Below are 57671 nucleotides of genomic sequence, written 5' to 3'. Positions count from 1 at the left end.
CTGGTGAACGGATTTTTATACCTAGCAATCAGTTTAATTATTTTGTATGAAGGTGGTGAGCGCTATATACATCAGCATGAAGGAAATGAGCTGGCTATTAATAGTTATTTAATGTCGGTTATTGCTGCTATTGGTTTTTTGTTTCATGGTGCTGCTGCATGGGTTTTATATAAAGGCCGCAAAGCGAGTATTAATGTTTACGCGGTATTTTTACATTCATTCTTTGATTTGATTTCTACCGTATCGACATTTGTGGCTGGTATTCTTATATATTTTACGGGCTGGGTTGTTATCGATATTTTATCGAGCATGTTAATCGCCTCTTTCGTGTTGTTTACCGGTGTTAAGGTCATTATTAGTTGTATAAAAGGTTTACGCTTAAATAAGGCCAAACTCCCTAAAGTAGCAGATATTGAAAGTGAGATTACAGATATGGAGCATGTTCACAATGTCCATAACGTCACTGTAACGCGTAAATATAAGGGTGTAGTAGTCGGGGCGCATGTTGTACTTAAAGAGCATTGTACTATTGAAAAACACGATGAAGCATGTCGTATGAAGGTAGAACAACTATTAGCTGAAAAATTTAATGTACGCAATAGTGTATTACAAATAGAAAGCCACGAATGCCATCACATCCATTAGTAGCATTTAATTAATATAAAAGCGTGTAATAATGATTAGCACGCTTTTAATGTTTTAAATCAAATCAAATCAAATCAAATCAATGATATTGCTAAAACAATCGCTTTTACGTAAGTCTTTAGCATCCATTGGCCTTGCAAAGTAATAACCTTGCAGTACAGTACACCCAACCTCGGCTAAAAAGATCATCTGTTCGCGCGTTTCTACTCCTTCTGCAATACAGTAAAGATCTAGGTTTTCGGCCAATAAAAGAATGGTCTTAATAATTGACTCATCCCCTTTATCTATACCAATACTGTTTACAAAGCTTTGATCTATTTTAATAACATTAATAGGAAATTGGCTCAAATAGGTGAGTGACGAGTAACCAGTACCAAAATCATCAAGTAGTAATTTAAACCCAGCAGCTTTTAAGTTTTGTAGCTGCTTGGCTGCTTTGAGTTTATCTTCTAGTAAAATACTCTCTGTTATTTCAAGTCTTAATTGTCTTGGATGAACTTGAGAGTCCGCTAATATGGACATTAACCGCTGGGTTATGTTTGTTTTTAAAATGTGTTTAGGAGATAAGTTTAAAGATATATAAAACAATGGGTTTGCGCTGAGTATAGGTGCAATTTCAATAAGAGCTCGTTGCAATGCTTGCTCAGTAAGGAGTTCTATTAAACCAGTTTCTTCTGCTACCGGTATAAAAAGTGCTGGCGATACCAACTGTCCTTGATTTTTCCAGCGCATGAGTAATTCCACGCCATTTATTGTTTTTTCTTCTATGTCGATAATGGGCTGATAGTGATTAAAAAATCGGTTGTCTTTTACTGCATCTTTTAAATCATTTTCGAGCAGTAACTTTTGTTTTATCAGCTCATTCATTTCATCGCTAAAAAACTTAAAGTCGTTTCTCCCGCCTTGTTTAGCGTGCATCATCGCAACATCGGCATTACGGATAAGTATATCGGTGGTTACAGCATCGAATGGGTATAAAGCGACGCCAATACTGGCTGAAATATTAATAGAGAAGTCTTCAATAATTACTTTATTAGCTAACTCATTACTAATTTTTCTTACTGTATCTCGAAGAGACTGAAGCGATTTTATATTTTGAATCAGCACTAAAAATTCATCACCACTTTGGCGGCCAAGTTTTGCGTTTACGCCAAGCATACCGTTCACTCTTTGTGTAATATTACATAAGAGCTTATCGCCAACTGCGTGGCCAAAAGAGTCATTAACAGGTTTAAACTTATCTAAATCAATAAATAATAACGCGCATTGTGTATTACTTTCATTGGCATGTTTAATCGCTTTTTCAATGTTTTGATACATTAAACTACGATTTGGGAGATGTGTTAGAGGATCAAAATTAGCCAAATAGCGCAGTTCGTTTTCTGCACGTTTTTGCTCAGTTAAATCTGTAATAACAACCACGTAGTAGCTTGCAGTATCTTTTGTTACGGCTGTGGCGCTTATATGTACTGGATGTTCGTTACTCTTTGCTGTTTTTATATAAGCATCACTTTGCCAGTTTTCTGTAGCTTTTAATTTTTTTAAAATATTTGCAAACTCTCTACACTTATCTTTACCAATGGCCCTAATAAATAAATTTGGGCTAATTTTAGTGGCCGTTTGTTCACTTGAAAACGTTTCAATAAAACTGTTGTTCGCAGAAAATGGCATTAAATGCTTATCGAGTATAAGTAACCAGTCGTTTATTTGGCTAAACGCTTCACCTAGAATTTTTGCTTGTTGCTCATTAGCCCGTTGCTCAGTGATATTGGTATATATGCCAGAAACATATAGCGGCTCATTTGTTTGAGGATCGTATATAACTTGTCCTGTATCTTGATACCATAACCAATGCCCATTTTTATGCTGTAGACGATAAGTTGCTTGCCAGTTTTGTTGTTTTTTGTACTTGAAGTAGTTTTCCCATTGGTTTTCAAAACGACGTCGGTCATCTGGGTGTATTAGCGCTAAAAATTGATCTATATGCACGCGTACAGGCAAGCCTGTATAGCCTAATTCACTTCCTCTGAGCGTACTTACGGAAGCATCTTTAAAATTATAATCCCACACGCCACTTTTGTTATTTTTAAGCGCGAGTTCTGTTTGCTTTTGCGAATGAATAGTCGCTCTATGGGCTTGTTCAATTGCAACTTGGCGGCTGCGGTATTGCCAAAAAATGAAAAACAACACGGCAATTATTAAAACTACATAGGCGACAATAGCAAAGGGCGACTTCCATGGTGCGTAGGCCACGTTGATATTAAGTGTTGCAGGTTCGCTTGTAACAATACCATCGCGATTATGTGCTGATATTTTTAGCGAATAACTACCGGGTTGAAGTTTTGTGAAAAACACTTGGTTAGATTGTAAGTCTTCATATGTAAGGGACGTTGGCCCTGAAAGAATTACCTTATAATACGCTTTGTCTATATTGGGGTAAGAAAAGTTAGAAAAACTAACTGTAAGGCCCATGTCTTCATAACTGAGATCAAGTGGTTGGCTAAGGTATTTATGAGGGTAATAATCGAGCTCTTTGGTAAAAAGGTTTATATCGGTAATCGCTACATTATTTTTTTTAAATAATTCTTTTTCATCAAAGTCTAAGGGGTCAAAAAGTAGGGCGCCCGCATTACTACCAAATATAAGCCTGCCATCGTTTAATGTTGTTGCTGCTATAGGAGTAAATTGGTTTATATTCAACCCGTCTTTTACTGAATAACTCACCACATTGAGTGTATCTAGGTTTATTTGATATAAACCATTGTCGGTACTTGCCCATAAAAAACCATTTTCATCAGGAAGTAACGAATAGATAGAGTCAGTATTAAATGAATTTTTTAATCCTATGTAGTGTTTTCTCTCATAAGTAACTGGGTCAACACCAAGCAAGCCTTCCTGGGTGGTTGCCAACCATAAAATATTTCGTTTTGAGTCTAAGTAAAAGTTTTCTACAGTGTAAAAAATATCTTCTTTAGGATTAAAAGACTGGAATATAGTCGTTAAAGTTTTCGTTTTTTCTTTGTACCTAAAAAAACTTTTTGATGTGCCAAGTACAAACTCTTCAGGATGTGTGTCGAGGGGTTTATAAAAAGCATAAGAAAATAAAGGGTCAACTTGCTCTTTGAGTCCTTTAATAATTCTTGTTTTTCCGCTTGTTTCATTAAAAACATAAAAGTTATCATCAGACATAAATGCATATTTATTTGCATCAACTTGGGCAAAACCAAATAAGTTGAGCTGGTTAATTACATTATTGTCTGTGTCTTTATTTTCAATAACTTTACCCGTTTGCTTATCGAAAAGTTTAAAACCATCATAAGTAACAAGCCAAAGAAATTGATCGTTTCCAATTGAAGACGCAAAAATATCAAATACCGCTGATGCTCCGTATATTGCTTTTGAGTCGGTCGAGCTCAAATATATTTCACTTTTATTTGTTGCTTTGTCGTAGCGCGCAATTCCATCTTCTGTTCCTAGCCATATAATATTATTTTTATCTTGGTAGGTGGCATGAACAGTATTGTTACCGGGTAAAAAAATGTGTTTAAACCGTCGGGTTTTAATTGGCCAGGTAAACACGCCTTGGGTTCTAGATGCGAGCCAAAGCACGCCGGACTTATCAATCATTAGATCGTTGATTGAGTTTTCATTAATATTAAACTTACTTTTTTCATAATTTAATATGAACTCTAACTCTTTGGTTTCGCGGTGATAACTAAATAATCCACTTTCGGTTGCTACAAACTCGCCGTAAACAGTATTGGCATAATCCCATATATTATAATCAGGAATTAATGTTGTAACATTTGCTGCAGATATATTTTTGTTATTATCAAATGCTAATTGATACATACCTTCGACAGTACCAACAAGTAATCCTAATTCATTATCAACACTTAAAAATTTGACGTTTATATTATCTATCGTATTTTTTTCAGGGGGATGAAGAGGGATTTTTACAAGTTCTGAATTATCTATATTTGCAGTGTATAAACCATCATTTGTACCAATATATAAAGTGTTTTTATATATCGTTAATGACCTAATGTAGTCCCTTTTATTTGGGAGTGCTAGCTTAAGTGTAAAGTGTTTACTCGTCTCATCAAATGTATATATTTGACCATCTATGGCGAAGTAAAAAGTATCTTGTTGCTGAGTCATTGCGGAGATTGGAGAAAACATCTTTTTTTCTTTATCTATTTGACCAGAATAGATTTTTTCGGTTTTTAAAGTGAGGGGATCTATTATATACGCACCAGAAAGATCAGTTGAGACAATGATTTTTCCGTCTTCGGCTTTAAATAATGCATAAATATAGTGTTTATCTAAGCCAAAGCCACCATTAAAAGTTTTTACATTATAACCATCAAAACGGTTTAAACCCTGTTGGGTTGCTATCCAAATATAACCAATATCATCCTCTTGAGTCTGCAAAACGTAACTTTGCGATAGGCCTTCGTCAGTAGAAATTCGTTGTAATTGTTGAGCATAGTTTTGTGATGCAAAAGTGCTTTGGATGCATAGTAAAAAAACAATGGTGATATGAAAAAAAAGTTTGCTCAAACGCACTTATAAACACTCTCAGTGGAGGATAGGATGATACTTAGCTAGATAGTAAATATAGCATAAGTTTTTATTTTTTAATTACAAATAATATACGTAAAGTTAAAAGCTCTATTTTCAAATAGTGAGCTAATCTATATAGATAACAGTTAATGTTCATAAGGAGAGTATAGTGGTTTTATCTAATATTGATGCAAAAAATAGCGTGTTATTAATAATAGACTTACAAGAGTTGCTTGCTCCTGCAATTAAAGACTTTCCGAATATTTTAAAAAGTACATTGCAGTTAGCGCAGGCGGGTATTATTCACGGCGTGCCGACCTTAATAACAGAGCAATATGTAAAAGGGTTAGGCGAAACTGATCACCAAATAAAAAACATGTTGCCCGATGCCGCGTATTTTCATAAAACTCATTTTAGTGCATGTGCAGAGCTTGGGTTTTTAGAACAATTAAAGGCCTACGGCAAAAAACAAATAATAGTTGTAGGCACTGAAGCACATGTATGTGTTTTGCAAACATGCTTAGACTTAGTGCAAAGTGGTTTCGAGGTCATTATTATCCAAGATGCTATTGGCTCTCGAAATTTAGAGCATAAAAAGTTAGCCGTTGAGCAGTTACGCCAAGCTGGTGCAGTAATTTCATGTACTGAAATTGTCATTTTTCAATGGACAAAGCAAGCTGCAACACCGACGTTTAAAAAAATATTACCTATAATAAAATAAGCTTATTCAAAGTTTGACTTTAATTATTTGAAGTTTTATTAGAATAGGTGCTCCAATTTAAGTTTTATTACGTATAATAGTGTGTGTTTAGTAACCTACAATTTATTCAAGGGTTTTATGTCTAGTGTCGCTCGGTTATTCACCATTATTTTTAGCCTTTTATTTATTGAGTCCATCGGCGTTGGTCTGTATTTTGGTACGTTAACCCAAGCTTTTATTATTGGCTTGCCACTTTGCATACTCCCAATTTGGTTACTCAGAACGTATCCAGACAACGTTATAACGGCGCATGTAGTTGCGGCCGCTATTATGATGTTCTCTTTTTTGCATATCCAACAGACATTTGGGCTAATAGAAGTTCACTTCGAAATATTCATTTTAATGGCTGTACTTATAATGTTTGTACAGTGGCGTGTTTTTATAACTGCAATTATATTTGTCGCTGTTCATCATTTATCTTTTTATTATCTTCAAACTCAAAATACAGGTTTCTACGTATTTGACCCTGATAGACTCGCTTTTACCACAGTACTTATACATGCAGGGTATGCGATTGTTGAAGTTCTAGTTGCAGGTTATATAGCTAAAACATTGCAACGCGAACGCCGTGCAGGCTTGTCATTAAGTTATGCTACAGAGCAAATAATGGAAGACCCTGAAAATATTAAACTCTCCTTACGTGCTGGTGATACTAAAAGTGATGCAGTGGTCGGGTTTAATATATTGCTAGATTATATATCTGATGTTATTAAGCAAGTGCAAGCGCAATCAGAATCACTGCAAAAAAACTCGCGAGAGCTTATCGAGGTTCATGATCAGCTTGCAGATGGAGTTGTGCACCGTACACAGCAAACAGATGATATAGCAAATTCAGGCGCACAAGTTGCACATGGCTTTAAACTTGTTGAAGAAGAAAGTGAAGTTCTTAAACGCCAAGTTGACCATATTACTAAAACTGTCAGTAATGCATTAGAAGATGTTCTTCAAACAGATTCGAAAAGTAGAGAGTTATTAACGTTACTTAATCATACAGAAGAGCAAATAAGTCATTTAGTTGCAGCTGGGGGGGTTATTTCTGGTCTTCTTAATGAAATATCAGGTATCGCTGAGCAAACAAATTTGCTTGCTTTAAATGCAGCTATTGAAGCCGCTCGCGCAGGTGAGCATGGACGAGGTTTTGCTGTCGTTGCTGATGAGGTGAGATCACTTGCAAATCATAGTAAAGCGACAACAGATAAAATTAGTTTGACGCTTAAAGACCTCGTTAACAATAGTAAAACATCAACTCAATCTATGAGTCAGTGTGTAAATTTTGTTGTTGACTTGACTGATATTAGCACCGCTATGAAAGAGAATATTTCAACAATGAGTGGACAAATTAAAGCGGTTGCTTCCAGCTCAGAGTCTGTAGCGCAAGTTGTAGCGGAGCAAGCTGGAAATACCGAATTAATAGCAAGTAGTACCGATACTATGCGCCAAAATCAGTACCAAGATACGCTAATAGTGCAGCAGTTAACTGCTAAGGTACAGCTAATTGATGTAAGTATTGATGTGTTAGAGCAAAGTATTGCAAAGTTTAAATAAACCTAACTCTTTCGTATTTTCGCTTATAGCAGCATGGCTTATTTGCGTTGTTGCAGGGTTAGTTTATTTTCAATTAGAGCAGCTTAAACCGTTTGATAACTTAAAAGTTTTAACTCAAAAACATTGGTTTGGTAATTTTAAAAAGCAATTGGATTGGGTTGATACTGGTGAGCCGTCTTTAGTGCTTATAACAGAAAAAAACTGCGGATGTACTATACAGGCCAAACCACATATTTCATCGCTAACTTCTTTCGCTACAAATAAAGGCATGAAGATTGTGCAAGTTGAATTAACACCTAAACTTAGGCACGTTATTCCGGCAACGCCTGCTGCTGTTATTATTAATAAAGATGGTGAATTTGTGTATGCAGGGCCGCTCTCCGAAGGGCTAGCTTGCGCCCAGGGGAGTGGTTTTGTTGAAACTGCGGTCACTAATTTAGCCGCAGGTTTTAATTCCAACCTTTTAATTACGCAAACCAAGGGATGTTACTGTGTAAATAATGCATAAATAACGTATCGATAAACTAAAGCTCGCACTTAAATTAACAGTTGCGAGCTTTAATATTGATTAAATTGTCACTAAGCCATAAATACCTAATAACACAAACACACAAGCTGCAATAGCACGTACAGTGTTTAGCGATATTCTTTTCAGTAGTGCATTTCCGGCGTATATAACAGGCACGTTAGCAATTAACATACCTAACGTGGTTCCTACCGTTACCCAAAACACAGACTGATATTGTGCGCCTAACAACACCGTCGCTATTTGTGTTTTATCACCAATTTCTGCAATAAAAAATAATACAAAAGCGACTAAAAAAGCCCCGTAGCTATCGTATTTACTACTTACAGCTTCGTCTTTGTCTGGAACTAATAGCCAAAGGCCAACAACAATAAAGCTGATGTTTACAAGCCAAGGTAAATATTCAGAAGAAAAACTATTACTTAACCACTGCCCAAACCACGCTGATAAACCATGATTGAGTAAGGTTGCGGCTAAAATACCAAGAATAAGCGCGCCTTTATTACGAAAACGGGCGGCTAACAGGAGCGATAAAAGCTGGGTTTTATCGCCTATTTCGGCAAGTGTGACAGTGACGGTTGAGGTTAAAAAAACTTCCATTATTGATTCTTACAGGCGGGAATACTAAACCAAGGCAAACAACTATCTCCCGCCATGAGGATAGTGTCTACCTAGGTCTCGCCGATAACGCTTGCTACAACATTACAAACTTACCATGCACATGAGGTGCAATTATGTTGATAAGTTTACTCATTACTGAGCGGGCTACTCCCCTAAGAGGCGGGCATTATTCCACAAAACTTTTGCGTGGTAAATATTAAGAATCGAATATAGTTAATTTATTCGGGAGTAATAAAGTTAGCTTTTGGCAATAAGTTGATAGTCAGGAAAGAGCGAGGAGCGGACTATCAATCTCTGCGATATGCTGTTTTAAGCTCAAAGCGGAATATCTTCAGCTAAAGCTTATTCAGTAAAAGCGAGATTTCCATTTATTAGGTTTTCATACTAAATGAATGCTCTGGTCTAACTCCATTCAATATTTAGCTTCTCTAACACAATTAAAATACAATCTTTGATTGGGATATCTGATCAGCGGACTGTGTAGTGGGACGATGAAAAAGCTCGTCTCATGCTCCAAGTGAATCTGAGATTAGATTGTAGTGGTCAACTAATTATGACCAAACTTTATTTATCATCACATTCTAGCATAATTTTGATTTTTACATTAAAGTGCCAATCAATTAAACGAATAAAGCAGTGATGCAAATAATAAGCTTACTTAATATTGCTGTAGAACGCTTATTGCAAAGGAAATAAATGTTGAACCTAAGTACAGTGGAATTTTCTGATATTAATAATGATACTCTAGACGATGCTCTATCTAGAATGAATGTATTAATTATTGAAGACCAACTGCTAAACATTCACTTGCTCGAAGCTATACTTTCCACGCACTTTATGACTCAAGTTGCAATGAGTGGAGAAGAAGCAATTGCATATTGCCAAAATACTACTCCTGACTTGATTTTACTAGATATACAAATGGGCGGTATTGACGGAATTGAAACTTGTAAGCACCTTAAAAGCTTACCCCATCTCAAAGATATACCCGTTATTTTTATCACTTCTTTTTTTGAACATGAAGATTTTTGCTGGGAAGTTGGTGGGGTTGATTTTATTAGAAAGCCTTTCACGAATAAAACCGTGTTTAACAGAGTTAAAGCGCATTTAACGCTTAAGGCACAAAGGGATAGGTTGCTGGAATTAGTTTTCTTAGATAGTTTGACTGAGATTTATAATCGTCGTTATTTTGATATTCACTACGAGAAGATTGATTTAAATGCCAAGCGAAATAAAAGTGATTACGCTCTTATCGTTATCGATATTGATCTGTTTAAACAGTTTAATGACATATATGGCCATTTAGAAGGTGATCGCGCACTAAAAATCGTCGCACAAACCATTAAAGATACCTTAAAAAGACCTCAAGATTTTGTTGCTCGTTATGGCGGTGAAGAATTCGCTGTAGTTCTGCCATACACTGATCTGAAAGGCGCAATATTAGTAACTGAGAATATAATAAAAAATATAGCTGCATTGAATATAGAAAATAGTGCCTCACTATTTAAACATCTGAGTGTTAGTGGAGGAGTAGCAACGTTGAAAAGCTCAGAAGATCATGCTGACACATTCCAAATAGCAGATGACAAGTTGTATATGTCAAAGCAATCAGGAAGAAATAAATTTAGCTACTAGGCAGGATTTACAAGCGCTAGTATTTAATTTACCTTACCAATAGGTTTAATTATATTTAAAATGCCATATTGGGGTGGTATTATGTGTGAAATAATGGATTAACTAGATAGATTAGTGCTTGATGCACAGGTTTATGCATAAATGGAGCTTTAGATTTGGTAAGTGATTTTCGGGTATTAAATAGCTTAATTGAGGACGTACACCTTCAGATTTCCGAATATAGCACCTCATTAGATTTTTTAATGGTTCCAGATTTTATTAAATGTCACTCTTACTTCAAAACGTTGGAATGCATGAAGTTAGCAAGTGGCTTAATCGCAAAGTACTCAACTGAAAAGGAGCTATTTTCTAGTAGTGAATGGGATTACTTTGTCAAAGATAATACAGCGTTTGATACTTGGAAAGACATGAAGATGCAAGCTAGTATAGTTTATATTAAATACAAATTGCCGCTTTATTAATTACCAACCTATGAATTGATGTATCTATAGTTTAATCTTCAAAATTAAATTCTTACCCTAGTTTTTTAATCTTTCAGCTGTTTTTAACAAAGTATCCGCCTTATTATAATTACTAGCCTTTGCTACCTCTCCAACTTCTCTGCCAACGTTCTCTCGACTTTATATTTCAAAGTATACAGCCCAATTTTAGCTTCTTGAACACGTACCATGTCAAATAAACAACTAGACCTATTTTAATTCTAACTGTAGTGGTTAATACAATTAAGAGAGCCTGTATTCTATTAGCAAATAAAACAGTTAGAACTGCTTGGGTCATTTTGAGGTATTAAACTAAATACTAACAATAAGGGGCTGACATTTAGGATGTGGAGTGTCCGCTTTTGGCACTAAGCAGCGGGTTGATCTGACCCGAAAAAGTAGACATTGAGTGGCTAGTTGATTTAACTCGTACCATCTAAGTAATATGATAAAAGAAGTTTTTTAGTTTTTATATAAAAACAATCTCCGTTTCTAATAATACTCTTAATTAGCAATAACTTACCCTTTTACTATTAATAGAAAATACTAAAATAAGAACGCTACCACGTTAAGGTAAAGAATGACCTCTGATAAAGCTGTTACATTCACTTGGCCTTTATAAGCAAATATACCTTCATTGAGAAAATTAAATAAGCTATTGAATAATATTGGTTTTCTTTATTAAATTGCAAGCAGCTGTTATATGTAATATCATTGATTACACGTGTAATCCGTGTGTTTTTTATTTACAGATTTATTTAATGATTAAGAGAACATAGTTTATGGGAAAAAATATATTTTTTTGTCTTTTTGTAGGGTTGTATGGAATAAAAGCAGTTGCACAACAACACAACTTTGCTGAATTAATGCAGTGCCATAACTCTTCAGAAGCTCCTGGCATGGTTGTTAGATTAGAACATTCAGGTAAACATATTTATAGTGGTGCGGTTGGTTTGGCAAATATTGATACTGAGAGACCCCTCAATGTAGATGATATATTTCAAATAGGTTCTGTTACGAAAACATTTACGGCTGCAGCGATCTTGAAGCTATCGGAAGAAAAAAAGCTATCATTACAAGATACATTAGCGCGATTTATTCCTGATATTAACCCTGAGTTTAGGTATTTAACGATTGATAGAATTTTAAACCATACTTCTGGTCTGCCAGATTACTTAGGGGATCCTTCAGTCAGTAAAATTTATGATAAATATGCTTCTATTGATCAAGTTATACAAAGTATAAGTAAACAACCCCTTAACTCTGAGCCTGGTAAAAAATATAGTTATTCAAATTTGGGTTACGTCTTTCTGGGAAAAGTAATTGAAGTTGCTTCTAATACTCCGTATGACCAGTTCATGTTAAACACATTTTTTAAACCTCTGAAAATGGATAATACTTTTGTTATTACTAAAGGAACATCTGCTGGGAAAGTAAACGGCTACACTACTAATCGTAATGAGCCTAAAAAGTATATTAACCCTGAAGATTCAACTGAAAGGCAATGGAATGTTGATCGTAGTTGGATCTATTCTGCGGGCGCTATTGCTTCTACACTTGCTGATATGCACCTTTGGCAAAATGCATTAAAGTCAGGGCATGTAATTTCAAAAGAAAACTATAAACTAATGACCACCAAGGCATTATTAAATAATAATTCGCATGTGGGTTATGGATATGGCTTAGATATATACAAAATAAGTGGATTAGATAGCTTTAGCCACCAAGGTCAGGTTCCCGGATTTTTTGCTTGGCATGTCTATTTCCCGAATGAAGATTTAACCGCTACAGCTTTAACCAACATCGACACAAAACACCCAGGCCCTGCTCTATTAGACATGATAGCGCTACAACTAAATTTATCTCCTAAGCAAGTAAATAGTCAAAAAGCAAAGGCTCTAGCAGCATCTTTAGTTGGAAGTTATCGTTCTTCCGATTCGAAAATTTTAAATATTTCGTTCGAAAAAGGTACACTTTATTCTCAATATGAAGGTGAGAGTAAACTAAAAATCATACCCAGGGAAAACAACTCGTACTCTTATGAGTGTACTGAAAATTACTTTCAGCTTAGAGAAAATAATGGGAAGCATGAAATCGTCCCAGTGCATTTATATCAAGGTGAGCAAGATGCACTTGTTAAATTAGAATTATGAAAAATAGGCTAAGGTTATCAACGGCTGCTCTTGGCATAAACCGGAAATAACCGACCCATAAATTCCGTATTTATACATTAAGGTTTTTAAAGCCTTAATGTAATTAATTTTCAACCATTCAAATATTTGCCTAAACCTAACCTTACTTAGATTTAAGGTGAACTTTAATTAATAAATCTCAATCTGAGTGCCACACCTTGCTTAAAATTCAAACTATTCTCAAGCTGCCGCGAATTCTCAATTTAAGTGGCACTGGCCAAAAAAAATTTTTAAATAATACATATTAGCTAAATAACAATTGATAACCATTTTCGTTTAGATTAGTATGTACGCACTAAATGAAATTGAGAGTGGTTTGTATTCATGTATATTTGTCTATGTCACGGTGTGACTGATAAAAAAATTGAGCAAACAATTGACGATGGTGCAACGACCATGCGTGAATTAACTAAAGAGCTTAAAGTAGGCAGCCAATGCGGTAAGTGTTGTGGTTGTACTAAAAAGATCCTTAATCGCAGACTTATTCAAATTGCGGATGTAACGGATCAAGTTGCTTAATTACATATAAAAACTTAGATATAAAAAAAGCAGCTTTTTAGCTGCTTTTTTTATGCTTGTTACTATTTACAGTTGAGACTGCAAGTAGTTTTTAATACCCGTATTTTTAATAAGTAATTGTTGGGTTTCTAACCAATCAATTTGCTCTTCTTGTTCATTTAAAATGTGATCAAGAGCTTCACGGGTAATATAATCTTTTTTGTTTTCAGCCAGTTTAACTGCGCTACGTAACTCATCAATAGTATCGAGTTCAAAACCCATATTAGCTGCAATCATTTCTTCGCTGTTTTCACCAATACGTAATCGGCCTAAGTCTTGAAGATTTGGTAAGCCTTCTAAAAACAAAATACGTTCGATTAAACGATCGGCGTTTTTCATTTTTTGAATTGATACTTTGTAATCTGCTTTGTCTAGTTGAGTGAAACCAAAATCTTTAAACATGCGTGCATGTAAAAAGTATTGGTTAATACCAACAAGCTCATTAGCGAGTACTTTATTAAGCGCTGCAATAACGTCTTTATCGCCTTTCATAATATGCTCCTACTAAGCCATTTGTGCTTGATGATAATTTTCAGAACCAATCTTATCAATTAAGCCAAGTTGTTGCTCTAACCAGTAAACATGGTCTTCTTCGGTATCAAATAACAGTTTTTCTAAAATGCTACGAGATTGATAATCTTGTTGTTCTTCACATATTGCGATGACGTCTTTAACACACGCAACTACTTCAAGCTCTAGTGTTAAATCGTTTTGCATCATGCTTTTTACATCGTTACCGATAAGTAAATCACGGCGCTTAGTCATATTTGGTACACCTTCTAAAAACAAGATGCGCTTAATAAGCCAGTCTGCGTGATCTTTTTCTTCTTCCATTTCGTGGTTAAGGCGCTCGTATAGTTTGTTTAAACCCCAGTCGTCATACATGCGCGAGTGTATAAAATACTGATCGATTGCTGCTAATTCGTTAGCTAACAATGTATTAAACGCATCGATTACTTTTTGATTACCTTTCATGATAAATCGCCTTAACTATTTCAATTGTATGCAGTGTAGTACAAATAGCCTATATTGCAAGTTTTCTCTATAAAAATCATTGCGTTACTATTGGTTTTGATTCTTATTTAAGTTTGCGTTACTGCTTGGTTTATGGACAGTTTTTTATTTGTGTTAGCATCTAATACAAGATCATGATTGATAGGAAAAAGCGAGACGTTTATTTATGTGGGATTTGTTAAGCATATAGGCATGCAGGGCATGCCTATAACGTGCGCTTATTTGTTAAAATTGATATTTAGCACCCAGCGTTGCCGTTGTGCCTAATCCTTTAATATTGTATCCACCGTAGGTGTATGCCTGTGCGCGGGCTGGGTAGTAGTCACTATTAAATAGGTTTTCTATTCCAAAATACCCACTCCATTGAGTGTTAACATTGTATTGGCCACTTAAGTTAAATGTGTTGTAGCTACTAACAGGGCCCTGATCGCCGGAGTATTGGCCCTGTGCATTTTTATCAAAGCGCTTTCTGTCGCCTACATATAAAAAGCTCATTGCAAGCGATAGTTCGTCATTTGTTTGCCACGTTACATTCGCTGTTGCTTTAGGTGGACTAATTTGGCTTGCGCCTAGATAGTCATCAGCTTCGGTGTTTTTACCTTCTACGTAACTGTATGTGGCGCTTAATTTAAGGTCTTCGGTAATAGTGTAATTAACTAACCCTTCGTAACCCCATATTTCTTGTGGTGCACGCACAGGTTCGTAAACTCCCGTTACTTCATTATACTCATTACTAGTACCAAGCTCTGAGGTACTTCTGTAAAGAGCAAATTCAAAACGTACGTTTTCAAACTGTGAGGTAAAACCAACTTCGTAATTGTCGATTATTGAGGCTTGTGTTTGAATAAGTGCAATGTCGTCAACGGTTGCAGCGCGAAGTAAGCGACCAATATCAGAAATATCAGAGCCCTGTGAGTAACTAAAAAACGGGCTAAAGGCATCTGTTAAGTTATATTTAATACCGGCGTTATAGGTTGTTGCATCGTAATTAATGGTGTCGCCACGCACATTTAATGGTACTGAACATTGCGATACGGTTTTGCAAAGTTTTAGCGTTTGGTAGTCACTTACGCTCAAATCAATGCTTTCGTTTCTTACACCCGCTTTTACAATAATGTCGTCGTTTATTACCCATTTGGTTTGTAAAAAGCCTGCCACACTTTCCATGTCCATTTCTGGCACCCACACACGACCATCTACTAAAGGTTGCGATGTTTTATCGTTTAAGGCATCAATACCGTAGATTAGGGTGGCTGTTACGTTTTCAAAATCAAACTGGCTATTAAATGTAGCTCTGGCACCTTGCTTGTCTGATTTAATAACCGATTGACCACCGCTATAACCTTCATCAAGATTGGCTAAAGCGGTTGAGAAAAAGAATACGTTTTCTATATTTTGTTTATACAGATCGAGGGTCATTTGTGTGTTTTCAAACAACGCGTAATCAACATATTTTAGGGTTATATTTTCGTTGCCTTCTGGGCCTTGCGGTTTACCTTGTTTTTGAAGCTCTAAGGGGACGTGTATAGCGTATGTTTTTTCCCCTATATTGCCATCGCCAGTAACATCGCCTAAATCAGTTTTTTGCTGTGAGCTGTAAAAGTTATAGCTAAACTGCAGTTGCTTTTCGTCGTCAAAATCATAAGTTAGTTTGGTAAAATAGTTTTGAGTTTCAGAGTCTGATAAACCATATTGCAAGCCTAAAATATCGCCCTCTGCATCGCGTTGTACGCCGTTTTCTTCATAGCTTGCCGTTAACAGGTAGCTTAGTTTGTCGAGCTTTCCGTTTACTGCGGCCGCTATTCTACCGCCGCCACTTTCTGCTAATTTAACAGCGCTAAAGCGGCTTGAAATACTTATTTCACCTTCAGGTTTTCCATCACTGCGAGCCTGTTTTGTTATGTAGTTAATAATGCCACCTGAGGCACCATTACCATAAATAGACGTTGCCCCTTTTATGACTTCAATGCGTGCTATGGCACTTGCATCAAGCGTTTTTACGCCTAAAGAGCCATTACGAAGAGGGGTTGATTGCGGTACGCCATCAATCATTATTAATGGCGCGCGGCCGCGTAGTGTTTGTCCTGAATTACCTGAGCTGCCTGTATTTGGGGCGAGCCCTGGAACCATTTGCGCGAGTAAACTTCCCAGTTCTGAGCTTACTTTTAAATGCTGTTGTATTTGTTGCTGATTAATAACGGTAATCGAGGCAGGTACTTCGTCAATGTTCTCTGATATGCGACTGCCAGATACAATGACATGCTCTAACTGATCAGAAGTGGATTCATTTTTATTATTTTCATTGGCTAGCGTGTTAGTACTAATTGCAACAGCAATAAGGCAAAGCGAAGTTTTTAACATGGGGTGTCTTAGTTGATAACAATTTACGTAATGGTAATTATTATCAACTAATGACGCAAGTGTTAATGAGATTTATTTCCATTTATGGCGTTTTAACCAAAAATATACACCGCTTACAATAAAAAATGCGAGTGAAAGGGCTACTAATAACCATAAAAACTGCACAATAGGACCTGCAAAATCACCAATGTGAAACTTATACTTAAAGTTCCATGCTTGTGTTGTGAAGTTGGTTTTACTGGCGTCAAATGAGTTTAATACTTTACCAGTAAATGGGTTAATCCAAACCCAGCTGTAAGCGTGGCTTTCGCCAGGGTTTTGCATTCTCAGTGCAATTGCTTCGTCATCTTTTTTAGGTAAGTAAATTCTATATACTTTACCATCTGGAAATACGTTCTCTGCATTTTTAATTGCTTGATTGTAGTTTAACGCAGCTTGAGAAGGGGCTATTATTTTTGGCGCTTCAGGTCTTTGTTCTACTTTATTAAACGTTACAAATTCTAATACAGATTGAGTTTGTGTTTTCCAGTTAAATGCCATACCAGTAAAGGCAATAAGCATAAGGGGTATAAAAAAGTAAACACCAAGCACTGTATGTAATTGATACATGAGCACTCTAAATTTGGCTTTTGGTTTTATAGCTAAACGTTTAACTCTGTTTTTGGGCTTTACCCATAAATAAAAGCCGAGTAATACATTTATTAAAAGTAGCAATGCACATACCGACATCCAATTTCGAAAGGTTTTTTCACCCTTACTGTTTTCAAACAACAGCCAGCGATGCAATCCCATCGCAAACCCATAAATAGTATCTGTTGATTCATAGACGTTTAGTACACTCCCAGAGTAGGGATTAACACTGGCGTAATGTTTATTGGCTAACCTAAATTGCCATGCGGCGTTTGGCGCTTGTTCGGGCATAAAAAAAGTGATTTTTTGCTTAGTTTGAGCCCGTACATTTTGTATAAGTTCATCGTAAGGCATTAAATTTTCTTGTGGTGTTACTTGCCATTTTGCAGGCTCTATTAAGTGCTGTATATCTTTTGCGTAAATCATAACAGCACCGGTTAAGCTCACTATTAATAAAAATAGTCCGCTAATAAGGGCAAGGCCTAAATGAATTCTACGTAACCAAAGTTTCAAAAACGGTATCTCATTATGAGTTAATGGCAATATTGTAAATGATAATACGAGCTGTTTTCAATTAAATAGTTATGTATTTGGTTTAGCTTGTTATTAAGAACATTAAATTGGGCTTTAATTTGCGATTGGTCGGATCTCTATTATGCAATTTTCGATATTAAAATTGTCGTGTAAAAAGCTTTTTATTGTTGGCAAATTAATTAAGTGCTGAGTGCTAATAACAAGCTCACAATAATTTTCTTTATCATCTAGTTGCCAAAGCTTAATGCTAACTACCGATTCGATATTAAATTCATTGCTAATAGCATGTGATATTGCGTGTGTATCAATGTTGTTAGGCGCTGCTTGCATTAAAATTTTGCAGCTTTGCTTTAATAGTAAAATGCCATGATAAATTACATAGATAGAAATAAGCACAGTGGCAATTAAATCAACAATATACCATTGGTATAAAATAATTAAGGTGCCTGCAATAATAACAACAATAGATGCCATTGCATCTGATACATTATGAATAAAGGCCGCTTTTATATTTATACTGTGATTTGCTCCCGCTCGGTAGGTTAAATATGCTGTTGCTAAATCAATTACCAACGCTATTGCTGCCACCCACACAACTATCCAGCCATTAATTGGTTGAGGGTTTAAATAGCTCGAAATGGCTTCAAAAATTAAATACACGCCAATTAATATTAATGTACTGCTATTAAAAAGTGTGGCAAGTATTTCAGCGCGTTTATAGCCAAAATGATGAGTGGCGTCAGCAGGTTTATTACCAACTTTACGTGCAACCAAGGCTATAAATATAGCGGCAGCATCACTTAAATTATGAAGGGCATCGGCTACTAGTGACAAACTGCCCGAAAATATCCCGCCAATAACTTGGGCTACGGTTAGCAATACATTAATAACCACAGCGACGGTGAGCTGTTTATTGCTTTGGTTTTCGTCTACATGACTATGTGAGTGATCGTGCGCCATAATGCCCTCAAACGCATTGATTAAATACTGCTTATATCACGAGGGGTTTAAAACAGCTACAGAAGTTGTAGCGTAATTATAAGTTAGTAATAAAGGCGTATTTTTTAAAAAATGTGAATTTAAGGTTGTAACGCTAAATACCCAGTTTTTAAGGAGTTTACCGCTCAAAACTTGCGTCTTTATATATTTAGTGCATTAATGTAAGTAATATTAAATGATTATAAGTTGCTGGATATTAAGCATGGACAAAGGTTTAAACTTTGGTGAATTAACAGGTAAAGGACAGTCTGTTCGAAGTAAGTTAATTATAACCTTTATAATTATAGCCTTAGGGCCACTTTGTATACTTACGTGGTTTAGTCTTGAACATGTAAATAGCACGCTTAAACAAAATGCAGACACTGAACTTAACGAGCTTAATAATATAGGTAAGCAATTTGCTGATATTTGGTTTACAGACCATGTTAAAGATTTATATTTGCTTAGATCACAATTTGATATCAGCCCCAATAAAAAGCAAAAATTAATTAATCAATTTATTGAGCAGTATGACTTTGTTAATCATGTAGAGCTTATTGATGTAAACCTCGTTAATTCACTACCTTCATCACCTTTTTTAAATGTTATTAAAGAGCCGCGCTTTAATAACATACGTTCTGGGATTATAAATACAGGTAAAATCCAATTCCAGTCAATGACTGCCTCAGGGCGTGAATATCATATTATTGGCTTACCGATATTAAATGATGAAAATAAGCTACAAGCAATATTGCTTGCAGATATAAATTTAAATGGCTTATTAAATAATCTAAGTAAAATACACGCTGCTAATAAAGACATAACATTTTATGTTATGCACAATAATAAAATTCAAAAAAGTAATATTTCAGACGATACCCAACCATCATTTTTCTCTCAAAATGGCTCACCAATACAACGTGTTTTTTCTTATATTGATAAAAATGAAGTCACTTTATATGGGTATATTAATTCATTAGAGTTTTTAAATGAGTCTGGCTGGCAGCTACTTGTATCAAAACCAAAAGAAGTTGCACTACAAGGTGCTAATTATTATAAGCAGCTCGCTGTATTAACTAATTCAGGTGCCTTACTGCTGATATTAACGTTGTCGTGGTGGTTTGGTCGCCGGCTGTCTCAGCCTTTAATTAACTTAGCTAAAATTGTCGAAAATATTACAAAAGGCGATTTAGTTAAAGTTCCAATAATAAACGATAGCATTGAATTTAATCAGCTTTCATTAGGCTTACGTAAGTTAGTAGCTGTAAAAGAAGAGCAACAAAGTATATTACAAAAACAACGTTCGGCACTTCAAATTGCATTAAAACAATTAGCAGAACAAAAAAGTGCATTAGATGAACATGCCATTGTTGCGGTAACTGACTTACATGGCACTATTACTTTTGTAAATAAGAAATTTTGTGAGATCAGTGGTTTCGACGAACATGAATTAATAGGCGAAAACCATCGCCTTTTAAATTCAGGTAAACACGAAAAAGAATTCTTTAAAAATATGTACAAAACGCTTAAACGCGGTGATGTATGGAACGGGCAAATCTGTAATAAAGCTAAAAATGGTGGTTTTTATTGGGTAGATACCACCATTGCACCATTTCTAGATGAAAACGGTATACCACAAAACTATATTGCTATTCGTACCGACATTACAGCGCTTAAGTTACAAGAGCTAGAGCTTGAACAGCACAAAACACAGCTACAACTAGTGATTGACTCAACAGCAGTGGGTATTTGGGATTGGTACATTGATACTAAAAATGTGACATTTAATAACCGCTGGGCCGAGATTATAGGTTACAAGCTCAGTGATATTGAACCTTGTACTATAGATACTTGGTATACCTACGCTCACCCTGATGATTTAGCTATGTCGGAGAAAAAACTTCAAGCGTATTTTTCCGGCGAGACTGACTATTATGTTAGTGAAGCCCGCATGAAACATAAAAATGGGCATTGGATTTGGGTTCTCGATACTGCAAAAATAGTTGAGTGGAATACCGATGGTTCTCCAAAACGCATGATCGGTACGCATTTAGATATATCAGATCGAAAATCTACAGAGCTTGAGCTACAAGGAAGCCGAGACAGATTTGCATCTTTGGTATCAAATATCCCTGGCATAATTTATCGATGTAAGTTTGATGACAAATTAAGCATGCTTTACATGAGCGAGCAAGCGAGTGAAATAACCGGTTATTCACCTGATGAGTTGATACACAATGAAGACCTTTGCTTCTTTGATTTAATATGTGAAGACGATTCTCAAAAAATAAAAGATGAAATTGTTCGCTGTGTTAATGCTAAGCAGTCATGGTCTGTTGAGTATAGAATTAAAGCCCGCGATGGCTCTTTGCATTGGGTAAACGAAAAAGGCCAAGCGATTTACGCAGATGATGGCAATATATTGTATTTAGATGGATTTATTTTAGATATTACAGAACGTTACAATACACAATTAAAAATAAGCCGTCAGCAAAGCCTGCTTGAATCAATGAGTAAGCAAGGACAGATTGGCGCATGGGAAATTGACTTAGAAGCGCATACGCTTTATTGGTCTGATGAAGTTAAAGTTATCCACGAAGTACCAGAGGGATTTGAGCCGAGGATAGATACTGCTATTGATTTTTATAAACCAGGAATACACCGAGACACTATAAGTACCTTATTTGAATGCGCTGTGACTTTAGGTGAAAGCTGGAGTGTAGAGCTTATTATTTTGACCTATTCGGGGCAAGAGCGTTGGGTTAAATCAATGGGCCAAGCAGAGCTTAAAGATGGTAAATGCGTACGTGTTTTTGGCTCATTTCAAAGTATTGATGCACATAAGCGCCTTGAACTCGAAAGCGAAAAAGCAAACCGCTATAACAAAAATTTAGCCGCGCTTACAGTCGCACCTGAAGTGCAAAATAGTGATGTAGAGCAAGTTAAAAAGCTAGCCGTTAAATCTATGTGCGAAGTGCTAAATGTTGCACGTGCGTCGGTATGGATTTTTAACGATCAACGAGATGTAATGACATGTCATAGTTTATACATAGATGGACAAGGGTTTGTAGATACAGATGCTGTTTTAACTGCTAAAGACTATCCTGCATATTATAACGCCATTTATAAGCAAAACTTAGTAGCCATGGATGATGTTTATACCCATCCAGCAACTGTTGATTTTATAGAAGCGTATACAAAGCCATTAAATATTAAATCGATGCTTGATGCAGTAATAGCAACTGGTGATGGTAATTTAGGTATTTTGTGCGCTGAAACGGTAGGCGAACATCACAATTGGACGCAAAGTGAAGAAACGTATCTTCGATCATTGGCTACTTTAGTGGGAAGTACTTTAATTTCTCAGCAACGAAAAGTAATCAGTGAGGAGTTAAAAGTAGCCCTTGTAAAAGCAGAAGATGCAGCCATTGCGAAGAGCCAATTTTTAGCAACCATGAGCCATGAAATAAGAACGCCAATGAATGGTGTACTCGGTATGCTAGAACTTGTTCAATTAGAGTCACTCCCTAAACCAATAGAAACAAAAGTAGGTATAGCCAAAACAAGTGCGCACTCTTTATTGGGTGTAATTAACGATATTTTAGATTTCTCTAAAGCCGAAGCGGGTAAAATTGAACTTGAAGAGATTAACTTTAATGGACGTGATTTAATTGGCGAAGTTGCTGCCGCACAAGCATTGACTGCTCAAGAAAAAGGTATAGAAATAATTTTAGATTTGGTAGCGCTAGAGCCTTCGCAGTTATGCGGAGATCCTGGGCGCATTCGACAAGTACTTACTAATTTGCTGAGTAACGCCGTTAAGTTTACGAGTAAGGGCGAGGTTGTGGTAAGCGGCAAAATTAATAAAGTGGCTCAAGGTTTAGAATTTGTTGCAAGTATAAAAGATTCAGGCATAGGAATAAGTGAAGAAAAGCAACAGCAGTTATTTACCCCTTTTTCTCAGGTAGATGCATCAACAACGCGTGAATACGGGGGCAGTGGCTTAGGGCTGGCTATTTGTAAGCAGCTTTGTGAGTTAATGGGAGGAGCAATTTCTCTTACAAGTGAAGCAGGTAAAGGGAGTACCTTTACCGCCACTATAATGCTAACTCCGGGAGATCAAAAAGAGCGTTATATTCCTAATATTAATATGGAAGAGCTAACAGTTTTAGTTGTTGACGATAACGAGACAAATCGAATTGTAATTTCACAACAGCTTGAACATTGGGGCGCTAAGGTTGCACTCGCATGTGATGCACATGAAGCACTTGATATGTGCGCGCAGCAATATAAAGATAAAAGTTGCATGTATGATATTGCAGTGCTTGATATGCAAATGCCAGGAATGGATGGCATAGAGCTGTGTAAAGCACTAAAAGCACATGAACATTATAAATCAATGCCACTTGTAATGATGACCAGTATTGCAGGTATGGAAGGCGCGCAGCGTTATTCTGATGCTGGCTTTCAGGCATATTTTCCTAAACCAGTAACCACTGCCGATTTAATTTCTGCACTGTCGGTTATAACGAGTAATGATGCAGGCGAGACGCTCCCACTTGTTACGTCAGGCTATATTTCGTCACTTAAAAAAGAAAAGGCGCAGGAGTTTTCCCAAATACTACTGGTGGAAGATAATCCTATTAATCAACAGGTGGCTAAATTAATGCTCAAAAAGCTTAATTGTGACGTTACTATTGCCGGGAATGGCCAATTAGCGATTGATATATTAGAAGCGCATGATTCAGGATACTTTAAGCTCGTACTTATGGATTGCCAAATGCCTGTTATGGATGGTTTTGCAGCAACCGCAGCTATTCGTAAAGGCGTGGCGGGCATACAGCATAAAAACATTAAAATAATCGCTATCACCGCAAATGCAATGAACTCAGATAAAGAGCGTTGTATAACAGCTGGAATGGATGACTACTTGAGTAAACCTATTCAATTAGATATTTTAAAAGATAAATTAGAGCAGTATATTTAAGGTAAAAATACAATGAGCCAACCCGTTATAATACGTGATGCAAAACCAAGTGACGCAAAAACAATTTTGCACTTTATTACCGAACTTGCCATATATGAAAAAGAACCTGATGCAGTAAAAACAGACGAGCAGGCAATATTAGATACTCTGTTTAGTGAAGGTGCAACTGCGCACAGCATAATTTGTTTAGAAGGTGATGAGCCAATTGGTTTTGCGGTATATTTTTATAATTACTCTACCTGGTTAGGTAAAAATGGCCTATACCTTGAAGATTTATACGTAAGCCCAGATAGCCGTGGCAATGGTGCAGGTAAAGCCATTATGAAGCACTTAGCTAATAAGGCGATTAGTAATAACTGTGGGCGTTTTGAATGGGTAGTGCTTGATTGGAATAAACCCGCTATCGATTTTTACAATAGCATTGGTGCAAAGCCTCAAAACGAATGGATTATATATCGCTTAACAGGGCAGGAATTATTAGACTTTGCTAAATAGTTAATGAAAATCATTTGCATTTAGTTTTGTGGGTGTGTAAGTTAAATACACACTCATAAATAAACGTGCAGATGATTATATGATCTCAAGTCAAAAACAACCCCACTCAGATTTACTTTATCTTGATCAAGCATTAAGCCCTTGGCAGTCGAATATAATGCAAGGTAATTATGCATTTGAACAAGGTGCACTTCTCGAAGCCCGCGATAAATACTTATTAGCTAAAACACTTGCAGATCATCTTCTTCAGCAGTTTTTATATGCTCAGATTAATAACACTGTCATTCATGCTATTGAGCACTGTATACCCGCACTTGTTGTTGCGTCGCATAATTTAGCGGATACCTATATAGCTATGCAACAGCCTGAAAATGCATGCAAATGGCTATGCGAAGTACACTTAACACTCTGTTCACTAATTAAGCATACTCATTACGATATACAAAAAGTGAGTAAGCATCATTACATTAAAACTTCCTCTGAACTTGTATCATTTGCAAGACGCTATCATTTTTTACCTGAGCTAATAGAGCAAGTGAATTTTTGCTTATGCTCTAAAGACTCAACAAACAGTCTGCTACATTAAAATAAAGGAGTAATTTATGGCGTTTACATTGCCAGCACTTGATTATGAATATGATGCGCTTGAGCCTCATTTAGACAGCAAAACGATGCATATTCACCACACATTGCATCATCAAACGTATATCAATAAAGCCAATGCTGCTTTAGCAGATACTGTATATGCAACCGCAAATGCTGAAAAATTACTTAAGGGAATAAACAGCCTGCCTAGTAATTTGCAAAAAGCAGTACAAGAGCATGTAGGGGGGCATTTTAATCACAGCTTATTTTGGCAAGTAATGAGCCCACAAGGAGGAGGTGAACCTGAAGGTATTGTGGCTCAGGTTATAAATGAGCAACTAGGCAGTTTTGATAAATTTAAAGACCAATTTACAGCCGCGGCAATTAGCCAATTTGGTAGTGGTTGGGCGTGGTTATGTGTAACGCCGGATGAAAAGTTGATTGTAGAAAATAGTGCTAATCAAGATTGCCCTTTAATGCAGGGAAATATCCCTATTTTGGGACTTGATGTATGGGAGCATGCCTACTATTTGAAGTATCAAAATAAGCGTCCTGACTATATTGCTGCATTTTATAATGTAATTAATTGGCAAGAAGTACAAAGGCGTTATTTATTGGCTATTGGTTGAGTGCCGAATATGGCTAGTAATGTGAATTTTTTTGTATAAGCTAGGCTCTATTAGGTTAATTTATAGAGCCGTTTATGGACACTTCACATTGGCAAAAAGCACGTCAGAGTCGCGATCCTCGTTTTGACGGGCTTTTTTACGTAGCGGTAAAAAGTACGGGTATATATTGCAGACCAATATGCCCTGCTCCAACGGCTCACGAAAAAAACGTTGCTTATTATCAGTTTGCCCATAACGCGGCGCAAGATGGTTTTAGACCCTGTATACGATGCAGACCCGATAGTGCCCCAGGCAGCGCAGCATGGCAGGGTACAAAAACGACTGCACTTAGAGCAAAACAGTTAATAGATCAAAATGACGAGCACGACTGCGAAAAATTAGCAGCTCGTTTAGGTGTAAGTAGTCGTTATTTAAGACAGTTGTTTAAGCAGTATTTTGGCGTGTCGATTACGCAATATCGATTATTTAACCAATGTCACTTTGCTAAAAAGCTGATTCAAGAAACACATTTACCCCTTACCGAAATAGCGTTTTCCGCAGGCTTTAAAAGCATTAGGCGCTTTAATGATGCATTTTTACAGCAGTTAAATATAGCTCCCTCGAAGCTGCGCAGTGGCGATAAAAAACCAACGTCAACACTCACTTTAACCCTGCCATTTAGGCCGCCTTATAATTGGCCTGCTTTGCAGGGTTTTTTACAAAGGCGCTTGATAAAACCAATGGAGTGGATAACACAAACGAGCTACGGACGCACTTTTGCAAGTGAGGAATATAAAGGAAGCTTTACCGCTGAATTTATAGCGAGTAAAAACCACTTTAGTGTATCTATCAATATAGACAATACGGTGTACTTACAACCTGTTATAAATAATATACGCCGTGTTCTTGATTTAGATGCCGATATTAATTTAATTGAAACGCATTTAAGCGCCAATATAAACAATGCGTTTACAGTGTGTGAAGGGCTCAGACTTCCAGGGATTTGGTCAAGTTTTGAAGCCGGTATAAGGGCGGTACTCGGACAACAAGTGAGTGTTACTGCGGCGCATAATTTAGTAACAAAGTTAGTTGATGAATTAGGCGAAAAAGAGGGCGATGCCGTTTATTTTCCAACGGCTAAAATTGTTGCTAATAGTGATTTTGCATTTTTTAAAATGCCACAAGCACGCAAAAATGCGCTACACAACTTAGCCCAGTTTTGTGCACTAAATCCTGAAAATGACGATTTAGACGAATGGCTTAATTTAAAGGGAATTGGTCCTTGGACGGTAAATTATGCAAAGTTGCGAGGGCAAAGCCAGCCCGATATATTACTTGATGGCGACTTAGGTGTTAAAAAAGCTCAAGCGGCGGCAAACCCTTTTGAGCCTGCTAATTGCGCTCCTTTTCGCTCTTACTTAACTTTTCAACTTTGGCAGCAATTATAATGATCATTCAAACATCAATTTCGAGCCCTATAGACGACATAATTATTCAAGCGACCGATAAAGGTGTGAGTTACGTTGGGTTTTATCCACCAGTTGAACACCCTCATACGCCATTTGAGCAAGTCGCTAACAAGGCGGTGCTTATTTGCGCTGCGCAGTTAAATGAGTACTTTGCAAAAAAACGCACAACTTTTGATGTACCACTTGATACAAACGGTACAGCATTTCAACAAAGCGTATGGCAAGCACTATTAACGGTACCTTTTGGACGGTCGCAAACATACGGCTATATTGCAAACCAACTCAATAATCCAAAAGCAGTGAGGGCAGTAGGTGCTGCGAATGGTAAAAATCCGATTAGTATTATAGTGCCTTGCCACCGAATTATTGGCGCAAATGCAAAGTTAACGGGCTATGCTGGTGGGCTTGGTAGGAAACTTTGGTTGCTGAAACACGAAGGATTAATGTAAATTAATTTAACGAATATTTTGTATGTTTAGTTCTACATACTACACTGTAGATTTAGTTTATAAATAAAAATCACTATGAAAATTAGAACGTTACTTTATATTTTTGTTTTGAAGTGTATTGTTTTTTGCGATGGCGTTACGGCCAAAGAATTACTTTTTTGTTATGAAGATAAAAACGCAGCACCACTATTTTTAGGTGTTGATAAGGCTATACCTATTGATCAACCTGATGCCTCAGTTGAGGTTTTAAGTTTATTAGATAAAGCGATTGATGGTGTTGAGATTAAGTTTGTTAGAAAACCATGGCGTAGATGCTTAAGCGATTTAGAATTTAATCGAGTTAATGCTGTTATTGCCAGTTACCGCAAAGGACGAGAAAACGTTGCTGTTTACCCTGTTGATCAGCAAGGTAAGTTACAAGATGACTATGCAGTAAGTGAATTTAGTAGCTGCCTTATAGGGCGTTATAAATTTCATAAAGAATGGGAGACTCGCGAAGTATTTCAAAATAAAGCATTTACGATAGCCATTCCTAATGGCTATGGACTAAATAGCGCGTTGAAAGAAGAACCATTTTTTATTCATAATACGTTTTCTAAAAGCAAAGCTTTTGAGTTGCTAGATAAGGGCGTGGTGCAGGCGAGCGTTGATCTATGCCAAGTTGATGGCTTAAAAGTGTCGAGTTATCCGTATGAGGGTAATAATGTTAAACCTATTTATCCCCCTTACGAAACCAGCCATGGTTACCTTGTTTTTTCAAAAAAATTCTACGAAGAAAATAACACTCTAAGTTGGGAAATGTGGCAATGGCTATCAAAATTTGAAAGTGCACCTGTGTATATTAAATATTTACAAACACTTAAATAACCTCGTTAAATTCGCGTTTGTAAATTGGTATTAATTTAATATTAAGGTAGCATAAGCGCACTTTTTATAAAATGGCACCACAATGGCTCAATTATACTTTTACTACTCTGCAATGAATGCAGGTAAATCAACCACGTTATTACAATCTGCATTTAATTATAAAGAACGTGGCATGGAACCTGTGATCCTTACTGCTGCCATTGATGATAGACAAGGCGTGGGTAAAGTATCGTCTCGTATTGGCTTGCAAGCAGATGCGCATGTATTTGATGCTAGCAAAGATGTTTTTGATCTTATTCAATCACTCAACAATGATAAAAAACGCCATTGTGTATTAGTTGACGAGTGCCAATTTTTATCAAAAGAACAAGTAATGCAATTAACCGATGTGGTTGATGAGTTAGGTATACCGGTACTGTGTTATGGCTTGCGTAACGACTTTAGAGGCGAGCTATTTATAGGGTCGCAATATTTGCTTGCGTGGGCTGATAAGTTAGTTGAGCTTAAAACTGTATGCCACTGTGGACGTAAAGCAAACCATGTACTGCGTACCGATGAAAATGGTGAAGCAATAGCAGATGGTAACCAAGTAGAAATTGGCGGCAATGACCGATATGTTTCGGTATGCCGCAAACATTATAAAGCCGCGTTAAATATGGGCCGACAAAGCATTTAAAAATGTATCAATATCTTCGCGCGTAATATCTAAATGCGTTACTAGCCTAAGCTGTTTGCTTGGGCTAAATAGTATACCTTGTTGTTTAAGTGCCTCAGCAATCTCTTCAATATTTATACTGCTAGTGTATGTTGCATAAACCATATTAGTGGTGTTACTCATATCTACAGTAAAGCCACTGATTTCACTTAATTGTTGAGCCAAATAACGTGCATTTGCATGATCGTCTTTTAAGCGCTCTACATTGTGCTCAAGTGCAAACTGCCCGGCAGCTGCAAGCATTCCGGCTTGGCGCATACCGCCACCAAGTACTTTTCTCCATCGTCTTGCTTTATTAATAAGTGCTGGTGAGCCTAATAATAAAGAGCCTACGGGCGCCCCCAAACCTTTAGATAAACAAATAGAAACTGAATCAAAGTGTTTTGTAATTTCAGTTATATCAATATTTAGCTCAACAGCGGCATTAAAAGCACGTGCGCCGTCTAAGTGCAGCGCTAAATTATGTGTGTCAACAAAGTCACGAGCTTGGGCTAAGTACTCAAGCGGGAGTACTTTTCCGCCTATGGTATTTTCTAAGCTAAGTAATCGCGTTTTTGCAAAATGGCAATCGTCTGGTTTTATAGCCGTCGCTATTTTACTAAAAGGGATACTGCCATCAGCATCGTTTTCAATAGGCTGTGGTTGCACAGACCCTAAAACAGCTGCTCCGCCACCCTCAAACTTATAATTGTGAGCATTTTGGCCACAAATGTATTCGTCACCTCGCTCACAATGCGCCATTATTGCAAGTAAATTGGCTTGTGTACCTGAGCTACAATAAAGAGCGGCTTTAAAGTTAAAACGCTTACACGCATAAGCTTCTAGCTGGTTAACGCTTTCATCATCGCCATATACATCGTCACCAACCGGTGCGTTGTACATAATATCGCGCATTTCTTTTGTTGGTTTTGTAACTGTATCAGAGCGAAAATCTATCATGATTGCCTTATCCTTTTTATTGTTTTTAATAAAATTGGTACTAAGCCAGCTCGCTACAAATTTGTTCACGAGTTTCTTTATCAAAGTAGCTCCATGCAATAAAGCGGCTAATTTTTTGACCTTGTGCCATATCAACTATTTTATATTGTGCTATTGGGTGGGCTTTTAATACTTCTTCAAGGGCTGCAATATTATCTTTTTTAGAGACTAACGACGTAAACCACAGTACTTGCTCTGCAAAGTCTTCGCTCTCTTTAATCATGTTAGAGATAAACTGTACTTCACCGCCTTCACACCATAATTCATTATTATGACCACCAAAGTTAAGTGTGCTACTGGGTGTTTTTCCTAGGTTTTTCCACTTGCGTTCACTGCCTTTACTCGCCTCTTCTTCGTTTGCATGAAACGGAGGGTTACAGAGCGTTAAATGGTATAGATCTTTTTGATTTATAACGCCTTTAAAAATATGTGATGCGTTTTTTTGTTGTTTTAGGATTATTTTTAAACCATTAAACTGAGCAATTTGCTTTGCTATTTTTACCGAAGCTGGATCAATATCAGTCCCTGTAAAATGCCACTTATATTCACTTGTACCAGTAAGCGGGTAAACTAAATTAGCGCCAGTACCAATATCAAGCACTTTAATTTGCTTACCTAAAGGTATTTGTTGTTGGTTATCATCACTTAATAAATCGGCTAAGTAATGAATGTAGTCAACACGCCCAGGTATAGGTGGGCATAAATTATGCTCAGGAATATCCCAAAAATCAATATTGTAGTGAGCTTTTAAAAGCCCTTGATTAAGTGTTTTAACGGCTTTGTTATCACTAAAATCAATGCTTTTAGTGCCTGCAGGTGTGGTTATAACAAAAGGCAGTAGAGCAGGGTGCTCTGTTGTTAATAAATCGAAGTCGTACCCATTTTTATGTAGGTTACGAGGGTGTAGTTTTGAACGTGTATTATTTTCTTTCATGGCTTCATTTTAACAACAGATATGATGTGGTGATTGTAACAAATGCTGATGAGTAAAGTGCAGACATTTCCTTTGGTATATTTAATATTACTGGTAGGATGAGTTGAAAATAATAAAAAGGAATAACTGTGGCAATTTCTCAGCAATCAATAATTATTAATTTAGACGCTCACCAAACACTTCATTTACGCCGTATTAGCGATGAAGGTCAGCAAGGGCCTATCGTATTTTTTATGCATGGAGCTGTAGAAAACGGTAAAATTTTTTACACGCACTCCAATAAAGGGCTCGCACCATTTTTAGCTGAGCATGGATATTGTTGTTATGTTGCTGATTTACGTGGTCGAGGTGATAGTAAACCAATTATTTCGAGCGAGTCAGAATATGGACAAACTGAGTCTATCCTAGAAGACATCCCTGCCTTTATTAAGCAAATAGAGTTGATTGAAGGCAAGAAGCCTGACTACTGGGTCGCTCACTCTTGGGGCGGGGTATTGATGAACAGCGCGTTTGCACGTTTTCCAGAATATATTAATGATGTAAAAGCGTGTGTGTATTTTGGCTCTAAGCGTTCTTTATTTAATAACCATCCTCAAAAATTATTACAAGCCAATTTAATTTGGTATTTTATGGCACCTTTACTTGCTAAAAAACACGGCTATTTAAATGCTAAAGGTTATAAGTGGGGAAGCGATAACGAAACTCAAAAGTCGCATTATCAAAGTATGCAATGGGCTAAAAAGAAGCCATGGATAGATTCTGATGATAATTTTGATTATGCAAAAGCGCTAAACAATCTGCATTTACCGCCAACGCTTCATATTGCTGCGGTAAAAGATAAAGCATTAGCGCAACCAATCGATATTCAAAAGTTTATGGACGAATCAGGGCCTGGCATTCAACAAATGCGAATTTACGGTCGTAAACACGGGCATAATTTTGATTACGATCATATTAATATGCTTACCCACCCAAGTGCGCGTGATGATCAATTTAAAGATTTACTTAATTGGTTTAAAGCACGTCCGATTAATTCTCATCAAGTAACTTTAAAAGAGGTGTTTTGTAACGCTCCCACTTAGCGATTGCGGCGTTATTAATAGGTTGGCGAATAGCATGTTTACTCAACGTGGTTACCGGTGTTTTTTGTTTATAAAACGCTAAGCAGCGCTCTTCAAAATGACAGTTTAAAAAACCAAGTAACTGCGTTAGCTGCTCTTTTGGGGTACTCACTAAATCTTCGTAACTGACATCATAAATTGGCATACCTTTAAAGGAGTGCCAATGGCTCATCAGTTTTTCATACACACTATGGTAAAGCTTAAACTCAGGTAGTGAGCAAAAATAAGGCTCGTTTTCAGCAAAGTAATTAGTGAAAATAGAAAACGCTGTAGCATTAAAATTACGACTTAAGTTTATAAATTTGGCATTTGGAAATAGGATATATATTAGTCCGAGCGACTGATAATTACTCGGCAGTTTATTTATTATAAAAGGTCTGATGGGCAATGCTGTTTTTAATGTTGTGATATAAAGCTCGCGGGCTTTTTTGATTAAGTCAGGCGTTAAATGCGCTAAACATTGCGGGTAAGCAACTCCCGTTTTTTGTTCGATAAAAGCAACCGCGTTATTACTAATACTCGTACTTTCTCCTAGGCTCGAAAACTGACTATGGCTTGCCAACATTTGCTCCAGGAGGGTAGAGCCACTACGAGGCATACCAATAATAAAGACAGGCGTAATATTACCTGTAAATTTTTTATCGGCAGAGGCAATAAATTCCTCGGTGTTGTATTTTATTATTTCATCGTAAAAAGGGATTAAATCTTTAGTGCTAAATTCACTTAATTTTTTTTGTAATTTATTCGCCAATATAAAATAATTAAATGCTTGCTCGGTATCTTCAAGTGCATCGTAACTGTTTGCTAATGCGTAGTAACACACCATTTTTAAACGTAAATTGCTCGTTTGAGTTAGTAAGTGGTGCAAATTACTTACATAATTATGCTCTTTATCAAACCGGCCTAACTGCACAAGTTCAAATAAAATATAAGCTGTTACAGGGTATACTCCAATACTGAGTGCATGAGCAAAGGTTGTATGGGCTTTATCTAACTCGCCATGTGTTAAATAGTGCTGTGCTAAATAATAATGAGGTTCTGGGTTATGACTTGCTAATTTTTTTGCGTATTCGAGCACCGTTAACGCATCGTTTGGTGAATTAACACCGTTAAATGCATCAGCAAGGGCATGTAATGGTTCAAGCATATGAGGCATGCGCTCACACGCTTTTTGGAGTAAGTACACGGCAGCGTCATAACGCTCTAATCGTAGGGCAATTCTGCCTAAGCCAAATAAAGCTTCACCATTTTCGGGATTACTATTTAATAGCGTTTTAAAATGAAACTCAGCTTCTTTGAGTTTATTTTGTTGCAGTAGTTGGTTGGCTTTATTAAGTAGCATAGTTATACCAATTTTATTAAAAAAATAATCATTCTATCGCATTAAATAGCGTACTCACTGCGTTAAAAATTATTCATATAGAGCAACTATATATCATAGTTTTCGCCTTGTTATTACGCTATTTTCTGAGCGCTATAATAGAACACTTATTCAATGCAATTGGTATTGTTCATTATTATTTTTATTAACTATAAAATTAAAAAGGCGAAATGTCTTTAACATTTCGCCTTTGGTTCTTCATGAAAATAGTTTAGAAAGTATATGTTGCTTTAGCGTAGTAAAAGCCACCGTTAATACCAAACGGAGATGTCTCGTAGAACTGACCACCCCAGTTATTGTTAGGCGTATCAATTCTATCAGCAAAATCTAGCTTTTCAGCGTCTTGGTCAAATATGTTTTGAGCGCCTACAGAGAAGCTAACAGATTCATTTAAGAAGTAAGTTACTTCAGCATCAATAGTGACTGCAGCATCAGCTGTTTTAGCTGTTGCATCATAATCAACGTGAACACCTTGGTATTCGCCGTAGTAGTTTGCACGAGCGAATGCAGAAACTGATTCCCATTGTTGAGACAATGTGAACGTTGCACGATGATTAGGTAAATCTTCTTCTAAGCGTTTAACTTTAAACGCACCTGTAATCTCACTAAATTGAGTTACTTCAGTATCATTCCAGTTATAAGCAAGGCTAAATGTAGAGCTACCGCCCATTAGTTCAGCAGTATAGTTTGCGACTAAATCGATACCTTGTGTTGTTGTATCAAAGTCATTTGTAAAAAAGCTTACTTGAGCAAGACCTTGTACATTAGGAACTCCAGCCGCTGCAAGTGTATCTTTATCTGCTTGGCTTAAGTTGATTTTATCTGATTGGCTAATACGGTCATCTACTTGGATGTTGTAGTAATCAAGCGTTAAAAATAACTCGCCGATTGTGTATACAGCACCAAGTGTATAACTTTGCGATTCTTCCGGCTCAAGCTCTGTACCACCTAATTGCACTGCAATTGGGTTTGTTGGTGGAAGAAGCGCTGAGTCTTGTAATACGCCGCTGTCTAAGCTTGTTTGTACGTTACTTACGTTAGCTTGACCAACTGTAGGTGCACGGAAACCGCTACTTACAGAACCACGAATGTTTAAATCTTCGGTTAAATGGTATTGAGCCATTACTTTGTAGTTAGTTGTAGTACCAAAGCTGTCGTAGTCTTCAAATCGAAGTGCTACGCCCATTAAGAAATCTTCAGTAAATGGTGCTTCAACATCAACATATGCTGCATAGTTACGACGAGAAAACTCACCTGCTTGTGATGGTTTAAAACCAGGGAAGCCGTTAGAGCCAATACCAAAACCTTGTTCTGTTAAAGGGCCTGCTGTGTAAGATTCTTCATCACCAGAAATGATAGTGAATGTTTCTTCATGCCATTCAAAACCACCGGCAATATTTACATCATAAGCTAAACCAAAGTCGACACCCTTTGATAAATCAAAGTTAAAGTTTTTCTCTAGTTGCTCATATTTACCTGGGCTGAAATCACGTGGTGTATCTGCACCTAAAGAGGCATTAACCGTATCGTAAATAAAGTAACGTGATTCATTTAAACCCACAGTACCGCTTAAGTCATAGTAAGTATCTTTTAAGAAGCCACCAGTGAATCGCCCTTTAGTACCGATAGTTAAAGAAGTATCAGTAATGTTGCCGCCAAAGTTAGGTGTAAAACCACCTGGAAGCGACTCGTTAAATGCAAAACAATCTGGGTTGTTCGCTACACCATTTATGTAAGCTGGATCATCTAGTACGTTGCCATCTGTTATTGCAATAGTAGGACAGTTAGCGCTCATATCAGGTGTTAAATCTGCAACAAGCAGTGTTTCGCCACCATCATTTGAGTAAACGCCAGAACGTGTTTGCGGGTTACGGTAATAAAAGCCGCCGCGTACATCACGTTCAGAGTAATTACCAAACATGTAAAATTCAGAATCGTTTGTTAGCTCTAAACCCACGTTACCAAAAATTGTAATATCGTCATCTACTTCTGGTGCGCCCCATACTTGTGCAAGAGAAGATACATCAGGAACACCGGCAGCTGAAAGTGCTGCGGCATCGGCACGTTGAACTGAGCGGCTTGTTGCATCAGCTGTTTTATATTGAAAGCTTAAATTAGCAAAGCCATTGTCGGTAAACGGTAAACCCACGTTACCCGACACTTGTGTTGTATCGCCGTCACCTTCATAAAATTGACCATGGCGGATTTCTAATTTACCACCTTCAGAAGCGTCTTTTAGTTGGAAGTTCATTACACCGGCGATTGCGTCAGAACCATACTGTGCAGCCGCGCCATCACGAAGTACTTCTACTTGTTTAATAGCAATGCTTGGAATAACTGAAATATCTGCGCCTTGCGCGCCATCGTTAATACCACCGCCTAAAAATGCAATTACAGAAGCACGATGACGACGTTTGCCGTTTAAAAGAACCAATGTGCTGTCTGATGGTAAACCACGTAAGTTAGCTGGGCGAACAAGAGAGGCCGCATCGCTAATAGGATTTTGATGTACGTTAAAAGATGGCACTGCACCTTTTAAGAGCTCAAGCATGTCGGTATTGCCAGATCTTTCTAATTCTTCGCCACCAATAATATCGATTGGAACTGGTGAGTCACCGATTGAACGTGGAGCTGAGCGCGTACCTACTACGGCAATTTTCTCTACGTTTTTATTTACTTTAGTTTGCTGTTGCTCGTCTGCTGCAATAGCAGAACCCGAAAAAAACAACCCTGCAGTGGTTGTAGCTAAAGCAAATTTGATTGCTTGGTTTAGCGCATTATTTTTTAATTTCATTCTAATTTTCCCCAGTTAGAATAATTCTTATTTTTGATGCTAATTTCACATCATTTATTTTTAACTTAATTTTTTGTTTCACATAAGTTTGAGGGTTTAGCTCAAAAGCCTAATCAATTAAGCTTACTTTTTGTGAAGTCCTATTTACAGACTATAGGTAAAAAACGGGAAGGGCAATTGCTAATTAACCATTTGATAACAAAAAGATTCAATTTAAGAAAAAATGCAACAATGGTGCAAAGTAAAGCTAAAATGAACTAAATAAGTGCAAATAGGGTTGTTGAGAGGAAAATTAATGCGTTATCAGTATTTAAATGTTATTTATTTGTTTCTTTTTGGTGGGGTTTTCAATGTTTTGTGCGCATCGCCAAGTTGCTAATTTTTCTTTATATTCATCCCACACGCAGGGGCAGCAACTGCCACCACCACAACATTCATCAGATTTTGGTTTTTCAGGTTTTTGCGGTAGTTGGTTTGTCATATTCAGTGTTGTTGTATGTATTTAATACTAATTTGGTGCAAAGGATAAGTTAAAGGATGTTGTAAGTAAATTATTCTTTGTGAACCCGTGCTGCTGTGTGAAAATAAAAGTTATGCGATTATATAAAGTTATTCACCGTGCACCTTGGCGGGTAGTTAAAATTAGTAAGAAACGCCAACAGCTGCGTTTTCGCCGTGCTATGGTGGCGCTTAAAATTGCACTTGCGCAAGAAAAACAAGAAACCAAAGAAATGCTCTCTATTTATAGGCGCTACACTCAAGGTCAAACAAGTAAAGAGGAGTTAAAACGCGCTAATGAACAGTTTGTTGATATTTTAAAAGGGTTAGGGCTCGGTGTGTTTGCAGTATTACCTTTTGCCCCGCTTACAATTCCTTTAGTTGTTAAATTAGGGAGTTTAGTGGGAGTTGATGTACTGCCAAGTTCGTTTAATATGAACAAATCGATTAAAGAACTTGATGCTAAAATAGATCAAGAAAATCAAAAGCAAGAATCCAAAAATAGCTTAAAAAAGTAGTTAAAATCCCTTCAAATTAGCGATACCTTTTAGGTGCGCTTATTGATATGCTCTTAAGTACCATTTTTATATTATATGAGCTTTTTAATGAGTGCATTACTACGTCATACATCTTCTGGTATTCCTTTATCTTTTATTCTTAAAAACGAATTATCTGACTGGCAAGCACAGCAGCCTGCATTTATACAAAATTGGTTAACTAATACAGGTTTCGAAAAGCAAGGTGTTGCTTTAATCCCTGATGCTAAAACGGGCGAGTTAAGCCAGGTATTTTGTTTAATGCAAAGTAGCGATGATTTTTGGGCTGCGGGTAATTTAGCAAATACACTTCCTACTGGTACTTATCAAATTCAAGGCGAGAGCGCTTTTGTAGAGCAAGTTGCTTTAGGATTTGTGCTTGGTGGTTACGAATTTAGTGAATATAAAGAAAAGCCAACAGCAAAAGCGCAATTAGCCATTAGCGATAAAGCGTTGTTTGAGCGTATTAGCCAACAAGCAGATGCCATTACACTTGCACGTGATTTAGTTAATACTCCAGCGGTAGATATGATGCCGCAACATTTATCGCAAGTAATGGAAGATTTAGCTGCAACTTACAACGGCGAATTTTCACAGTGGATTGGCGATGAGTTACTAGAGCAAAACTACCCGACTATTCACATGGTGGGTCGTGCAAGCGAAAATAAACCGCGTTTACTCGATTTAAAATGGGGTGCAACAGATGCTCCATTAATTACACTAGTAGGTAAGGGCGTATGTTTTGACTCAGGCGGACTTGATTTAAAACCAAGCTCTGGCATGCGTAACATGAAAAAAGACATGGGCGGCGCCGCGCATGTAATTGCACTAGCACAGCTTATTATGGCAGCTAACTTACCAATTAGATTACGAGTGCTTGTACCTGCTGTTGAAAATGCAGTATCGCGCAATGCATTTCGCCCTGGCGATGTTGTTAAAACACGCAAAGGCATTATGGTCGAAATTGATAATACAGACGCAGAAGGGCGCTTAGTATTGTGTGATGCATTAAGCGAAGCACAAAACGATAATCCTGAGCTAATTATTGATTTTGCTACCCTTACGGGTGCATGTCGTGTTGCGTTAGGCACGGAGCTTCCGGGCTTTTTCTCAACAGAGCGCGATGTAGCAAACGGTATTATTGATGCAGGTTTAAGTGTCCATGATCCCGTTTGGCAACTTCCGTTGTTTGAGCAATATAAAAGCTTACTAAAAAGTGATGTAGCCGATATGGCAAACTGCGCAAGTACACCGTTTGGTGGTGCTATTACTGCAGCGCTTTACTTAAAAGAATTTGTTGAGCCAACAACACCGTGGGTACACTTTGATGTAATGGCGTGGAACTTACGTGCATTACCAGGTCGTCCAACGGGTGGTGAAGCATTAGGTATTCGTGCTGTATTTAACTACTTACAAAATCGTTTTAATAAATAAGTTTTTGATTCAATAGTAAGAACTTGAGCTTATGAGTTTTAAACCTCATAAAGCTCAAGTGGCAAGTTATCTGGATCGGCAAAAAAGGTAAACTTTTTGCCGGTTATTTCATCCACTCTAATATCCTCAACGTTTACTTCGCACGACTCTAAATACGTTTTTGCAATCTGTACATCCGCTACCTTAAAAGCTAAATGTCTTAAGCCTTGTGCTTCGGGATAGCTTGGTCTTGCGGGCGCTCCATCAAACGAAAATAGCTCTATTTGGCTACCATCGGGCATGGCTAAATCTAACTTATATGAATTACGATCAGCTCTAAAGTGCTCATTAATAACGTTAAGTTTAAGTACATTGCTATAAAAGTGTTTAGAGCGTGCATAGTCACTACAAATAATAGCAGCGTGGTGAATACCTAAAAGTTTCAAATTTAATTCCTTAAAAAGCAAAAACGCACTTAATTAAGTGCGTTTTATATGTGACTTATTACATGTTGTGTTAGCTGGGCTGCGCTTCTTTACATGCTTTAACGGCCGGTGCTACAAGTTCTAAACCGGTTTTATTACATGGCGGTAAAGCGGCATCGCTTACACTAATAGGCGTTACGCGTTCGCCCCATTTTATGTAACTTGCAGCCCACGTAAGGCCTGCACCAAATGCAGCAGACATAATGTTTGAATGCGGTTTAATTAACCCTTGCTCAACGGCTTCACATAACGCAATAGCAATCGTAGCAGCAGAGGTATTACCATACTCACCAATGTTAACCATTACTTTTTCGTCAGGTACTTTTAAACGATGCTGAATAGCTTGAATAATACGTAAGTTAGCTTGGTGTGGAACGAGTACATTAATGTCATCAAGGCTCAAATCGGCTTGTTTAAGTACATCGTCGCACGCTTCGCTCATGCCTTTAACAGCACGTTTGAAAATTTCACGACCTTCAAATAATAAATCAGATGGTCCAATTGGCTCATATTTATTTAAATCACTACCAAAGTTAGTGATGTGTAAAATATCGCGGTCTTCACTGTCACAACCAGTTTTGGTTGCTAGTAAACCAGCTGGCGTATCTGCCGCTTCAAGTACTACTGCACCAGCGCCATCGCCAAATAAAACAGCGCTATCGCGACGTGCCCAGTTTACGTACCAGGTCATACGCTCAGCGGCAATGACCACTGCTTTTTTGATCATACCCGCTTGAATTTGTGCTGTAGCAGCTTGCAATGCATATAAAAAGCCCGAACATGCCGCGTTTGTATCCATTGCGGCAGCGCCTGTTGCACCAATGTTTTTTTGCACTTGTGAGGCGGTATTTGCCACAACAGTAGAAGGTGTACAGGTTGCTAATATTACTAAATCAATATCTTTAGGATCAACGCCTGCGCACGCAATAGCATGCTTAGCAGCAACGGTTGCCAGCTCGGCGGTACTTACATGGCTCACTCGGCGAGATTTAATGCCTGTACGCGAGGTTATCCACTCGTCGGTGGTATCAACTATTTCACTAATTTCATCGTTGCTAATGCTTGCTGGTGGAATGCATTTACCCCAACCAGTGATATGTGCGTAAGGCATAGTATGTTCTCTTAAGGTGGTCTGACATGTATTACTAATGGATGAGTTATACCAAAAAACGGCTTTCAAGACTAGTTTATAGCATGCTTTGTGTCGTAAATATTCGCAATTACAGGTTATTTAAGGTAATGCTAGTATAAAAAAGGAGCAAGTATGAAAACAACACTAATAACAACATTCACTGCAATAACGCTGGCATTAATAGCAAATGGGGCTTTTGCTCAACAGCATAAAATTATTTATGCGGGCAGTTTACTTGCATCCGAGGATCAAAAAGTAAAAACAGAGCAAACGTTAGTCATAACAGATAATACAATAACAGCCATTAAAAACGGCTACCTCACAAAAGCAGAACTTAACCTACCTGATGCCGATATTATAAATCTTAAAAATCAATTTGTAATGCCTGGTCTTATTGATATGCATGTTCACGTTACGTTTGAGCGCGATGCTAAAGCAAACCCTCACCGCTGGGCAACAGAATATGATGCCGATTATGCTTTGCGCTCAATTAAATATTTACAACGTACGCTCAATGCGGGTTTTACATCAGTGCGAGATTTAGGTAGCGATCACAAAGTTATATTTCCGCTAAAACGTGCTATTGAGCGAAATGATATTAACGGCCCTCGCATTTTTGCAGCGGGTAATACAATATCGCCTACCGGTGGACACGCAGATATGCACGGTTATCGAAAAGATATTACAGATGCGGTTACAGGCGGGATTGGTATATGTAATGGCGCGGATGATTGTAGCCGTGCGGTACGCGAGGTAATTAAAAGTGGCGCTGATGTAATTAAAATTACTGCCACGGGTGGAGTACTAAGTAATACCGCTGCTGGTGTTAACCAACAACTTACAGATGCAGAGCTGATTGCAATTGTTGATACTGCTCATCACTTGGGGCGTAAAGTTACAGCGCATGCACACGGTACACAAGGTATAAAAGCGGCCTTAAAAGCCGGTGTAGATTCTATTGAGCATGGCTCTTATTTAGATAAAGAGGCAATAAAGTTATTTAAAAAAACGGGAGCTTATTTAGTACCGACGCTTTTAGCGGGTGCAACGGTAAGTGAAGAGGTGCTTACAAATCCAAATATGCCACCGGCAATAGCCGACAAAGTGCGTGAAGTTACTCCAAAAATGCAGGCTTCGTTTAAACTTGCAATGAAAAACAAGGTTAATATAGCTTTTGGAACAGACTCTGGGGTGTCGCGTCATGGGCTCAATGCTAACGAATTTAGTTTAATGGTAAACAATGGTATGAGCGAAGCCCAAGCTATTAAATCAGCAACCATACATGCAGCTAAACTGCTGGGGCAAAGCGCACTCATTGGCGACTTGAGTGTTGGTAAACAAGCAGATATTATCAGTGTGAATGGCTCACCGCTTAAAAATATCGACGTACTTAAAAACGTGCAATTTGTTATGAAAGCCGGGCAAGTTTATAAACAATAGGGAAGGTTATGAGCAGCAAAATAAAAGTGTCGTTGTTTAATCATTTGATTGACGCTGAGCGCCAGTTACTAGACCCAGAAGTTCGCCAATCTGAGCGCGCATTAGATGCTTTACTCGATGATGAATTTATCGAAATTGCTGCCAACGGCACTACATTTAATAAATACCAAGTACTTACCCGCTTACCTACCGAGGTTGTGCCACAGTTTTATAATCAGCATTTTAAGGGCCGAATGCTGAGCGATGATGTAGTGCAACTTAGTTATCAAGCAGCTTATAGGCGCTCTGCTCGCAGTGAATTTAATTATTCATTGCGTATGTCGCTTTGGCGCCAAACTAGTGGGCAATGGCAAATGGTGTTTCACCAAGGAACGCCTTGTGCTCCGTTTTCAATTTCGATGGATGATGATTAAAAACCATATAACCGTTAAAATAACCTTATTAAACATTTGATTGGGCAATTACCTCTTGTTAATGCGTACCGACCCCACCATTAGTCGACTATTAATGCTGCGAAGCGGCGCTATTGCGGTGCAATTAATTGCTGTGCTTAGCGTTTATTTTTTACTAGAACATCAAATTGCATTACTGCCTTTACTGATTGTTATTGCCGTTGAGGCTGTGTTTCAGCTTATTAGCCTATTTGCTTATCGTAATGTGAGCCAGGCTAAACCTTTGGGTATGTTGATGCAGTTAACCGCTGATGTATTATTTTTAACGGTTTTACTCTCGCTAAGCGGTGGTGCAACCAATGCATTTGTATCACTGTTATTGCTGCCAATAATGATAGCCGCTGTTACGCTGCGAGAAAAAGGATTAGCTTATATTGCGGTATTAGCCATTGCCGCATACAGTTTTTTACTGATAAAGATGCCCGATCACAGTATGCATCAAATGAATATGAGTGGTCACTTTATTGGTATGTGGGTTAATTTTGTTTTAAGTGCTAGCGTAATCGCATTAGTGATTGGCGCAATGAGCAGGGCACTTAAAGAGCGAGAGCGTATTATTGCTAACGTGCGTGAAAAACAATTGCGTAATGAGCAGCTTGTTACTCTTGATGGCGCTGCTGCGCAAATAACCCATCAACTAGCGACCCCAATTGCAAATTTACAGTTACTGTTTGAAGAGTTATTAGAGGATCAACCAAACAATCCTATTGTTAAGCACATGCAAGCGCCGCTTACTCAGTGCAGTACACAACTTAACGACTTTAGAAAACTCTCGGAGCAGTTACGCCTTAAAAATTCACAAGAGCATGTAACGGTAAAGCAACTGCAAACACAAATTACAGACACACTTTTACTGCAATACCCTGATCAGCAAATTAAATGGATTACGGCACCAATTGCGGCAACGCTATTGAGTGATGCGATGTTATTGCCCGCTATTTTAAATTTATTGCAAAATGCCGCGCTCGCTAATCAAAAACAAGGTCAAACCCAGTTAGAGCTGAGTTGGCAGCAAGATAACTTACATAGCGAATGCGTTTACTTGCTAATTCGTGATTTTGGCCCTGGCTTTTCGTCATCTCAGTTAGCAGAGCTGGGCGGGCAACTTATGCCAAGCGATCAAGGAATGGGGCTTGCTGTGCTTTTATCAAACGTTACTTTTGAGCGTTTAAATGGCTCGCTTACCTTGTTTAACCATGCAGATGGCGGCGCTGTCGCCAAAGTTAAACTCGCTATTGTAAACACTGAGAATAACGCCTCATGAAGTTACTTATAATTGAAGACGACATTAATTTAGCCTGCACACTGGCAAGGCGCTTAACTAAACAAGGCTTTACCTGCGAGGTGGCGCATAATCAAAGTGATGCGTTACTTACCGCGCGTAAACTATTGCCCGACTTTGTTTTATTAGACATGAAACTAGGTGACGATAACGGACTTGCACTCATAAAGCCGCTGCGTAGTTTGCTCCCCCAAGCTCATATTGTTTTACTAACCGGGTTTGCAAGTATAGCAACCGCAGTAGAGGCAATGCGTTTAGGCGCAAACGATTACCTTACTAAACCGGTTGATATGGCAACTTTATTAAAAGCGCTTAACACCGAGCCTGTGGCATCGGCATCGAATGTTATTGGTGATGCGGTTATGTCGCCGGAGCGCTTAGAGTGGGAGCATATTCAACAAGTACTGCACAGTAATAATGGCAATGTGTCGGTTACCGCAAGGCAACTTAATATGCATAGACGTACTTTGCAGCGCAAGTTACAAAAAAAGCCGGTGCAGCAGTAATTTAGTACTTAATTTAAGGAAAGTGTTATGAGCGATGATGCAGTGACAATAATGCAAAATCAAAAAATTATATTATTTGATGCGCAATGTAAGCTGTGCAGCGCGTGGTGTAATTTTATTATTAACAATGATGCCAATACCATTTTTAGATTATGTAGTGTGCAATCTCCAAAAGGAGAACTGTTGTTAGCACACTTTGGTTTTTCAACAATTGAATATGCCTCAATGGTTTACCTAGAAAACGGTAAAGCGTATACGCAAAGCCATGCTTTTTTTAACGTTGTTAAGCAGCTAGGTTACCCATACAAACTAGCAAACGTATTGAGTGTTTTTCCAAATAGACTTAATAATTGGTTATACGATAGGGTTGCTTTAAATAGGTATTCGTTATTTGGAAAATATCAGTATTGTAGAATACCTAACCCAGATGATGCCAAACATTATTTAACCTGAACGCAGGTAAAGAAATTTACTAATGTTTTGAATCATAGTGCTCCATTAGACAAATACTTTAAGCAGTGGAATAACCGCAATGATGCAATATAAGCTGCTTATGCATCGGTCAGCTGTTAGGGTTTTTTTTTCTTGCCTTTGGTTGATTACTGCTAATCTTGAGGTATTAATTTATACAAATTGATAGGTTATAAAATGGCTAGGCCTCTCAGGTTAGAGTGTACGGATGCGTTATAGGGCTATCCTCCCCGAAAATTAATAGAAGCCAAATGTATAATTTTTCTTATTGTAAACATAGGAGGAAAATATGAAAAAATTTATATCTATGTCTAAATTGTTATTTTTAATAGTAGCTGTTTTTTCTGTAAAAGCATTTCCTTTACAGGAAAATATTGAATGTAAAAAAGTATCATGGGGTCAACTGTTTAAGAATCAAAGTGAGCTGATTGGAACTAAAGTGTGCTTAGTTGGATATTATGGACACCTTGATTTTTATGAAGATCGTGCAGCTTTAGAGAATATGTCAAAGCAATACTTAGTATTCCCATTTTACGGTGATGTAACGGAGGGGTTTGTTAAGCGTTGTAGCAATATAATGCTTTTAGTGGAGGGCGTTATTTCCAGCCATGAAAAAAGTAAAGCACCACGAATAAGGAAAGTAACTAGGTTAAGCCCATTCTCAGACCCTGAATATAGCTGCTTAGATCAAATATCAGGTTTCGTGAATTAAAGTGTACTATTGAGTGTTGCCAATTATTAGATTGGTTAGCTATAAGTAGATGCTAGGTTTAGGTGGCTGTGTTAAAATCGCCGCGTTTAATTTTAGCTAACGGTATAAAAGGCTTTTTTAATGGCAAACACAGCACATGCACTTCACATTTTGGTTAAGCACAAAGAAATTGCAGAAGATATTATTAAGCAATTGGGTAAAGGTGCAAAGTTTCAAACCTTAGCTAAAAAGTATTCATCATGCCCATCGGGTAAAAAAGGCGGGGATTTAGGTGAATTTGGACGCGGGCAAATGGTCCCACAGTTTGACAAAATTGCATTTAAAGGTGCAATTTTAGAACCCCACCTAGTTAAAACAAAATTCGGCTGGCATGTTATTAAAGTGCTTTATCGTACTTAGTTTACTTTTAAGTAAGAAGTAACCTTCGCTATATAGAAAAAGGCTGCAATGTGCAGCCTGTTTTAGTTAGTTATTATTTTGCTAAATTAAAATCTATAGTCATTTCTAAATTCTCATCAACTACCGCAATACCATTAACTACTTTAGGTGCGTAACGCCATTTAGAAAGAGAGCGAATCGCTGCTTTATCAAAAATTTTCACAGGCTCAGCTTTAATCACTTTAATATTAATGGGCTTACCAGATGTATTTACATCAAAAGACATTGTCACACTACCTTCAATTTTTTCACGGACACTTTTAATTGGATACACCGGAGGATTGGGCATTATTAGCGTAGAGTGAGGGTTATCAGGTAGAGGTGTTGTCGAACATGCGGTTAAAAGAAACAGTGAAGTTAATGTTGTAATTATATATTTCATTATAAATCCCTTTATAGCTATTGTTATCGATTTGTTAAATGTAGTTTCTATAATGACACCAAAAGAGATCTAAGGTAAATAACAACTTTGTATTATTTTGAACTGATAAATATATAAGAAAGGCTGCAATGTGCAGCCTTTTTTAAGTATTAAACAACAATTTTACTCGTTAAGCGTCTTGCTTGGCTTCTTCTTCACTAATTTGTTTTAGTGCTTGAATGAATGAGTCGCTTGGTTGTCCGCCAGTGAGTGCATATTTATCGTTTATGATAAATGTAGGGACAGAAGTAATACCCATCTGTTTAAAGTTGTCTTGCTCTTGGCGTACGTCTTGTACGTATTTGTCTGAATGTAGAATACCGCGCGCAGTTTCTTTATCAAGACCCACTTTTTCAACAACGTCGAGCAGTGCTTCTTCTTGATTTAAGTATTTTAAATCTGTGAAGTGTGCTTCAAAAAAGGCGAGTTTTAACTCGGTTTGCTTACCTTCTTCACGTGCCCACATTAATAAACGATGTAAATCAAAGCTGTTGATCATGATGCGTTTGCCATCAAAATTAAAGGTAAACCCAGCACGCTTTCCTGCTTCGAACATGTTTTTACGATTTTCGTCGCCTTGTTCTTCACTTAGGTTGTACTTTTGCATTAAATGTTCGTTTAAGTCTTGACCTTCAATTGGCATATCTGGATTTAGTTCAAAAGGATGCCACGTAATATCTGCGCTCATTTCGTCTTTAAGTTGCTCTAGTGCAGTTTCTAGGTTTTTATAACCCACTACACACCAAGGGCACATTACGTCTGAAACGATATCAATTTTAAAGTTTTTCATATTGAAAATAATAGGGTCAGGTCTTTCTTCTTGCGTTTTGTAGTAAAAGGCAAGATACAAGACCTGACCCTGCTGGTGTGCACGATTAATTACAGAAATAGAATCATATTTAGATTTTGCTTATAAACATAAAATTCAAATACCTCATGGAAGAGCTGGTGCACCAGGGCTTCATGCTGAAGTTCGATCAGTAAATAAAATATTAAAAGAGAACCCCACAGTTAGTTTTTCAGATATTTCGATTGCAACTGTGAGGTTAAAAGGCGATGACGCAGGAACAAATTTCCCTGCTTGTATGAATTGTTCTGGTATATTACAAAAGTTTGAAATTCTTACAGGAAGAGTTGATTAATGAAATGTGAAGCTCCACCACTTGTTGTGTTTGATGCGCTAGTGAATAAAGATAATACCTACTTTTTCAAAGGAGCGCCCTTTACGGGCGTGGCTATTTTCGCTGAAAGGGGGATTGTTGTTAGCAAAAAGCAATTTTTTAATGGTCAAATATTGGGTGATTACGATTTTCCTTTTATAGACATTAAAGGGCTTGAGCTTTTAGATGCAGCCATTGATCAAGAATGGGATGGAAATTTTCAGCTTGTTCACAAAGGCAAACCTTTCAATGGTGTTGTATATGAGACGGCTTACGGTTGGGTGTGTGATGTACGCTGCATCGTTAATGGATGGATTGCTGATGCAATAGCACAACACTTTCAAAAACATGATTGCTACTCTGAATTATTTTATGACGTTGGCCCTATTCAGTATGAATATGAATGGAATGAGCCTACAGTGTTATCTTATTATGAAGCTAGGTTTCAATCAGAGGATAAAAGAAGTTTAAAGTTAGCTTTTAGTAAAGAAAACAGGCTTCGTGGTATATATATCTATAAAAGTATTGACGATATTTTTTGTTTGAATGCTGCTGTTGATAATTCACCGCTAAAAATTACTAGCTTTAACGATATAAAAAAATTGCCTTCTGATAATGTTATAGAGCTTAGCTTACAAGACGTAACGGATATAAAATTTACAGAATTACTGCCGTCGCTGTTAGAATTCCCAGTTAATACGCTTTTTGTCTCAAATATTAGCAGGAATATTTTATATGGGCTTAACAAACATGCTTGGCTGGAGCTAGAAGAGCTAAGCTTTCACCATTTAGTTAATTTAACGCTAGATGAAGTCATTGCTTTTCGAAATGATAATTTTAAGAAGGTAAATATTTCATACGAAAATAAAACTTACTAATGAGTATGTGAGACTTATGGTTTTTCATAAGTCTTTTCTCTATGTTCTTTTAAAGTTTTATTAACCAATTGGTCTGCTTGGCGAGTGGTTTCTGGGAGTCGATATCTAGACGCTAGTTTTAATATCCACTCAACTGCAGTATCTAGTGATACTTTATGGTCAATGGATACATAAACAGGTTTGATATTATCTTGCGTACGTAGCACTTTGCCAATAATCTTGTTGTCATCTATTAAATCAGACGTTGCGCCACGGTGTTTTGCAAGTTCTTTAAACTCACCTAATAACTTGCTCTTGCCACAGCCTATGGTCGGGATATCTAAGGTGACACCTAAGATACAAGACCTGACCCTGCTGGTTCATTATTATACAGTCACTGCTCAATCACCAAATGATGCAGGATCAACTCAGGATTGGGTAAAGAGTAATCCAACACCAGGCAACCCTGATCCGGCTTGACCAGAAGGTACTCCTAATGATGCTACGCCAGTCATAGGAGGGATCTCTCCTGTTGAATCTTTTATTACAACTAACCAAGTTACAGGAAGTTCTGTGGTCGTCAATGTTACACTTCCAGGGCATCCTTTACATCCTGGAATTGTGGTACGTCAAGTGACCCCAAATGGTAATGGAACATCAACGATTACAAATTATGGTGAAGGTATTGGATGGCTTCAAAAAAATAAATGGTATACACCGGATAAAACAATAAATGGCGTTTGGACTATTCAAAAGTCTAGTAACTAAGCAGAGGGTATTATCATGAAGTTATTTGCTGCATTTTTAATTGCACCGCTAACCTGTAGTATTGCAATATTAATTTGTTCGATACTCTGTAACGGTAGTGGGGGGATTTGGTTATTTAGTTTCATTACTGCCATTGCTTATTCACTAACTATAACTGTCGGTTTACCAGTTTATTTTTTAATGAAAAAACGGAATAAAACGTCATTAGTAGCATACCTCAATGTTGGTGCGGGTATATCAATTCTGCCGATTGGTTATTTTATTCTAATCCCTATTCTTAACACAGTCACAATTGACGATTCAGGGTTATTACCACGAATACTTCAAATTGTTATTATCTTATTTTCGTGTCTTTTAACCACGGCTTCGTTTTGGTTGATTGCTCGGCCTGATAAAATGAATAGGGTCAGAAAAATGAATAGAATAAAAGAATAGGGTCAGGTCCTGAGCATGTTGATGAATTTAGAGCGCCTTATGTGAACAAGCTTTTCTTGCCTTATTTGGATGTGTGGGTAGCGCTTTTATCAAACGATGAAGCTCATTATAAACGGGCAATCTATAAGGCTATTGAATTACATTATACATTCTACAATGATCCACCAGAGGGCGCAGTTACGTGGAAAGGCGATGTAGCTCTGCTAATAAGCGCAGTGGCTAGCCTTGCCTATGATAAACATGGTTGGCAAGTGCCCGACACTCCCTACCTTCCAAAGTCGCTGTTTTATAAAGAGTTTGAATATGCTTAAATCAGCCTCGTTTGGCTACGAGTTGATTGTATAAGGCGGATTGCGGTGTATAACCATTTATTTAAACTAGGCTAAGAGGCTGCATATTGCAGCCTTTATTTTTTCCTAGCTAACTAAGCGTCTTGCTTGGCTTCTTCTTCACTAATTTGTTTTAGTGCTTGAATGAATGAGTCGCTTGGTTGTCCGCCAGTAAGTGCATATTTATCGTTTATGATAAACGTAGGTACTGACGTAATACCCATCTGTTTAAAGTTGTCTTGCTCTTGGCGTACGTCTTGTACGTATTTGTCTGAATGTAGAATACCGCGCGCAGTTTCTTTATCAAGACCTACTTTTTCAACAACGTCGAGCAGTGCTTCTTCTTGATTTAAGTATTTTAAATCAGTGAAGTGCGCTTCAAAAAAAGCAAGTTTTAACTGTGTTTGCTTACCTTCTTCACGTGCCCACATTAATAAACGATGCAAATCAAAGCTGTTGATCATGATGCGTTTGCCATCAAAATTAAAGGTAAACCCAGCACGCTGACCGGCTTCGAACATGTTTTTACGATTTTCGTCGCCTTGCTCTTCACTTAGGTTGTACTTTTGCATTAAGTGTTCGTTTAAGTCTTGACCTTCAATTGGCATATCTGGGTTTAGTTCAAAAGGATGCCACGTAATATCTGCGCTCATTTCGTCTTTAAGTTGCTCTAGTGCAGTTTCTAGGTTTTTATAACCCACTACACACCAAGGGCACATTACGTCTGAAACGATATCAATTTTAAAGTTTTTCATATTTATCCTTTTGAGGATTGCTTTGGTATAACAGGGGATATTGGGATGAACTGCACTTTATCAATACCAAACTAAAAAGAGCAGCTAAACAGCTGCTCTTGAAGGTATTCAGTTTTAAGCGTTAAGCCCAAATGGGTCGTCAATGCTATGGCTAGGCTCTGTAAACCAATGAGGGCCGTTGTCGGTCATGTAAAAATGATCTTCTAAACGTACGCCAAATTCATCAGGTATAACTAACATTGGCTCGTTACTAAAGCACATGCCTGGGGCAAGTGGGGTTTTATCACCGCCAACTAAGTATGGCCATTCGTGAATGTCTAGCCCAATGCCGTGGCCAGTTCGATGCGGGCAACCCGGTGTTTGGTACTGCGGACCTAGACCTTGCGCCGCTAAATAAGTACGTGCGCCAGCGTCTACGTCTTCGCAGGTAGCACCGATTTTAGCGGCATTAAATGCCGCCATTTGCGCTGCTTTTTCATGATCCCAAAACATTCGTTGGCGTATGGTTGGTTCGCCAAATACATAGGTACGGGTTATGTCTGATAGGTAATCGTGTACTTTACAGCCGGTATCTATTAATACCATATCGCCTTTTTTAAGTACTTGGGCGTCTTTAACACCGTGCGGAAAAGACGTTGCAACACCAAATAAAACAATGCAAAAATAGTTACCTGGCGCGCCTACTTTTTGATGTGCTTGCTTAATAAAGGCTTCTACTTCGGTGGTGGTTATTCCCTCATAAAGCATGCTTGCTGTGGCTTGATGTACGGCCAAGGTCATGTCCATCGCGCGCTGCATTAAGCTAAGCTCATGAACTGACTTATGCATACGACAATGCGCCGTTACAGGTTGGGCGTTTATGAGGGTTAAACCCGTTTGCGCTTTATTAATGCCGTCGAATATAAAAAACTGTGCGCTTTCATCAATGCCAATGGTTGCGTTTTCATTAATGTTTAACTTTTTTAATACTTCGACAAAAAGTGCATAAGGATTTTCGTGCTCTTGCCACCCATGAATAGGCCCATCTATTACTTTAAACCCGTTTAGTGAACCAATTTCGAAATAAGGTGCAATGTATTGTACTTCACCAAGGGCGGGTAATATCGCGCCAACCATGCGCTCGCTCGCGTACCATTTCATACCTGTAAAGTAGGTTAGGTTGGTGCCAGCGTTTAAATAAATTGCATCTATGTTGTTTGCAAGCATATAAGCTTGCGCTTTGGCTATGCGCTCTAAATGTTCGTCAGCTGCAATAGGAGTTAGCGTGTGCGTCATATTGCTTAAGCTTGCCAACGCTTGCTCGCTAGATTGTGTACCTATACCTATGGTAGTCATGTTTTTCTCCTTGGATTTTTAACTAGTGTGATTAATACCAAGGTAAAATTCAATGTTATGCGATAAGAGGCTAGTAGTTTATAGCCTCTTAAAAGGTCATATTATTTTTTAGCGTAAGGTAAACGCGTGAGTTTATTACTTGTGTGGTAGCTATCAAGCCCAGTTACTGCCACTGTTTCTATTGCTTGTAAATCTAGGAAACCGTCGCTTTGCAGCGCGGCTTTATCAACAAAAACATCCATAATCTCGCCAATAACGAGCTCGGTCCCATTGATGGCTAAATGTTGGTTTTCTATAAATTTAACCGAGTACTTTAAGCGGCTTTCTTTTACAAAAGGCGCTGCAAAGTCGTTTAAGTATTCAGGTGTTAAGCCTGTAGCATCAAACTCAGACTCTTCTTTATCGTAACGGGCTGAAGTTTGATGAGCTTGTTTATAAATCGACTTATTCACTTGATTAATGGTGTAAGTGCCCGTTTGTAAAATGTTTTCAAATGTATGACGCGGCACACTATGAGGGCGCATAATCATTGCGACTAAAGGTGGGTTAGCCCCAAGGTGAATAACCGAGCTTACAATCGACAAGTTGGTATTGCCGAGTAAGTCTTGCGTGCCAATTAAATTAGCGCTTTTAAAACCCGAAAGAGAATTAATTAAATGTGTACGGGTATGTTTTTCAAGTGCGTCTATACGCGCTTTAGTAAAATGCATTAAAAGTCCTTACCACGGTATTGTAGAGCCTTGCCAATCTAAGTAAGCAGGCTCACCGTTTAGTTTTAAATCAGGGTTATTGTTTGTTAATTCAAATAGTTGCTTGGCTACAAATTCAGGCGTAAATAATTTGCCTTCGGGTACATTTTTTTGAAAGGGCTTTGAAAGTGCTGTATCTGTAGTGCCAGGGTGAAACAGAATGAGTTTGGTATTTTTAGCACGACGAGCAAGCTCTATAGCAGCGGTTTTAAATAGCATGTTAAGCGCCGCTTTAGATGCGCGGTAAGTATACCAACCACCTAATTTATTGTCGTTAATGCTGCCTACGCGCGCACTGAGTGCTGTAATAGTACACTGCGTTTTGTGGGTTAACAGCGGCAATACGCTCTGTAAGCAAAGTAGAGGAGTTAGGGAGTTTGAATTTAGAAGTTGGCTAAAATACTCAGCGTCTAAATCCTCCAGCTTTTTTTCAGGCATATGGGTTTCGTTGTGCAGTGTACCATTGAATATAATAACTTGTTGTATATCGGCATTTTGCTCTTTTAGGTAATTAGTAACGCGCGCTAAACTTTGTTTTGTGTAGTCAGTATGCAGGTGGACAACACTTGAGCCAGACTCAATACTTTTTGAACTAATACAAACGATCTGATGAGTAGGCGTGTTTATTTGTAGATGTTCTATATATGCATTTGCTATGGCACTGCTTGCGCCGAATAAAACAATAGTTTTCATTTATCACCTTTTGCTTTTAGTCCACATTGGCCATTACTGCACTGAGTATTTGGCATTAAAAAGCGACTGATGGGGTGCCGATACTTAGCAAATAATAGGTATCCGCAGTCAGCGAAAAAGCGAATTATTGGCAAGCGAAAAATTTTCAACCAGCTGTGTTTACCCACTATTTTCCATGCTTCGTAAGTTACATCAAGCCCATAAATCATTTCACCTGATTGCTTTTGAGCTTGCAGGTAGTTCATTGCTTTGTCTTTATCAATATACGGGTAGCGCTCACTGAAGTCGCTCGCGTTAAGATCTTCAAGCGTAATTAAGTTTTTGTTATCAGCGTGTTTTAGTTGCTGCATTTCGGTGCTACAAAGAGGGCAGTTACCATCGTAAAAAATGATCATGTGAATGCTTTGTGATTATTTTATATATACTTTTTTACGACAAGACATTGCAAATGGATCTATTAAATATCTCTTCATGATGATATTAATAGTGTCCTACGAAAAAATGGAGACTGATAAATGAGTGAACAATACGCCGCCTTGCGAGGTAATGTAAATTTACTAGGGCAACTACTAGGACAAACAATCAAAGATGCCCAAGGTCAAGCGATTTTAGATAAAGTGGAAGAAATTCGTGCTTTATCAAAATCATCTCGCAGTGGTAACGAAGACGACAGACAAGCGCTAATAGATGTTTTACATGCGCTTAGTGATGAAGAGCTTTTACCGGTTGCCCGTTCATTTAATCATTTTTTAAACCTTGCTAATGTAGCAGAGCAATTTCATACCGTTTCGCGTTTTAATGACGTTGGCCTTGGTCAACAAAACCCTCTCACTCAAACATTAAAAACGTTAGCTACAAAAGCAGAACAAGGCCAGTTAGACAGTAATCATTTGGCCGAAACACTCTCAAAACTCCACATAAACTTAGTATTGACCGCTCACCCAACCGAGGTTACGCGCCGTACTATTATTAACAAACACGTTGAACTAAGTGATTGCTTAGCGTCATTAGAGCGAAAAGATAACTTAGTGCAAGAGCGGGACAATATTTTAAATCGTATTGAACAGCTGATTAGCCAAGCTTGGCATACCGACGATATTCGTCGCTCTCGCCCAACGCCAGTTGATGAAGCCAAATGGGGCTATGCAGTAATAGAAAATAGCCTGTGGCATGCGGTTCCGCGCTTTTTACGTGAATTTTCAGCGAATGTTAAAGACCAGTTGAGCTTAGAGTTGCCAATAGATTACAGCCCAATTGAGTTTACATCGTGGATGGGGGGAGACCGTGATGGTAATCCATTTGTAACATCGCAGGTAACAAAAGAAGTGCTTGATCATGGTCGTTGGATGGCACTTAACTTATACATTCAAGATTTAAAAACGTTGTGCGCTGAATTATCTATGTCAGATGCCAGTGATGAGCTTGTTGAGCTTGCAGGGCAAGAGTTTGAACCATATAGAGCGGTGATCAAAAAGCTTAAAAATCAGGTTGCAGAAACAGTGGCGCACTTAGGTGCTAAAATTAAAAATAAGCGCAGCGATTCACAAGATTTAATTACTAATATTAATCAGCTTAAGCACCCAGTTGAAGTGTGCTATCGCTCGTTATTAAAGTGTAATATGAAAGTAGTTGCGGATGGCTTATTACTTGATTTACTGCACCGTATAAATAGCTTTGGTTTGCGTTTAGCTAAACTTGATGTGCGCCAAGATTCGTCTCGCCACGGCGATGTGTTTTCAGAACTGACTCGTTACTTAGGTTTAGGCGACTACAACCAATGGCAAGAGCAAGACAAACAAGCATTTTTACTTGCAGAGCTTAACTCGCGCAGACCGCTTATTCCAAAACATTGGCAACCAAGCCCAGATGTACAAGAAGTACTTGATACCTTTGATGTAATTGCCAAGCAAGACGAAGCAACATTTGGTTTGTATATTATTTCGATGGCGCGAACAGCGTCAGACATCTTAGCAGTACAACTATTGCTAAAAGAAAGTGGCTGTAGCTTTGATTTGCCAGTAGCACCGTTGTTTGAAACACTCGACGATTTAAACGCAGGCAGTGATGTAATTACCACATTGCTTGATAATGTTTGGTATCGCGGGCACATTAAAAACACTCAAAACGTAATGATTGGTTACTCTGATTCTGCTAAAGATGCCGGCATGATGGCAGCAGGTTGGGCGCAGTACGAAGCAATGGATAAGCTAGTACAGCTTGCTGATGCACGCGGTATTGAGCTTGTTTTATTCCACGGACGTGGTGGTACAGTAGGACGTGGTGGTGCACCCGCTGCACAAGCGCTGCATTCACAACCGCCTGGCTCATTAAAAGGTGGCTTGCGTGTAACCGAGCAAGGCGAGATGATTCGCTTTAAATTTGGTTTACCCGATGTAGCACTGCAAAGCTTAAATATTTACGCAGGCGCAGTTCTGCAAAGTAACTTATTACCGCCACCAGAGCCAAAACCGCAGTGGCGCGAAGTAATGAAGCTAATAAGTGAGGAGTCATGTGAGCATTACCGTAATGTAGTTCGTCATGATGAAAACTTTGTACCTTACTTTAGAATGGCAACGCCTGAGCTTGAGTTGTCTAAGTTACCGCTTGGCTCGCGTCCTGCAAAACGTAATCCTAATGGTGGCGTTGAAAGTCTACGTGCTATTCCATGGATTTTTGCGTGGAGCCAAAACCGTTTAATGCTTCCTGCATGGCTAGGTGCGTTAACAGGCTTAAAAGCTGCGCTTAATAAGTACGGCGCAGAAACCCTAAACGAAATGAGCTTACAGTGGCCGTTCTTTAGATCGCGCCTAGAAATGCTAGAAATGGTATTTAGTAAAGCCGATTGTTGGTTGAGTGAGCATTATGATAATGCGCTGGTGGAAGATATGTACAAACCACTGGGTGTAACACTTCGTAAAGAGCTTCAAGAAGCCATTAGCTTGGTACAATCACTTAGCCCGCAAAAAAGCCTACTAGCCGAACAACCTTGGATTAAGGAGTCGATTAGTTTACGTAACCCGTACACCGATCCACTTAACTTACTACAGGTTGAGCTTTTACGCCGTGCTCGCTCAGAGGAAAAACGCAACGAAGGTGACATTGATAATGCATTAATGATCACGATGACAGGTATTGCAGCAGGTATGCGTAATACCGGCTAACATGTTATTTTGTTAGGTATACCTATTGGTATTAAAAGGTAGCACGCGATGTGCTCCCTTTTTTTGCGTTAAATAGGCTGGTATTTAACACCTTAACCTTTTAAACTACTTAGCCATTGAATAATTAAAAAATGTTATGGCTTCAGCAACTTTTACTGTACAGCAAGATACAGCACTTACAAATTCGCACATCACATTAAACGTAGCGCAAACAGCGTCATTACGTAGTCAATTAAAATCACAACGTGGCATATTAAATTCTAATAATATTAAACAGTTATGCGCACAACTCAATGTGTCTGATGATGCATTATTACAAGGTTTAGTACCTTTGGCTTCTGAGTATGCTGTAGCGCCGATATCAGATTTTCATGTAGGCGCAATTGTTAAAGCACTTGATGAAAACGATGAGGTAAACTTTTACTTTGGTGCAAATGTAGAATTTAATCATCAAGCATTGAGTTTAGTGGTTCATGCAGAGCAATCGGCTATAAATAACGCATGGTTAAACGGCGCCAAAAAAATAGTTAAAATAGCGATTAGCGATGCACCGTGTGGATATTGCCGCCAGTTTATGAACGAACTCGCAGATGCTAAAGAGTTTGATATTTTATTGCCAGAGCAACACTTTAAGTTGGCAGAATTACTGCCGCACTCGTTTGGGCCGACTGATTTAGGTAACGCGTTTAGCTTGTTTAATCCAGAGCCTCACCAGCAAGTATTTGCAAATGCTCAACTAGATGAAAAACTAGCAAGTACAGCATTAAACGCATACGTACCCTATAGTAAAAACTTTAGTGCAGTAAAAATTAGTACATTTGAAAATGGCGATTTTTACGGAAGTTACGCAGAAAACGCAGCGTACAGCCCAAGCTTGTCGCCACTGCAAAGTGCACTTAGCCAATTATTTATCGCAGGGCTTAGCTTTGATGAGCAGACGGTAAAAGGTATTACACTTTTAGAAACCGCAGGCCATGAAAACCAAGCGGGTGTAGCACGTGCTGTACTTGCAAGTTTTAAAAATCTACCGGCAATAGAAGTAATTAGCGCTCAGCTAAAATAACCTCTTAAAAACAATAAAGCACAGCCAGAGCTGTAATGCCGTTCACTTAAGGTGAGCGGCTTTTTTATTTCTAGCGTACCGCTGTGGTCTTGGGTTGACTGAACGAGGAAAACTTCGCTCCCTTCGTGGCTCTAGAATGAGGCTTTCTGCCAT

53 protein-coding genes (1 of these 53 running past the window's edge) are annotated in these 57671 nt (G+C 37.9%); 31 read left to right on the top strand and 22 right to left on the bottom strand.

Features of this window, described 5'->3' with window-relative positions; translation table 11 throughout:
- Window positions 1–645: the 3' portion of a cation diffusion facilitator family transporter gene (locus I6E70_RS07310; protein WP_007581834.1), read on the top strand. It extends 249 nt beyond the left edge of the window; 645 of the gene's 894 nt are visible here — the last part of the coding sequence; its start codon lies off the left edge, out of view; the stop codon is at window positions 643–645.
- A 69-nt stretch (window positions 646–714) separates the two neighbouring features.
- Here I6E70_RS07310 and I6E70_RS07305 read toward each other — a convergent pair whose 3' ends face one another.
- Window positions 715–5214 carry an EAL domain-containing protein gene (locus I6E70_RS07305; RefSeq protein WP_197188386.1) on the bottom strand — a complete coding sequence of 1500 codons (4500 nt, stop codon included), beginning with the start codon at window positions 5212–5214 and terminating at the stop codon, window positions 715–717.
- A 166-nt stretch (window positions 5215–5380) separates the two neighbouring features.
- Between I6E70_RS07305 and I6E70_RS07300 the strand changes: the two genes are divergently transcribed.
- The 3 genes from I6E70_RS07300 to I6E70_RS07290 all read left to right on the top strand — a co-directional run bounded on the left by I6E70_RS07300 (window position 5381) and on the right by I6E70_RS07290 (window position 8024).
- Window positions 5381–5932, top strand: a complete 552-nt coding sequence (locus I6E70_RS07300) for a hydrolase (RefSeq protein ID WP_165725012.1) — start codon at window positions 5381–5383, stop codon at window positions 5930–5932.
- Between the two features lie 117 nt (window positions 5933–6049).
- Complete coding sequence (locus I6E70_RS07295; RefSeq protein WP_165725011.1) at window positions 6050–7516, top strand: methyl-accepting chemotaxis protein; 1467 nt, start codon at window positions 6050–6052, stop codon at window positions 7514–7516.
- A complete protein-coding gene (locus I6E70_RS07290) occupies window positions 7500–8024 on the top strand; it encodes a DUF6436 domain-containing protein (RefSeq protein ID WP_197188385.1) in 525 nt (174 codons plus the stop codon). The genes I6E70_RS07295 and I6E70_RS07290 overlap by 17 nt, the downstream gene beginning before the upstream one ends.
- Before the next feature lie 60 nt (window positions 8025–8084).
- Here the strand turns inward: I6E70_RS07290 and I6E70_RS07285 are convergent, their stop codons facing one another.
- Window positions 8085–8642, bottom strand: a complete 558-nt coding sequence (locus I6E70_RS07285) for a TMEM165/GDT1 family protein (protein ID WP_165725009.1) — start codon at window positions 8640–8642, stop codon at window positions 8085–8087.
- 717 nt (window positions 8643–9359) lie between these two features.
- On the opposite strand from I6E70_RS07285, the gene I6E70_RS07280 reads away from it, so the two are divergent.
- The 3 genes from I6E70_RS07280 to I6E70_RS07270 all read left to right on the top strand — a co-directional run bounded on the left by I6E70_RS07280 (window position 9360) and on the right by I6E70_RS07270 (window position 13488).
- The gene (locus I6E70_RS07280; protein ID WP_231620074.1) at window positions 9360–10298 is read left to right on the top strand and encodes a GGDEF domain-containing response regulator; all 939 of its coding nucleotides are present in this window, start codon (window positions 9360–9362) and stop codon (window positions 10296–10298) included.
- Window positions 10299–11559: 1261 nt separating this feature from the next.
- Entirely contained in the window at window positions 11560–12930 is a 1371-nt protein-coding gene (locus tag I6E70_RS07275) for a serine hydrolase domain-containing protein (protein ID WP_197183962.1), read from the top strand.
- A gap of 363 nt (window positions 12931–13293) precedes the next feature.
- A complete protein-coding gene (locus I6E70_RS07270) occupies window positions 13294–13488 on the top strand; it encodes a (2Fe-2S)-binding protein (protein ID WP_002960627.1) in 195 nt (64 codons plus the stop codon).
- A 66-nt stretch (window positions 13489–13554) separates the two neighbouring features.
- Here the strand turns inward: I6E70_RS07270 and bfr (I6E70_RS07265) are convergent, their stop codons facing one another.
- From bfr (I6E70_RS07265) to I6E70_RS07245, 5 genes are all read right to left on the bottom strand, one after another.
- Window positions 13555–14019, bottom strand: coding sequence for a bacterioferritin (bfr, locus tag I6E70_RS07265; protein WP_010554007.1), 465 nt, complete (start codon window positions 14017–14019; stop codon window positions 13555–13557).
- Between the two features lie 12 nt (window positions 14020–14031).
- Window positions 14032–14502: a bacterioferritin gene (gene bfr, locus I6E70_RS07260; protein WP_002958985.1), complete on the bottom strand. Its 471-nt coding sequence runs from the start codon at window positions 14500–14502 to the stop codon at window positions 14032–14034.
- 264 nt (window positions 14503–14766) lie between these two features.
- Window positions 14767–16902 (bottom strand): TonB-dependent receptor, encoded by a 2136-nt coding sequence (locus I6E70_RS07255; protein WP_197188384.1) that lies wholly within the window; start codon window positions 16900–16902, stop codon window positions 14767–14769.
- Window positions 16903–16974: 72 nt separating this feature from the next.
- Entirely contained in the window at window positions 16975–18045 is a 1071-nt protein-coding gene (locus I6E70_RS07250; protein WP_197188383.1) for a PepSY-associated TM helix domain-containing protein, read from the bottom strand.
- A gap of 114 nt (window positions 18046–18159) precedes the next feature.
- On the bottom strand, window positions 18160–19026 hold the full coding sequence (locus tag I6E70_RS07245) for a cation diffusion facilitator family transporter (protein ID WP_197153039.1): 867 nt from the start codon (window positions 19024–19026) through the stop codon (window positions 18160–18162).
- A 241-nt stretch (window positions 19027–19267) separates the two neighbouring features.
- On the opposite strand from I6E70_RS07245, the gene I6E70_RS07240 reads away from it, so the two are divergent.
- From I6E70_RS07240 to I6E70_RS07205, 8 genes are all read left to right on the top strand, one after another.
- Window positions 19268–24031 carry a PAS domain-containing protein gene (locus I6E70_RS07240; protein WP_197188382.1) on the top strand — a complete coding sequence of 1588 codons (4764 nt, stop codon included), beginning with the start codon at window positions 19268–19270 and terminating at the stop codon, window positions 24029–24031.
- Window positions 24032–24043: 12 nt separating this feature from the next.
- Window positions 24044–24526: a GNAT family N-acetyltransferase gene (locus I6E70_RS07235; protein WP_024593105.1), complete on the top strand. Its 483-nt coding sequence runs from the start codon at window positions 24044–24046 to the stop codon at window positions 24524–24526.
- Window positions 24527–24605: 79 nt separating this feature from the next.
- Window positions 24606–25112, top strand: coding sequence for a hypothetical protein (locus tag I6E70_RS07230; RefSeq protein WP_169060806.1), 507 nt, complete (start codon window positions 24606–24608; stop codon window positions 25110–25112).
- Between the two features lie 16 nt (window positions 25113–25128).
- Complete coding sequence (locus I6E70_RS07225) at window positions 25129–25740, top strand: superoxide dismutase (RefSeq protein WP_197112747.1); 612 nt, start codon at window positions 25129–25131, stop codon at window positions 25738–25740.
- 74 nt (window positions 25741–25814) lie between these two features.
- Complete coding sequence (locus I6E70_RS07220) at window positions 25815–27167, top strand: DNA-3-methyladenine glycosylase 2 family protein (RefSeq protein ID WP_197188381.1); 1353 nt, start codon at window positions 25815–25817, stop codon at window positions 27165–27167.
- Window positions 27167–27637, top strand: a complete 471-nt coding sequence (locus I6E70_RS07215) for a methylated-DNA--[protein]-cysteine S-methyltransferase (RefSeq protein WP_197188380.1) — start codon at window positions 27167–27169, stop codon at window positions 27635–27637. The genes I6E70_RS07220 and I6E70_RS07215 overlap by 1 nt, the downstream gene beginning before the upstream one ends.
- A 75-nt stretch (window positions 27638–27712) precedes the next feature.
- Window positions 27713–28504, top strand: coding sequence for an amino acid ABC transporter substrate-binding protein (locus I6E70_RS07210; RefSeq protein WP_197188379.1), 792 nt, complete (start codon window positions 27713–27715; stop codon window positions 28502–28504).
- Window positions 28505–28586: 82 nt separating this feature from the next.
- The gene (locus tag I6E70_RS07205; RefSeq protein ID WP_007582344.1) at window positions 28587–29180 is read left to right on the top strand and encodes a thymidine kinase; all 594 of its coding nucleotides are present in this window, start codon (window positions 28587–28589) and stop codon (window positions 29178–29180) included.
- Here I6E70_RS07205 and ltaE read toward each other — a convergent pair.
- The gene (ltaE, locus tag I6E70_RS07200; protein ID WP_197188378.1) at window positions 29154–30158 is read right to left on the bottom strand and encodes a low-specificity L-threonine aldolase; all 1005 of its coding nucleotides are present in this window, start codon (window positions 30156–30158) and stop codon (window positions 29154–29156) included. The genes I6E70_RS07205 and ltaE overlap by 27 nt on opposite strands.
- A 40-nt stretch (window positions 30159–30198) precedes the next feature.
- On the bottom strand, window positions 30199–31131 hold the full coding sequence (gene rlmF / locus I6E70_RS07195; RefSeq protein WP_197188377.1) for a 23S rRNA (adenine(1618)-N(6))-methyltransferase RlmF: 933 nt from the start codon (window positions 31129–31131) through the stop codon (window positions 30199–30201).
- A gap of 128 nt (window positions 31132–31259) precedes the next feature.
- Here rlmF and I6E70_RS07190 point away from each other — a divergent pair, with 128 nt between their 5' ends.
- On the top strand, window positions 31260–32213 hold the full coding sequence (locus I6E70_RS07190) for an alpha/beta fold hydrolase (protein ID WP_197188376.1): 954 nt from the start codon (window positions 31260–31262) through the stop codon (window positions 32211–32213).
- Here the strand turns inward: I6E70_RS07190 and I6E70_RS07185 are convergent.
- From I6E70_RS07185 to I6E70_RS07175, 3 genes are all read right to left on the bottom strand, one after another.
- Window positions 32161–33594: a tetratricopeptide repeat-containing sulfotransferase family protein gene (locus tag I6E70_RS07185; protein ID WP_197188375.1), complete on the bottom strand. Its 1434-nt coding sequence runs from the start codon at window positions 33592–33594 to the stop codon at window positions 32161–32163. The two genes, I6E70_RS07190 and I6E70_RS07185, sit on opposite strands and share 53 nt — an antisense overlap.
- A 250-nt stretch (window positions 33595–33844) precedes the next feature.
- A complete protein-coding gene (locus I6E70_RS07180; RefSeq protein WP_169045158.1) occupies window positions 33845–36427 on the bottom strand; it encodes a TonB-dependent receptor plug domain-containing protein in 2583 nt (860 codons plus the stop codon).
- Window positions 36428–36737: 310 nt separating this feature from the next.
- Complete coding sequence (locus I6E70_RS07175) at window positions 36738–36908, bottom strand: oxidoreductase-like domain-containing protein (RefSeq protein ID WP_010553991.1); 171 nt, start codon at window positions 36906–36908, stop codon at window positions 36738–36740.
- 112 nt (window positions 36909–37020) lie between these two features.
- Between I6E70_RS07175 and I6E70_RS07170 the strand changes: the two genes are divergently transcribed.
- Together I6E70_RS07170 and I6E70_RS07165 are read left to right on the top strand one after the other, a co-directional pair.
- A complete protein-coding gene (locus I6E70_RS07170) occupies window positions 37021–37443 on the top strand; it encodes a hypothetical protein (RefSeq protein ID WP_007582356.1) in 423 nt (140 codons plus the stop codon).
- An 87-nt stretch (window positions 37444–37530) separates the two neighbouring features.
- Complete coding sequence (locus tag I6E70_RS07165; RefSeq protein WP_010553989.1) at window positions 37531–38895, top strand: leucyl aminopeptidase family protein; 1365 nt, start codon at window positions 37531–37533, stop codon at window positions 38893–38895.
- 38 nt (window positions 38896–38933) lie between these two features.
- On the opposite strand, the gene gloA2 is transcribed toward I6E70_RS07165, so the two are convergent.
- Together gloA2 and I6E70_RS07155 are read right to left on the bottom strand one after the other, a co-directional pair.
- Window positions 38934–39320 carry an SMU1112c/YaeR family gloxylase I-like metalloprotein gene (gene gloA2 / locus I6E70_RS07160; RefSeq protein ID WP_007582358.1) on the bottom strand — a complete coding sequence of 129 codons (387 nt, stop codon included), beginning with the start codon at window positions 39318–39320 and terminating at the stop codon, window positions 38934–38936.
- Between the two features lie 70 nt (window positions 39321–39390).
- Window positions 39391–40470, bottom strand: a complete 1080-nt coding sequence (locus I6E70_RS07155) for a ketoacyl-ACP synthase III (RefSeq protein WP_197153068.1) — start codon at window positions 40468–40470, stop codon at window positions 39391–39393.
- A 153-nt stretch (window positions 40471–40623) separates the two neighbouring features.
- Between I6E70_RS07155 and I6E70_RS07150 the strand changes: the two genes are divergently transcribed.
- From I6E70_RS07150 to I6E70_RS07120, 7 genes are all read left to right on the top strand, one after another.
- Complete coding sequence (locus tag I6E70_RS07150) at window positions 40624–41931, top strand: metal-dependent hydrolase family protein (RefSeq protein WP_197188374.1); 1308 nt, start codon at window positions 40624–40626, stop codon at window positions 41929–41931.
- An 8-nt stretch (window positions 41932–41939) separates the two neighbouring features.
- Window positions 41940–42344 (top strand): nuclear transport factor 2 family protein, encoded by a 405-nt coding sequence (locus I6E70_RS07145; protein WP_197188373.1) that lies wholly within the window; start codon window positions 41940–41942, stop codon window positions 42342–42344.
- A gap of 61 nt (window positions 42345–42405) precedes the next feature.
- Complete coding sequence (locus tag I6E70_RS07140) at window positions 42406–43647, top strand: sensor histidine kinase (RefSeq protein WP_197188469.1); 1242 nt, start codon at window positions 42406–42408, stop codon at window positions 43645–43647.
- Window positions 43644–44171, top strand: a complete 528-nt coding sequence (locus I6E70_RS07135; protein ID WP_197188372.1) for a response regulator transcription factor — start codon at window positions 43644–43646, stop codon at window positions 44169–44171. Before I6E70_RS07140 ends, I6E70_RS07135 begins: the two co-directional genes overlap by 4 nt.
- 27 nt (window positions 44172–44198) lie before the next feature.
- Complete coding sequence (locus I6E70_RS07130; protein WP_197188371.1) at window positions 44199–44624, top strand: thiol-disulfide oxidoreductase DCC family protein; 426 nt, start codon at window positions 44199–44201, stop codon at window positions 44622–44624.
- A 307-nt stretch (window positions 44625–44931) separates the two neighbouring features.
- The gene (locus I6E70_RS07125; RefSeq protein ID WP_197188370.1) at window positions 44932–45354 is read left to right on the top strand and encodes a hypothetical protein; all 423 of its coding nucleotides are present in this window, start codon (window positions 44932–44934) and stop codon (window positions 45352–45354) included.
- Window positions 45355–45474: 120 nt separating this feature from the next.
- Window positions 45475–45753 (top strand): peptidylprolyl isomerase, encoded by a 279-nt coding sequence (locus I6E70_RS07120; RefSeq protein ID WP_008171402.1) that lies wholly within the window; start codon window positions 45475–45477, stop codon window positions 45751–45753.
- 73 nt (window positions 45754–45826) lie between these two features.
- Here the strand turns inward: I6E70_RS07120 and I6E70_RS07115 are convergent, their stop codons facing one another.
- Window positions 45827–46174, bottom strand: coding sequence for an energy transducer TonB (locus I6E70_RS07115; RefSeq protein WP_197188369.1), 348 nt, complete (start codon window positions 46172–46174; stop codon window positions 45827–45829).
- A gap of 169 nt (window positions 46175–46343) precedes the next feature.
- Window positions 46344–47003: a DsbA family oxidoreductase gene (locus I6E70_RS07110; protein ID WP_197188368.1), complete on the bottom strand. Its 660-nt coding sequence runs from the start codon at window positions 47001–47003 to the stop codon at window positions 46344–46346.
- A gap of 88 nt (window positions 47004–47091) precedes the next feature.
- Between I6E70_RS07110 and I6E70_RS20895 the strand changes: the two genes are divergently transcribed.
- Window positions 47092–47355: a YwqJ-related putative deaminase gene (locus I6E70_RS20895; protein WP_182194830.1), complete on the top strand. Its 264-nt coding sequence runs from the start codon at window positions 47092–47094 to the stop codon at window positions 47353–47355.
- Window positions 47355–48251, top strand: a complete 897-nt coding sequence (locus I6E70_RS07100; protein WP_197188367.1) for a hypothetical protein — start codon at window positions 47355–47357, stop codon at window positions 48249–48251. Before I6E70_RS20895 ends, I6E70_RS07100 begins: the two co-directional genes overlap by 1 nt.
- Window positions 48252–48265: 14 nt before the next feature.
- Here the strand turns inward: I6E70_RS07100 and I6E70_RS07095 are convergent, their stop codons facing one another.
- Window positions 48266–48589 (bottom strand): endonuclease V, encoded by a 324-nt coding sequence (locus tag I6E70_RS07095; RefSeq protein WP_197188468.1) that lies wholly within the window; start codon window positions 48587–48589, stop codon window positions 48266–48268.
- 424 nt (window positions 48590–49013) lie between these two features.
- Between I6E70_RS07095 and I6E70_RS07090 the strand changes: the two genes are divergently transcribed.
- Window positions 49014–49433, top strand: coding sequence for a hypothetical protein (locus I6E70_RS07090; RefSeq protein ID WP_197188366.1), 420 nt, complete (start codon window positions 49014–49016; stop codon window positions 49431–49433).
- Window positions 49430–49744 carry an Imm49 family immunity protein gene (locus I6E70_RS07085; protein ID WP_331459188.1) on the top strand — a complete coding sequence of 105 codons (315 nt, stop codon included), beginning with the start codon at window positions 49430–49432 and terminating at the stop codon, window positions 49742–49744. The genes I6E70_RS07090 and I6E70_RS07085 overlap by 4 nt, the downstream gene beginning before the upstream one ends.
- Before the next feature lie 113 nt (window positions 49745–49857).
- Here I6E70_RS07085 and I6E70_RS07080 read toward each other — a convergent pair whose 3' ends face one another.
- The 5 genes from I6E70_RS07080 to I6E70_RS07060 form a co-directional block, all read right to left on the bottom strand.
- Window positions 49858–50517 carry a DsbA family oxidoreductase gene (locus I6E70_RS07080; protein WP_165724950.1) on the bottom strand — a complete coding sequence of 220 codons (660 nt, stop codon included), beginning with the start codon at window positions 50515–50517 and terminating at the stop codon, window positions 49858–49860.
- 114 nt (window positions 50518–50631) lie between these two features.
- A complete protein-coding gene (locus I6E70_RS07075; RefSeq protein ID WP_197188364.1) occupies window positions 50632–51852 on the bottom strand; it encodes a M24 family metallopeptidase in 1221 nt (406 codons plus the stop codon).
- Window positions 51853–51953: 101 nt separating this feature from the next.
- Window positions 51954–52562 (bottom strand): flavin reductase family protein, encoded by a 609-nt coding sequence (locus I6E70_RS07070; RefSeq protein ID WP_197188363.1) that lies wholly within the window; start codon window positions 52560–52562, stop codon window positions 51954–51956.
- 9 nt (window positions 52563–52571) lie between these two features.
- The gene (locus tag I6E70_RS07065; protein ID WP_197188362.1) at window positions 52572–53294 is read right to left on the bottom strand and encodes an SDR family NAD(P)-dependent oxidoreductase; all 723 of its coding nucleotides are present in this window, start codon (window positions 53292–53294) and stop codon (window positions 52572–52574) included.
- Window positions 53291–53689, bottom strand: coding sequence for a thiol-disulfide oxidoreductase DCC family protein (locus I6E70_RS07060; protein ID WP_010553974.1), 399 nt, complete (start codon window positions 53687–53689; stop codon window positions 53291–53293). The genes I6E70_RS07065 and I6E70_RS07060 overlap by 4 nt, the downstream gene beginning before the upstream one ends.
- Before the next feature lie 120 nt (window positions 53690–53809).
- Between I6E70_RS07060 and ppc the strand changes: the two genes are divergently transcribed.
- Both ppc and cdd read left to right on the top strand, forming a co-directional pair.
- Window positions 53810–56455 carry a phosphoenolpyruvate carboxylase gene (ppc, locus tag I6E70_RS07055; RefSeq protein ID WP_007582382.1) on the top strand — a complete coding sequence of 882 codons (2646 nt, stop codon included), beginning with the start codon at window positions 53810–53812 and terminating at the stop codon, window positions 56453–56455.
- Window positions 56456–56591: 136 nt separating this feature from the next.
- The gene (gene cdd / locus I6E70_RS07050; protein ID WP_197188361.1) at window positions 56592–57518 is read left to right on the top strand and encodes a cytidine deaminase; all 927 of its coding nucleotides are present in this window, start codon (window positions 56592–56594) and stop codon (window positions 57516–57518) included.
- Window positions 57519–57671: the final 153 nt, after the last annotated feature.

Origin of the sequence: Pseudoalteromonas sp. NGC95 (assembly GCF_015864705.1) — a bacterium.
Lineage (GTDB): Bacteria > Pseudomonadota > Gammaproteobacteria > Enterobacterales > Alteromonadaceae > Pseudoalteromonas > Pseudoalteromonas arctica.
The sequence above is the reverse complement of the archived record's forward strand: the minus strand, read 5'-3'. Positions and strand labels throughout refer to the sequence as shown.

Excerpts from the sequence above, each read along its gene's own strand:
- I6E70_RS07090 (WP_197188366.1), top strand. The coding sequence starts at position 49,014 with ATGAAGTTATTTGCTGCATTTTTAATTGCACCGCTAACCTGTAGTATT.
- I6E70_RS07180 (WP_169045158.1), bottom strand. The coding sequence starts at position 36,427 with ATGAAATTAAAAAATAATGCGCTAAACCAAGCAATCAAATTTGCTTTA.
- I6E70_RS07240 (WP_197188382.1), top strand. The coding sequence starts at position 19,268 with ATGGACAAAGGTTTAAACTTTGGTGAATTAACAGGTAAAGGACAGTCT.
- I6E70_RS07175 (WP_010553991.1), bottom strand. The coding sequence starts at position 36,908 with ATGACAAACCAACTACCGCAAAAACCTGAAAAACCAAAATCTGATGAA.
- I6E70_RS07245 (WP_197153039.1), bottom strand. The coding sequence starts at position 19,026 with ATGGCGCACGATCACTCACATAGTCATGTAGACGAAAACCAAAGCAAT.
- I6E70_RS07165 (WP_010553989.1), top strand. The coding sequence starts at position 37,531 with ATGAGTGCATTACTACGTCATACATCTTCTGGTATTCCTTTATCTTTT.
- I6E70_RS07280 (WP_231620074.1), top strand. The coding sequence starts at position 9,360 with ATGTTGAACCTAAGTACAGTGGAATTTTCTGATATTAATAATGATACT.
- I6E70_RS07285 (WP_165725009.1), bottom strand. The coding sequence starts at position 8,642 with ATGGAAGTTTTTTTAACCTCAACCGTCACTGTCACACTTGCCGAAATA.
- I6E70_RS07225 (WP_197112747.1), top strand. The coding sequence starts at position 25,129 with ATGGCGTTTACATTGCCAGCACTTGATTATGAATATGATGCGCTTGAG.
- I6E70_RS07220 (WP_197188381.1), top strand. The coding sequence starts at position 25,815 with ATGGACACTTCACATTGGCAAAAAGCACGTCAGAGTCGCGATCCTCGT.
- bfr (WP_010554007.1), bottom strand. The coding sequence starts at position 14,019 with ATGAAAGGCGATAAAGACGTTATTGCAGCGCTTAATAAAGTACTCGCT.
- I6E70_RS07120 (WP_008171402.1), top strand. The coding sequence starts at position 45,475 with ATGGCAAACACAGCACATGCACTTCACATTTTGGTTAAGCACAAAGAA.
- I6E70_RS07135 (WP_197188372.1), top strand. The coding sequence starts at position 43,644 with ATGAAGTTACTTATAATTGAAGACGACATTAATTTAGCCTGCACACTG.
- I6E70_RS07185 (WP_197188375.1), bottom strand. The coding sequence starts at position 33,594 with ATGCTACTTAATAAAGCCAACCAACTACTGCAACAAAATAAACTCAAA.
- I6E70_RS07060 (WP_010553974.1), bottom strand. The coding sequence starts at position 53,689 with ATGATCATTTTTTACGATGGTAACTGCCCTCTTTGTAGCACCGAAATG.
- I6E70_RS07140 (WP_197188469.1), top strand. The coding sequence starts at position 42,406 with ATGCGTACCGACCCCACCATTAGTCGACTATTAATGCTGCGAAGCGGC.
- I6E70_RS07170 (WP_007582356.1), top strand. The coding sequence starts at position 37,021 with ATGCGATTATATAAAGTTATTCACCGTGCACCTTGGCGGGTAGTTAAA.
- I6E70_RS07275 (WP_197183962.1), top strand. The coding sequence starts at position 11,560 with ATGGGAAAAAATATATTTTTTTGTCTTTTTGTAGGGTTGTATGGAATA.
- I6E70_RS07235 (WP_024593105.1), top strand. The coding sequence starts at position 24,044 with ATGAGCCAACCCGTTATAATACGTGATGCAAAACCAAGTGACGCAAAA.
- I6E70_RS07080 (WP_165724950.1), bottom strand. The coding sequence starts at position 50,517 with ATGAAAAACTTTAAAATTGATATCGTTTCAGACGTAATGTGCCCTTGG.
- bfr (WP_002958985.1), bottom strand. The coding sequence starts at position 14,502 with ATGAAAGGTAATCAAAAAGTAATCGATGCGTTTAATACATTGTTAGCT.
- I6E70_RS07115 (WP_197188369.1), bottom strand. The coding sequence starts at position 46,174 with ATGAAATATATAATTACAACATTAACTTCACTGTTTCTTTTAACCGCA.
- I6E70_RS07145 (WP_197188373.1), top strand. The coding sequence starts at position 41,940 with ATGAGCAGCAAAATAAAAGTGTCGTTGTTTAATCATTTGATTGACGCT.
- I6E70_RS07255 (WP_197188384.1), bottom strand. The coding sequence starts at position 16,902 with ATGTTAAAAACTTCGCTTTGCCTTATTGCTGTTGCAATTAGTACTAAC.
- I6E70_RS07210 (WP_197188379.1), top strand. The coding sequence starts at position 27,713 with ATGAAAATTAGAACGTTACTTTATATTTTTGTTTTGAAGTGTATTGTT.
- I6E70_RS07150 (WP_197188374.1), top strand. The coding sequence starts at position 40,624 with ATGAAAACAACACTAATAACAACATTCACTGCAATAACGCTGGCATTA.
- I6E70_RS07075 (WP_197188364.1), bottom strand. The coding sequence starts at position 51,852 with ATGACTACCATAGGTATAGGTACACAATCTAGCGAGCAAGCGTTGGCA.
- cdd (WP_197188361.1), top strand. The coding sequence starts at position 56,592 with ATGGCTTCAGCAACTTTTACTGTACAGCAAGATACAGCACTTACAAAT.
- I6E70_RS07065 (WP_197188362.1), bottom strand. The coding sequence starts at position 53,294 with ATGAAAACTATTGTTTTATTCGGCGCAAGCAGTGCCATAGCAAATGCA.
- I6E70_RS07100 (WP_197188367.1), top strand. The coding sequence starts at position 47,355 with ATGAAATGTGAAGCTCCACCACTTGTTGTGTTTGATGCGCTAGTGAAT.
- ltaE (WP_197188378.1), bottom strand. The coding sequence starts at position 30,158 with ATGATAGATTTTCGCTCTGATACAGTTACAAAACCAACAAAAGAAATG.
- I6E70_RS07125 (WP_197188370.1), top strand. The coding sequence starts at position 44,932 with ATGAAAAAATTTATATCTATGTCTAAATTGTTATTTTTAATAGTAGCT.
- ppc (WP_007582382.1), top strand. The coding sequence starts at position 53,810 with ATGAGTGAACAATACGCCGCCTTGCGAGGTAATGTAAATTTACTAGGG.
- I6E70_RS07270 (WP_002960627.1), top strand. The coding sequence starts at position 13,294 with ATGTATATTTGTCTATGTCACGGTGTGACTGATAAAAAAATTGAGCAA.
- I6E70_RS07130 (WP_197188371.1), top strand. The coding sequence starts at position 44,199 with ATGAGCGATGATGCAGTGACAATAATGCAAAATCAAAAAATTATATTA.
- I6E70_RS07205 (WP_007582344.1), top strand. The coding sequence starts at position 28,587 with ATGGCTCAATTATACTTTTACTACTCTGCAATGAATGCAGGTAAATCA.
- I6E70_RS07110 (WP_197188368.1), bottom strand. The coding sequence starts at position 47,003 with ATGAAAAACTTTAAAATTGATATCGTTTCAGACGTAATGTGCCCTTGG.
- I6E70_RS07230 (WP_169060806.1), top strand. The coding sequence starts at position 24,606 with ATGATCTCAAGTCAAAAACAACCCCACTCAGATTTACTTTATCTTGAT.
- I6E70_RS07070 (WP_197188363.1), bottom strand. The coding sequence starts at position 52,562 with ATGCATTTTACTAAAGCGCGTATAGACGCACTTGAAAAACATACCCGT.
- rlmF (WP_197188377.1), bottom strand. The coding sequence starts at position 31,131 with ATGAAAGAAAATAATACACGTTCAAAACTACACCCTCGTAACCTACAT.
- I6E70_RS07155 (WP_197153068.1), bottom strand. The coding sequence starts at position 40,470 with ATGCCTTACGCACATATCACTGGTTGGGGTAAATGCATTCCACCAGCA.
- I6E70_RS07215 (WP_197188380.1), top strand. The coding sequence starts at position 27,167 with ATGATCATTCAAACATCAATTTCGAGCCCTATAGACGACATAATTATT.
- I6E70_RS07295 (WP_165725011.1), top strand. The coding sequence starts at position 6,050 with ATGTCTAGTGTCGCTCGGTTATTCACCATTATTTTTAGCCTTTTATTT.